The 57,671-nt window shown below is 70.2% G+C and carries 35 protein-coding genes and 2 pseudogenes (1 of these 37 running past the window's edge); 21 read left to right on the forward strand and 16 right to left on the reverse strand.

All coding sequences use genetic code 11. The annotated features are described in order from the left end of the window. Positions 1 to 1,872 (reverse strand): annotated as a pseudogene (locus tag E8A74_RS38590) (SpvB/TcaC N-terminal domain-containing protein); the annotation flags it as partial. Between the two features lie 849 nt (positions 1,873 to 2,721). Between E8A74_RS38590 and E8A74_RS56130 the strand changes: the two are divergent. Continuing rightward, positions 2,722 to 2,820, forward strand: a pseudogene (locus E8A74_RS56130) (dihydrofolate reductase family protein); the annotation flags it as partial. 52 nt (positions 2,821 to 2,872) lie between these two features. Here E8A74_RS56130 and E8A74_RS38600 read toward each other — a convergent pair. Further along, positions 2,873 to 5,734 (reverse strand): hypothetical protein, encoded by a 2,862-nt coding sequence (locus tag E8A74_RS38600; RefSeq protein WP_136934110.1) that lies wholly within the window; start codon positions 5,732 to 5,734, stop codon positions 2,873 to 2,875. Next, entirely contained in the window at positions 5,731 to 7,050 is a 1,320-nt protein-coding gene (locus E8A74_RS38605) for a hypothetical protein (RefSeq protein WP_136934111.1), read from the reverse strand. Before E8A74_RS38605 ends, E8A74_RS38600 begins: the two co-directional genes overlap by 4 nt. A gap of 156 nt (positions 7,051 to 7,206) precedes the next feature. Between E8A74_RS38605 and E8A74_RS38610 the strand changes: the two genes are divergently transcribed. From E8A74_RS38610 to E8A74_RS38635, 6 genes are all read left to right on the forward strand, one after another. After that, positions 7,207 to 9,465, forward strand: a complete 2,259-nt coding sequence (locus E8A74_RS38610) for a glycoside hydrolase family 3 N-terminal domain-containing protein (RefSeq protein ID WP_170229696.1) — start codon at positions 7,207 to 7,209, stop codon at positions 9,463 to 9,465. A 46-nt stretch (positions 9,466 to 9,511) separates the two neighbouring features. Beyond that, a complete protein-coding gene (locus E8A74_RS38615; protein WP_136934113.1) occupies positions 9,512 to 10,597 on the forward strand; it encodes a hypothetical protein in 1,086 nt (361 codons plus the stop codon). Between the two features lie 464 nt (positions 10,598 to 11,061). Continuing rightward, the gene (locus tag E8A74_RS38620; protein ID WP_136934114.1) at positions 11,062 to 13,251 is read left to right on the forward strand and encodes an Lcl domain-containing protein; all 2,190 of its coding nucleotides are present in this window, start codon (positions 11,062 to 11,064) and stop codon (positions 13,249 to 13,251) included. 96 nt (positions 13,252 to 13,347) lie between these two features. Next, on the forward strand, positions 13,348 to 13,995 hold the full coding sequence (locus E8A74_RS38625; RefSeq protein ID WP_136934115.1) for a TetR/AcrR family transcriptional regulator: 648 nt from the start codon (positions 13,348 to 13,350) through the stop codon (positions 13,993 to 13,995). A gap of 44 nt (positions 13,996 to 14,039) precedes the next feature. After that, positions 14,040 to 14,237, forward strand: coding sequence for a ferredoxin (locus E8A74_RS38630; protein ID WP_136934116.1), 198 nt, complete (start codon positions 14,040 to 14,042; stop codon positions 14,235 to 14,237). Continuing rightward, positions 14,234 to 15,442, forward strand: coding sequence for an NAD(P)/FAD-dependent oxidoreductase (locus tag E8A74_RS38635; protein WP_136934117.1), 1,209 nt, complete (start codon positions 14,234 to 14,236; stop codon positions 15,440 to 15,442). The genes E8A74_RS38630 and E8A74_RS38635 overlap by 4 nt, the downstream gene beginning before the upstream one ends. Positions 15,443 to 15,448: 6 nt before the next feature. On the opposite strand, the gene E8A74_RS38640 is transcribed toward E8A74_RS38635, so the two are convergent. After that, positions 15,449 to 15,934 (reverse strand): hypothetical protein, encoded by a 486-nt coding sequence (locus tag E8A74_RS38640; protein ID WP_136934118.1) that lies wholly within the window; start codon positions 15,932 to 15,934, stop codon positions 15,449 to 15,451. Between the two features lie 83 nt (positions 15,935 to 16,017). On the opposite strand from E8A74_RS38640, the gene E8A74_RS38645 reads away from it, so the two are divergent. Continuing rightward, a complete protein-coding gene (locus tag E8A74_RS38645; protein WP_136934119.1) occupies positions 16,018 to 17,115 on the forward strand; it encodes a LysM peptidoglycan-binding domain-containing protein in 1,098 nt (365 codons plus the stop codon). A 3-nt stretch (positions 17,116 to 17,118) separates the two neighbouring features. Here the strand turns inward: E8A74_RS38645 and E8A74_RS38650 are convergent, their stop codons facing one another. After that, entirely contained in the window at positions 17,119 to 18,165 is a 1,047-nt protein-coding gene (locus E8A74_RS38650; protein WP_136934120.1) for an aldo/keto reductase, read from the reverse strand. Between the two features lie 90 nt (positions 18,166 to 18,255). Between E8A74_RS38650 and E8A74_RS38655 the strand changes: the two genes are divergently transcribed. Beyond that, the gene (locus E8A74_RS38655) at positions 18,256 to 19,164 is read left to right on the forward strand and encodes a LysR family transcriptional regulator (protein ID WP_136934121.1); all 909 of its coding nucleotides are present in this window, start codon (positions 18,256 to 18,258) and stop codon (positions 19,162 to 19,164) included. Here the strand turns inward: E8A74_RS38655 and E8A74_RS38660 are convergent. Continuing rightward, a complete protein-coding gene (locus E8A74_RS38660; protein ID WP_136934122.1) occupies positions 19,161 to 19,946 on the reverse strand; it encodes an endonuclease/exonuclease/phosphatase family protein in 786 nt (261 codons plus the stop codon). The two genes, E8A74_RS38655 and E8A74_RS38660, sit on opposite strands and share 4 nt — an antisense overlap. Positions 19,947 to 20,054: 108 nt before the next feature. Here E8A74_RS38660 and E8A74_RS38665 point away from each other — a divergent pair, with 108 nt between their 5' ends. Together E8A74_RS38665 and E8A74_RS38670 are read left to right on the forward strand one after the other, a co-directional pair. Then, positions 20,055 to 20,456 carry a hypothetical protein gene (locus E8A74_RS38665; RefSeq protein ID WP_136934123.1) on the forward strand — a complete coding sequence of 134 codons (402 nt, stop codon included), beginning with the start codon at positions 20,055 to 20,057 and terminating at the stop codon, positions 20,454 to 20,456. After that, positions 20,453 to 20,647, forward strand: a complete 195-nt coding sequence (locus E8A74_RS38670) for a hypothetical protein (RefSeq protein WP_136934124.1) — start codon at positions 20,453 to 20,455, stop codon at positions 20,645 to 20,647. The genes E8A74_RS38665 and E8A74_RS38670 overlap by 4 nt, the downstream gene beginning before the upstream one ends. A gap of 5 nt (positions 20,648 to 20,652) precedes the next feature. Here the strand turns inward: E8A74_RS38670 and E8A74_RS38675 are convergent, their stop codons facing one another. The 3 genes from E8A74_RS38675 to E8A74_RS38685 all read right to left on the reverse strand — a co-directional run bounded on the left by E8A74_RS38675 (position 20,653) and on the right by E8A74_RS38685 (position 25,114). Beyond that, a complete protein-coding gene (locus E8A74_RS38675; RefSeq protein ID WP_136934125.1) occupies positions 20,653 to 21,525 on the reverse strand; it encodes a radical SAM protein in 873 nt (290 codons plus the stop codon). A gap of 962 nt (positions 21,526 to 22,487) precedes the next feature. Next, entirely contained in the window at positions 22,488 to 23,753 is a 1,266-nt protein-coding gene (locus tag E8A74_RS38680; protein ID WP_136934126.1) for a sigma-54-dependent transcriptional regulator, read from the reverse strand. Continuing rightward, a complete protein-coding gene (locus E8A74_RS38685; RefSeq protein ID WP_136934127.1) occupies positions 23,750 to 25,114 on the reverse strand; it encodes a sensor histidine kinase in 1,365 nt (454 codons plus the stop codon). Before E8A74_RS38685 ends, E8A74_RS38680 begins: the two co-directional genes overlap by 4 nt. Positions 25,115 to 25,258: 144 nt before the next feature. On the opposite strand from E8A74_RS38685, the gene E8A74_RS38690 reads away from it, so the two are divergent. The 3 genes from E8A74_RS38690 to E8A74_RS38700 are packed head-to-tail and all read left to right on the forward strand — an operon-like array spanning position 25,259 to position 30,893. Next, positions 25,259 to 26,575 carry a TolC family protein gene (locus E8A74_RS38690; protein WP_136934128.1) on the forward strand — a complete coding sequence of 439 codons (1,317 nt, stop codon included), beginning with the start codon at positions 25,259 to 25,261 and terminating at the stop codon, positions 26,573 to 26,575. After that, positions 26,572 to 27,831 (forward strand): efflux RND transporter periplasmic adaptor subunit, encoded by a 1,260-nt coding sequence (locus tag E8A74_RS38695; RefSeq protein WP_136934129.1) that lies wholly within the window; start codon positions 26,572 to 26,574, stop codon positions 27,829 to 27,831. Before E8A74_RS38690 ends, E8A74_RS38695 begins: the two co-directional genes overlap by 4 nt. Then, positions 27,828 to 30,893 (forward strand): efflux RND transporter permease subunit, encoded by a 3,066-nt coding sequence (locus E8A74_RS38700; protein ID WP_136934130.1) that lies wholly within the window; start codon positions 27,828 to 27,830, stop codon positions 30,891 to 30,893. Before E8A74_RS38695 ends, E8A74_RS38700 begins: the two co-directional genes overlap by 4 nt. A gap of 12 nt (positions 30,894 to 30,905) precedes the next feature. Here the strand turns inward: E8A74_RS38700 and E8A74_RS38705 are convergent, their stop codons facing one another. Beyond that, a complete protein-coding gene (locus tag E8A74_RS38705; protein WP_232379939.1) occupies positions 30,906 to 31,787 on the reverse strand; it encodes an STAS domain-containing protein in 882 nt (293 codons plus the stop codon). Between the two features lie 349 nt (positions 31,788 to 32,136). Between E8A74_RS38705 and E8A74_RS55700 the strand changes: the two genes are divergently transcribed. Continuing rightward, complete coding sequence (locus E8A74_RS55700; RefSeq protein ID WP_136934131.1) at positions 32,137 to 35,214, forward strand: PEP/pyruvate-binding domain-containing protein; 3,078 nt, start codon at positions 32,137 to 32,139, stop codon at positions 35,212 to 35,214. Positions 35,215 to 35,240: 26 nt separating this feature from the next. On the opposite strand, the gene E8A74_RS53225 is transcribed toward E8A74_RS55700, so the two are convergent. Next, positions 35,241 to 35,384, reverse strand: a complete 144-nt coding sequence (locus E8A74_RS53225; RefSeq protein WP_170229697.1) for a hypothetical protein — start codon at positions 35,382 to 35,384, stop codon at positions 35,241 to 35,243. A 33-nt stretch (positions 35,385 to 35,417) separates the two neighbouring features. Between E8A74_RS53225 and E8A74_RS38715 the strand changes: the two genes are divergently transcribed. Continuing rightward, positions 35,418 to 36,299, forward strand: a complete 882-nt coding sequence (locus tag E8A74_RS38715) for a LysR family transcriptional regulator (RefSeq protein ID WP_136934132.1) — start codon at positions 35,418 to 35,420, stop codon at positions 36,297 to 36,299. Between the two features lie 2 nt (positions 36,300 to 36,301). Here the strand turns inward: E8A74_RS38715 and E8A74_RS38720 are convergent, their stop codons facing one another. Continuing rightward, entirely contained in the window at positions 36,302 to 37,315 is a 1,014-nt protein-coding gene (locus E8A74_RS38720; RefSeq protein WP_136934133.1) for a zinc-binding alcohol dehydrogenase family protein, read from the reverse strand. Positions 37,316 to 37,486: 171 nt separating this feature from the next. Between E8A74_RS38720 and E8A74_RS38725 the strand changes: the two genes are divergently transcribed. The 5 genes from E8A74_RS38725 (at position 37,487) to E8A74_RS38745 (ending at position 50,022) form a co-directional block, all read left to right on the forward strand. After that, complete coding sequence (locus E8A74_RS38725) at positions 37,487 to 42,046, forward strand: HEAT repeat domain-containing protein (RefSeq protein WP_136934134.1); 4,560 nt, start codon at positions 37,487 to 37,489, stop codon at positions 42,044 to 42,046. Positions 42,047 to 42,226: 180 nt separating this feature from the next. Next, on the forward strand, positions 42,227 to 45,277 hold the full coding sequence (locus E8A74_RS38730) for an ATP-binding protein (protein ID WP_170229698.1): 3,051 nt from the start codon (positions 42,227 to 42,229) through the stop codon (positions 45,275 to 45,277). 238 nt (positions 45,278 to 45,515) lie between these two features. Then, positions 45,516 to 48,419: a hypothetical protein gene (locus E8A74_RS54290; RefSeq protein ID WP_211365547.1), complete on the forward strand. Its 2,904-nt coding sequence runs from the start codon at positions 45,516 to 45,518 to the stop codon at positions 48,417 to 48,419. A gap of 275 nt (positions 48,420 to 48,694) precedes the next feature. Then, on the forward strand, positions 48,695 to 49,318 hold the full coding sequence (locus E8A74_RS38740; protein ID WP_136934136.1) for a hypothetical protein: 624 nt from the start codon (positions 48,695 to 48,697) through the stop codon (positions 49,316 to 49,318). A 56-nt stretch (positions 49,319 to 49,374) separates the two neighbouring features. Further along, positions 49,375 to 50,022 (forward strand): TetR/AcrR family transcriptional regulator, encoded by a 648-nt coding sequence (locus E8A74_RS38745; RefSeq protein WP_136934137.1) that lies wholly within the window; start codon positions 49,375 to 49,377, stop codon positions 50,020 to 50,022. 1,018 nt (positions 50,023 to 51,040) lie between these two features. Here E8A74_RS38745 and E8A74_RS38750 read toward each other — a convergent pair. The 4 genes from E8A74_RS38750 to E8A74_RS38765 all read right to left on the reverse strand — a co-directional run. After that, complete coding sequence (locus tag E8A74_RS38750; RefSeq protein WP_136934138.1) at positions 51,041 to 53,776, reverse strand: ATP-binding protein; 2,736 nt, start codon at positions 53,774 to 53,776, stop codon at positions 51,041 to 51,043. Positions 53,777 to 53,885: 109 nt separating this feature from the next. Beyond that, positions 53,886 to 54,701 (reverse strand): hypothetical protein, encoded by an 816-nt coding sequence (locus E8A74_RS38755; protein ID WP_136934139.1) that lies wholly within the window; start codon positions 54,699 to 54,701, stop codon positions 53,886 to 53,888. Positions 54,702 to 54,875: 174 nt separating this feature from the next. After that, the gene (locus E8A74_RS38760) at positions 54,876 to 57,140 is read right to left on the reverse strand and encodes an RCC1 domain-containing protein (RefSeq protein ID WP_170229699.1); all 2,265 of its coding nucleotides are present in this window, start codon (positions 57,138 to 57,140) and stop codon (positions 54,876 to 54,878) included. A 14-nt stretch (positions 57,141 to 57,154) separates the two neighbouring features. Continuing rightward, positions 57,155 to 57,671: the 3' portion of a hypothetical protein gene (locus E8A74_RS38765; protein WP_232379940.1), read on the reverse strand. Its footprint extends 1,133 nt past the window's final position; only the last 517 of its 1,650 coding nucleotides appear in the window; its start codon lies off the right edge, out of view; it ends in the stop codon at positions 57,155 to 57,157.

Genomic DNA, 57,671 nt, shown 5'->3' on the forward strand with positions numbered 1-57,671 from the left:
GTCCCATCGATATCGCCGAGGCGAATGCGGCGCGGGTCGAACTTGTGCGAGTCATCGAACAGCGGCGCCTTGGTCATCTGGACCTTGGCGCCGAACCGCCCTCGCCCGAGGTTCGGCCAGTAGCAGATGCTGCCATTGCGTACGCGCACGATGTCGGGCAAACCGTCCCCGCTCATGTCCGCCACGAAGATCGCCTGCGTCATGTCCGCGAAGACGAGCGTCGGGCTCTTGTCCTCGTCGTAGGTTTTCGGCAGAACCCGCGGCGGCCCCCACCCGCCCTTGCCGAGTGACGGATACCAAAGCTGCACGTGATCCGTCGTAACCAGGATATCGTCGAGCCCATCGCCGGAAAGGTCGATGAAACGGACCCGCGGGTCATTCCAGTTGACGTTCGGCTGCGAAGGGAACGGCATGAACGGCCCCCATCCGCCCTCCGGCGTCCGCTCGTGATAACCCGAGGTTCCCTCCGGTGTGAGCTCCACGAGGCATTGCCGCCCCTCGCTCCCGACGTCGAGGAGCTGCGCTCCTCCGCCCGACGCCATGGCCGGCCGGCTCGCAAGCAGGCGCGCCGGGGCGAGGTGCCCGTCGCCGAGGTTTCGCTTGTAGTAGAACGCCCCCTGCTGCTCGCATAACACGCCGGGAATCCCCTCGCCGTCAAGGTCCACCCAGCGCGCGGACTGCCCATCCACGCCGCCGGGCAGATCATCGAGGCTGCGGGGATCGAGCGATTGGACGGCCGTCTGGAGCGCGGGCAGCGAATAACCGAGTTCGAGCGGCGGCAGCGATTTTTTCGAGTAGCCGCTCTCCGTCTTGATGTATCCTGACTGCGTGACCGACACGAGCCGGACGAGAGCGGGCCCCTCGGCATACGTGAAATCGGTGGATCGCACGAGCACGGGATCCTCGCCGAGCTCGGGGAAGTGGTGGAACATCAAGGCCCGCCGACAGAGGCGGTACGTGCGAATGTCGAACGTCGATCGGTAGCTCGAAAACGGATCTTGCCGGCAAGGCCAGGCCGTCTCCTCCACGGGCGTCGGCGCCGCGGCGCCGTGCTCGCCGTAATCGAACACGACCTCGAAGAGGAACGCCTCCGCCTCGAAGGGCACCGTATTCCCATATCGGATCCTCTTCAGATAGCGGTTGACGACCGGCGCCTCCCCCGAACGCCGTTGCCTCTCGTAGATAACATTCGGCACGTTCGTGAGATCCTCGGCTTTGTAGTCGTAAACGATGACGTTCCCGAGCGCGTCCTCCGTGCGTTCGAGCAGCCACGAGAAGACCTTGGTCGACGCCCACGGGCTCACGATCCGAGCCGCCGCGGTCCGGCCGTAGATGCTCGTCACGTTGTCCTTGGTCGTGGCTCTCCAGTAGACGTTTCCGGTCGCCTTCTCCTTGACACGCTCTATCCGCGCGAAGAGACCTTCGACCCGAGGACGGTACCGCTCGACGCGCTCGTCCTCGTTCTCGAACGTGTCGCGCACCCATTCACCATCTTCGTTCTTGTCGAGCTTCGGCACGAGGTCTTCCGCCCGACAGGATGAACACGTCGGATTCACGAGCGTCCTCGTACTCGGGCAAGCCACGCTCCGTCTTGCGGGAGATCGAGGGCACGGAGAGCCGGAACCCCACACCAAAGGGCCCGTTCCCGCCGCCGGAATCATAGGCCACCGAGAGCTCGGGCCCGAACCCGCCGCGGCCCGGGGATACTGCAATTGGGACCGTGAGGGATCCCGTGCCGCTCACCAAGCTCGCCGCGAATTTTTCCCCGAGCCCTCGAACCGCACCGCCTCCCTTCGGAAGCGACGGGCTCGGGGCCTTGACCGCCTCGGGCGCGGTCGTCTTGGGCTTGGGTGCAAAGCCTTTCTGCTCCATGGCGTGCCCTCACTCCTTCCTCTTCCGGGAAGCGGCCGTTGTGCTTCATGGTCAACGCATGCCAGCCTGGCGCCCGTGATGCTGGCGCCCTTTGAACAGCATGGAACCACGCGCCCTCATTCGTGGACGTTATGCCTCGTCTGGTCGATTGTGATTCGCAGATAAGTATCCCTCCGTCCACAGAAATGACCCGGGACGGAGTCGTTCTGGAGGATATGTGGGGACGATGTGGTCCGCTTGTCGCCTGACAGGAGCGGCGCTGGACGACAAATCGGCCCTTATTGAGGTGGCGCGCGGGAATCGGGGCCGAGTTGCCTCGATGCTCGGACGTGAAACGTCCGAGCATCGAGGTCATTGAGACATCATTTCGCAAGTCAATGCATTCGAGACGCCCGAAAGCTGCCTGCCGCGGCAGGAAGGCCGCTGCAAGGCCAAGCGCCTCTTCCTCGTTCCTCTGGACTCCGATCACGGACTCGCCGACCCTGATGTCGAAGAGGGAGCACTCCGATCACAGACTCGCCGACCCCGATGTCAAAGAGGGGGGACTCCGATCACAGACTCGCCGACTCCGATGTCAAAGAGCGGGGACTCCGATCACAGACTCGCCGACTCCGATGTCGAAGAGGGGGGACTCCGATCACGGACTCGCCGACTCCGATGTCGAAGAGGGGGGACTCCGATCACGGACTCGCCGACTCCGATGTCGAAGAGGGGGGACTCCGATCACGGGCTCGCCGACTCCGATGTCGAAGAGGGGGGACTCCGATCACGGGCTCGCCGACTCCGATGTCAAAGAGGGGGGACTCCGATCACGGGCTCGCCGACTCCGATGTCAAAGAGGGGGGGATCTGGAGGGCGCTCCCGAAGATTGTGTTTTCCGCCACGCTGTCGGCGGTACAGGGAAACGCCCGCCTGGCGTCCGGTGGTCTGGAGGAGGAGATCGAGCGAAGGCCGAGGAGACGGCGCAGGACGGCGGAGCGGCGAGGCCAGGGCGGCGCGATTAGCGCGCCGGCACGATCCGCCAGATCCCAGCGGGACCCACCACCCATCCGGGCTTCGCCCCCGGCGCGATGACCGCCGCGAGCGCCGCCTCCGGCCCGACCGCGCCCGTGTCCACGCGGCGCAGCGCCTTGCCGTCCCAGCGCAGGAGCGTCGAGCCGTCTCCCACGATCCACACCTCGTTCGGCCCGGTCGCCGAGACGCCGCGCAGGACAACCGGGTGCCGCCCGCCGCCCTCGCGCCCGAGGTGGAACGCCTCCACCGTGCTCGCTTTCGCGTGCAGCAGCGCGCCGCCGAGGCCCGCCGCCCACGCCTCGCCGGGTCCCACGGCCGCCACGGAGAGCAGCGCCCCGTCGGGCCCGCGGTGGTGCGTGAAGGCGCGGCCGTCGAAGCGCACGAGCGTGCCCTCGCCCTCGGGCGACACGCGGCCCGCCACCAGGACGGTCGTGAGGGCGCCCGCGAACCATACGTCGTCATCAGCGCGGGCCGCCACGTCGGCGTAGGCCGCCGGCGGGAGGCCCGCCACGAGCCGGACGCCGCGCGGGCCCCAGGTCATCGCGCGGGGGAGGTCGCCGTCGGCCGCAGAGACGGTCCATACCGCGCCCGTCGGCGCGGCCGCGACGGCGAGCAGGTCCGGCAGGGGCATGGGCTCGGGGGCCGCGCGGCCGCCCTGGAGCCGCAGAAAGCCCTCCGCCGCGAGCGCCGCGCCCTCGCCCGCGGCGACCGGCGCGAGGCAGTGCTGGCAGCCGAGCGTCTTCGGATTGCGCTCGGTGCATTGCGCGCAGAGGTTGCAGTCGGGCTCGGGCGCATACCAGCAGAAAAAAGGACCCGGCTTGGGCGCCTCGTAGAGCAGCCGCGCGCGGGCGCCGTCGTATTCGACGATCCGCGCGCCTTCGTGTAGCCAAACGACCCCGCCCGGGCCCTCGGCAATGCCGATGGCCGTGCGGAGCGGACGCTGGCCGTCGAGGTCGAGCACCACGCGCTCCAGGCGGTAGGACGGATCGACGCCCGTCACGGGGAGCACGACGCTCGGCGCGGCGGCCGGCGGAGGGGGCGCGGGTGTGCCTTCGAGATCGGCCGCGGCCCGCGGCTCGGGCGTGACGTGCCAGAGGCCGGCCTCGCCGAAGAGCCACACGTCGCCGCGGCCGCTCCCGGTGACGGTGAGCTTCTCCGTCGGGTCGACCCCGAGGATGCGCCACCAGCGCGCGCCGTCGAAGTGCGCGACGCCGCCGAGGAAGCCCGTCGTCCAGACATCGTCGCGGCCGCTGGCCCACGTGGACAGGGCCGGGAGGGGGCCCTCGGGGGGCTCGACGTCGGCGCCTTCGCTGTGCGCAAGCGCGGAGGCCTCCAGGAGCGCGTCCTCCGGGACGACCCTGGGCGTGACGCCGCGGCCGAACGCGACGCAGACCTCGGGTTCGCTGGTGCAGAGGACCTCGCGGCCGCCCGCGCCGGATCCATGAAACAACTTCGTCCCGTATTCGATCTCGACCTTCGCGAACGTCGCGACGAGCTCGCGCCGCTCGCGGTAGGCCGCGCCGTCACGCTCGAGCACGCTCGGGCGCACCACGCCGCCGCCCGCGCGAACGCCGAGGACGAGGAGCGCGCCCGTCGGGCTGCGCGAGAGGCTCTGGGCGAAGAACCTGCTCGGGCGCGCCGGCTCGCCTTCGGCGAAGACCTCCTTGGGGAACGACATCGACGGCACGCCGAGGTCGGACCAGGCCTTGCCGTCGTCGTGAAAGAGCCGGCTGTCCTCGCTGGACGGGCCCTGCTCGGCGCGGCCGAGGACCCAGACGTCCCGGGGCCCCATCGCGACGACGGATTGGACGTGGTGAAAAGGTTGGGCGGCGCCGAGGCCCTGGCGCGCCGCGCGATGGGCCACCGTGGGCTTCCAGGGCGGCGGCGCGGGCGGGTCTTCGCCGGCCCCTTTGCCCTTCCGTTTGTCGAGGACCCGCACGCCCGCGGGAGGCTCCGCTTTTGCGCCCTCCCGCACGACGCCGCGGTCCACGGCCACGGCCCCTTCGCTCGTGCGCACGAGGAAGCCGCCCCCTGCTTGGGCTTCGATGCGGTCGACGGAGCCACGCACGCCGAGCTGGTAGAGGGGTTTTCCCGCAGCGTCGAGCGCGAGGAGGGAGCCGTCGGAGGCGCCGGTGAGCACCGTGCCGTCGATGCCGACCGCGACCTTGCGGTAGACGCCCGACGACGTCGAAAGCGAAGGGAAGCGGCGGACGCGCACGCTCCACGCGGGCTTGTCCTCCGCTCCGATCCGGGTCACGTGGTCCTCGTCCACGACGGCCACGACGCCGCCGCGCGCGTCGGCCTCGGAGATGTCGAGCAGGGGGCGCTCCTTCAGGTGGGTTCCATCGGCCGGATCGAGCTCGTGTAGGCGCTGTTTTCCCTTGGCCTGCGAGAGATCAAACGCGAACAGGCGAGGGCCGCCCGTCCCCGGCGACGCGGGCTTCGTCCCCGCGGGGCCCGGGAGGAAGAGGCGCCAGGTGAAGCTGCTGCTTTCGAGCGGCGTCCTCCAGGTCTCGCGGCCTTGCTCGTCGAGGCGGAGGGCGGCGATCTTGGACGAGTAATTCGGCCCGGGCACCCTCACGACGGCGAAGGCGCCGCCGTCCGGCGCGCCCACGACCGCGACGACCTCGTCGAGAGGCACCTCGTACAGCTTGCTGCCGTCGGGGCCGTACCCGACGACCACCGTTTTTCGCTCGGTGCCCGTGAGCTCGATCCACGGCAAGGGAGGCGCGGCCACGGGGGCGGCCACGGGCGCTGCGGTCGGCACGAGCGTGGGCGCAGGCGGGGGCGACGGCGGCGCGGCGCTGCACGCGCTCGCGAGGAGCAGGGGGACGAGGAAACGCTTCACGGCTTTTGCCCTCCCGACACGCGGAACACGGCGCCCGCGTACTCGTCCTCTTCGTCGCTGTCCGTGGCTTTTCGCAGCACGACCGAGCGGTCGGAGCCCACGGCCCAGAGCTCACCCGAGGGGCCACGCCACACGTTCTTGATGGCGAGCGGCGGCGCGGCGCGGCGGAGCGCGGCGCCATCCCAGTGGTAGAGCGCCTTCAGGCCCCAGAGCCAAAAGCCGCGACCGTCGCTCCGCACGGACGTGGCGCCGGGCGTCTCGAAGCGCTGCCCAGAGCCCTTGTCGGGGTCCCAGCGGAGGAGCTCCTCTTGGTTCTCCTCGACCGCGCCGAGGGCCCACACCCCGTCGTTCGGGTCGACCCAGAGCTCGTTCATGGACGTGAGCCCCGAGGGCCATGGCGTCCAGGCGAGGCCATTGCCCCGCCACACGAAGCCGTCGTACGTCCAGAGCCAGAGATCCCCGGGCGAACGCGCCGCGATCTCCGCGCCGGCCGAATACCCCTGGTGCACGTCCTCGGGCAGGGGCACGCGGCGGCCGTCGATGAGGAGCAGGGTCCCGCCGTACCGATTGACGAGCACGGCGGGGCCTTCGAGGCGGAGCGAGGCGCCGTCGACGGTCAGCTCGCGGGCGCCCGGGCCGTCGCCGCGCCCGGCCGAGCCGGGGTAGACGAGGTCCTCCGACCCTTGCTCGCACGACCAGCGCCCCTTCTTGCCGAGCCGCGACTCCACCATGCTCGCGCGCATGCCGCCGGTCTCCACGAAGGCGCGGACGATCACGTCGTCGGGCGTGACGCGAATCGAGGACCACGTCGTGACCGGGAGCGCGCAGCTCGGGCCGAAGGGCTGGCAACGCTCGACCGCCTGTTTCGAGCACATCGCAGGTTGCTTCGCACAGTCGACGAGCGTGCCGCAGCAGCTATCGGTGAAACATCGGGGCGCGCCCCGATCGGCGAGGCGCGCGCCGTCCCATCGAAAGACGCGACCGTCTGCCGCGAGCATCCACACATCGCGCTCGTCGCGCCCGGCTGCGTCGACGATCGTGGGCGTCTTCGGCGGCAGCACGACGGGCTCGAATCGGCCGGCGAACGCGGAGATCACGCCTGCGGACAGGTCGAGGGGGAGGGCGGGAAGCTCGTCGTCGTCGAGAAGGCTTCCGCCTTTCAGCGCGGCGCTCGGCGCTTCGGCTTTGGGGTCGGGCTTTGGCGCGGGCCGCTCCGCCGGGGCAGGGCGGGGCGAGCCGCTGCACGCGAAGAGCGCGACGAGGAGGGAGGAGGCGAGGGCGCGCGCCGGGGGCGTTGGACCGAAGGGATTCGCCATGGGCAAAACAGGAAGGTCGACGATCCCCGAAGTTTCGTCAATGCGCTCGTGAGGCCCCTCCGGCCCGAGGCATTTACGTCCGACCGGGCGCGAGCCATGACCAAGCGTGGTGGGGGGGCAGGGCCAGACGCGGGCGTACGGGCCAAGGGGGGCGACATGCAGCGGCGGACGTTCGGAGGAATCGGGCTCGTGCTCCTCGCCTCCCTGCTCGGGTGCGGCGACAGCGCGCAGAACGGGGTGTTTCCGTCGGGATCCGTGGAGGAGCGGAGGACACGCGCGCTGCTCGATCGCATGACGCTCGAAGAAAAGGTCGGCCAGATGAACCAGTACATCGCGCCGATCTACGCGCAGAGCCTCGATTCCCCCGATCCCGCCGGAAAGATCGACCCTTTGCTCGCGCAGGGGCTCGTCGGATCGTTCTTGTTCGTCACGGATGCCAGCGAGGCGAACGCGCTCCAGGAGAAGGCTTCACGCGCGCGGCTCGGGATTCCGCTGATCTTTGGGATCGACGCGGTGCACGGCCTCGCCCCCGTGCGCGGCGCGACGATCTTCCCGACGCCGATCGGCATGGCCGCGACGTTCGACGTCGACCTCATGGAGCGCTTTGGCGAGGTCACGGCGCACGAGATGCGGGTGACGGGGATGCATTGGGCGTTTTCCCCGGTCCTCGACGTGGCGCGGGATCCGCGGTGGGGCCGGACGGCGGAGACGTTCGGCGAGGATCCGTTCGTCGTCGCGGCCATGGGCAGCGCCCTCGTCCGCGGGTTGCAAGGCCCGGATCGCGCGCATCTCCGGGTCCTCGCTTGCCTCAAGCATTTCCTCGGGCCCGGGTTGCCGCTCGGCGGCCGGAACATGGGGCCCATCGAGGTCTCGGAGCGCGCCTTGCGCTCGACGTTTCTCCCGCCCTTCCAGGCCGGCGTGGAGGCGGGGGCGCTCTCCGTGATGGCCGCGTACAACGACGTCAATGGGGTGCCGAGCCATGTCTCCGAGGAGCTGCTCACGAACGTCCTCCGGCACGAATGGGGGTTTCGGGGGTTCGTCGTGAGCGACTGGGAGGGCATCGAGATGCTCCACACGACGCACCACGTGGCGGCGTCGCAGAAGGACGCGATCCGGCAGGCGGTGCTCGCGGGGGTGGACATGCACATGCACGGCGAGGGGTTTGCGGAGCCGCTCGTCGAGCTCGTGCGCGAGGGCGCGGTCGGCGCCTGGAGAATCGACGAGGCCGCGGGGCGTATCCTGCGCGTCAAGCGCGCGCTCGGCCTGTTCGAGCGTCGGTACGTCGACGTGGCGCGCGCCGGCTCCGTGCTCGCGTCGCCGGGGCACCGCAAGGTGGCCCTGGAGGCGGCGCGGAAATCGATCGTGCTCTTGCGGAACGAGCAGGACCTCCTGCCCTTGCGCAAGAACCTGAAGAAGGTCCTCGTGACGGGGCCCAATGCCGACAATACGGCCTTGCTCGGCGACTGGACGGCGCCCCAGCCCGCGGAGAACGTGATCACGGTGCTGGAAGGCATTCGCGCGGCGGTCTCGCCGCAGACGGTGGTGCACTTCGTGGATGCGGGGCGGGTGTTCGAGGAGACGAACGAAGCGATCCAGCGCGCGGCGGACGAGGCCCGCGGCGCCGAGGTGGCCATCGTGGTGCTCGGGGAGAACGAGACACGCTACGACGACCGCGGCGTGCTCGATCGGCGGCGGCGCGAGCGCACCGGCGGCGAGGGCGCCGATCGCGCCGATCTCACGCTCGTGGGGCGGCAAATGGATCTCGTCCGCGCGATCGTCGAGACGGGCACGCCGACGGTCGTGGTGCTCGTCAACGGCCGTCCCCTCGCCATCCCCTGGATCGCCGCGAACGTCCCCGCCGTGCTCGAAGCCTTCGAGCCGGGCCTCGCCGGCGGCCAGGCCGTCGCGGAGGTGCTCTTCGGCGACGTGAGCCCGAGCGGCCGGCTGCCGATCTCGATTCCGCGAAGCGTGGGGCAGTTGCCCGTCCATTACGATCACCCGCGATCGGCCGAGAGCCCTTACGTGGACGAGAGCTTCGAGCCGCTCTACGGATTCGGCCACGGGCTCAGCTTCACCCGGTTCGTGTATACGGACCTGCAGGTGCCCGAGCGAACGAGGCGAGGGGAGGACGTCGTGATCTCCGTCGTCGTGCGCAACGCAGGGGCGCGCACGGCCGACGAGGTGGTGCTCCTGTTCGTGCGCGACGTCGTCGCCAGCGTGACCCGGCCCGTGCGCGCGCTGCGCGGCTTTCAGCGGGTGCACCTCGCCCCGGGGGAACGCCAAGTCGTGCAGTTCCGGCTCCCCTTCGTGTCGCTCGCCGTGCACGATCGGCGCATGGAGCGGGTCGTGGAGCCGGGGACGTTCGAGGTGTCGATCGGCGGCCTGCGCGGGTCGTGGGTCGTCGAGCGAAAGTGACCTCGATCCACGACCCACGGGCCTGCCGCTCGTGTAGCCTGGCATCGTGGATCGCCTTCTCGCTCTCCCCTGGTCGACGCTCGGCGTCGGGGCGCTCTCGCTCGTGCTTTGCCTCGTGCTCTTCGTCGCGTGGATCCTCGCACGGAGGCCGGTGCAGCGCATCGACGCGATCGTCGCGGGCCGCGGTCCCCTTCGGCGAGGAGCCGCCAGCATCGGCGGCGAGGTGGAGCTCGCGCCGGACGAGCCCGTCGCGCTCGACGTGAAGATCACGCAGACGGGGGCGCCCAAAACGATCTTCACCTCGCCGAAGGAGAACGTGCGGGATGTGCGCCGCGTGCACTACATGAAGTGGGAGACGGTGGGCGAGGAGGTCGTGGCGCGTCCCTTTTTCGTGCGGCGCGCCGACGGCGAGCGTGTCCGGGTCGAGCCGCCGCCGAACGTGAAGTTTCGCGGCAAGATGGATGTCTGCGTCGAGCACACCGAGCACCTCTGCACCTTCGAGGCGCGGCTGCGTGCGGGGGACAAGGTGTACATCGAGGGGACGTTGTCGCGGCCCGAGCCGCGGCCCCGGCCGCCGGAGGCAGAGCCGGAGCCGGCGCCGGCGCCGGAGAGGAAGGGCGGCGGCGGGTATCGCACGGCGGCCCCGCGGGAGCGGCGGGAGCGGGAGGAGGTCGCCGCCGAACCGCCGCCGATGTGGGTCCTCGGTCCGCCGGAAGGGAAAACCATGCGAATCACGCGGCAGCCTTTCCAGCGGCCGATCCCCGGCGCCGCCGAGCGACGGCGCCTGCACGAGCTGGGCATCGGCGTCGGGGTCGTCGCGGCGCTCGGCGTGCTCACGCAGATCTTGCTGCAACTGCCGCTCGTGGAATGGGCGTACGATGTGATCGCCGTCGCCGCGGGCGTGGTGCACCTGCTCGCCGCGGGGATCTTCCTCGAAACAAACACGCTCACCGAGCCTGAAGAAGGGCTCACGGCGGCGGTCACCCAAAAACGCGCCGTACGCCCGACCGTCACGCCGTGGCCCTCGCCGAGCCTCCCGGGCGCGGGCCCGTTCGCGGGGTCGAGCGATCCGGACGCGGGGCGCGGGACCGGCGTGGACGAGAATGGCGAGCCCTATGGTAGGATTGGCTAGGTTCGTCCGATGAAACGTGCTCCGTTCTGGTTCCTCGCGCTCGTCGCTGCGTGCGGCGGCGCCCCCGCCTCGCCTTCGGCCCCTTCCGCCGGATCCGCCTCTCTCTCCGCGAAGGCCACGCCCGGGGATCTGCCGGCGGCTTCGCTCCTGCCACGGCCGACGTTCGACCTCCCGGCCGCCGCGGGCCCGGCCGCGTCGCTCGCGGACGTCCTCCGGGCGAGCCGCAGCATCGTCGTTGGCACGCTCTCCGACATCCACGCGGTGACGCGTCCTTGCGCGGTCGACCTCGTCGTCGACGTGCGCCCGGAAATGCACCTCCTCGGCGAGGTGTCCCGGGGACACGAGCCGCGCCCGTTTCGTTCCCCCGGGCCGCGGAGAAGGAGGGGTGCGAGCGCAGCCCGCTCAGGTATCGCGGCGCCCCGGCGCTGTCGCGCCTCGCCGTCGGGCAGCGCCTCGTCTTTTTCGTGGGCGGGCGTCGCGAGGCGGAGCGTAATCCTGCGCTCCCCGCGCCGCGATGGCATGCGCAGGGCCTCCATGATCCCCCCCTCGACGGCGACGACCTGCTCGGGGTCGCGGACGTGGACGAGATCCCCGCGATCGTGCGCCAGCGCGGGCCGCTCGTCACCGACGCGCAGCTCGCGCCCCTCGCGGGAAAACCGTCCTTTCGGGTCCAGGGCGACGTCGCGATCGACGCCGCGACGGGCCTCGCGTGGCAGCGGGACGTCGCGAAGACCGAGCTCGGGATCGTCGCGTCCACGCGCCATTGCGAGAACCTCGTGCTCGGGGGCCATGACGATTGGCGCTTGCCTCGTTCCTTCGAGCTCGCCTCCATCATCGACCACGGCCGCGGCAGCCCCGCGCTCGATCCCGCGGTGTTCCGAGGCCCGCCCGAAGGCCTGCTCTGGGCCAGCACCGAGGACGCGGGCGCCCCTTGGGTCCTCGACGTCGCGGATGGCAATCTTCATTCGACCCATTACGACGATCCGAGCCCGTACGGGAAATACAACGTCCGCTGCGTGCGCTCCGCGGAAGGCCCCTCGCTGCGCGCCGCGCTCCCCTTCGCGCGGTACCGGCGCGCGGGGGGGATCGTCGAGGACGCGCTCCAGCGGCTCGGTTTTTCGGGGACGATCGCCGCGCCCATGCGCTGGGCGGAGGCGAACACGTTTTGCGCGGCGAAGGTCGAGGCCGGCCACGACGATTTCCGGCTGCCGACGGTGCGCGAGCTCGTCAGCTTGTCCGAAGCGTACGATTGCGAGGAGCTCTGGAAGGACGAGCCGGAGGGGGAAGATGGCCTCTGGACGTCGACGCTCGATCCCGCGGACAAGAGCCACGCGTTCCGGGTGCGAAGCCTCTGCTCGGCGCAGTCCTGGGCCGAGCCGACGGTCGGGCCGCCCGTGCTCGCGATGGAGGGCGAGGACCACGCGCGCTTCCGGGCCCTGTGCGTGCGCGACCTGCCGCCGATCCCCAAGGCCGGGGCCCAGGTGCAGAGCCGCTACCCGAGCGGCCACGTCTTCGCCGAGGGCGCATTGCGGAACGGGAAACGGCACGGCACGTGGACGTACCACCACGATCAGGGCCTCCCGTGGATGCGCCTCGAATACCGGGACGGCGTCCTCGACGGGACATTTTCGGTTTTCTATGACAGCGGCGAGCGGCTCGCTGAAGGCGCGTTCGCCGCCGGCGCGCCGGCCGGCACGTGGACGCATTTCGACGTGCTGGGCCGGCGCGCGTCCGTCGTCGCGCACGAGCGAGGCGAGCGGTCCGGGCGCTCGACGACGTACACGCCCGAGGGGGCGAAGGTCGCGCGCGAAGAGACCTTCGCCCGAGGCCTCCGGCAGGGGACCGTCGTCGAATACGACGAGGAGGCGGGGACGAAGACACGCGTGGCGCACTACGAAGCCGGCCTCCGCGAGGGCCCCGTCGAGACGTTCCACGCGAACGGGGCGCGCGCCATGGTCGGTCAGTATCGAGGCGACAAACCGGACGGCACGTTCACGCGGTTCCACGCGAACGGCGCGCGCGCGGCCGTCTTCTCGTTCCGCGGCGGCGCGATCGACGGCCCGTACGCGTCCTGGCACCCGGACGGCAAGCCCTATGAAAAAGGCGTGTATCGCGACGGCCTGCGCGACGGCGCTTGGACCGCGCTGTATCCCTCGGGCAAGCGCGTTGCGGAGGGGCATTACCAGCGAGGCACGGGGACGCTGCGGGAGTTCTACGAGAACGGCAAGCTCCGGTCCGAGCAGCCGCAGGTGGGAGGGCTGCGCGAGGGGTTGACCGTATTTTTCCGAGATGACGGCTCCAAGGACCACGAGGTCGGCTTCTCCGGCGACACCCTCCACGGCATCTGGCGCGAATACGACCCGAGCGGGCGATTGACGTTCGAGCGGCACTTCGAAAAGGGTCGGGAGCACGGCCCCTACGTGCGGTTTCATGCGAATGGCCAGAAAGACGAGGAGGGCTCCTATGCGCACGGGCTGCATGTCGGCCCCTACCGGTGCTGGGACGAGGAGGGCAAGCTCTCCGAGGAGGGCGAATACCAGGGCGGCCTGCGCCACGGGACGTGGACCGATTTCGTCGACGGCAAGCCCGTCCGGCGGAGCTTTTACGAGCGAGGGGTCGAGGTGCGGGATCCCGAGTGGGTGAGGTCCCGCTGATCGCCGCCTCGGGCCGCTCGGTTCAGGTCGCTTGACTTTGTAAGTCAGTCGCCTTGAAGCTCCTCGCCGAAGTTCTGGTACGTTGGGGATCGGATCATGGCCAGCCCGAGGAAGCAGACGCACGGAAACGAGACCCGCGAGGTCATCCTCGCCGCCGCCGAGCGGCTCTTCGCCGAGCACGGCGTGGCGGCGGTCTCGAACCGGCAGGTGAGCGAAGCGGCAGGGCAAGCGAACAACTTCGCCGTCGGATACCACTTCGGCACGAAGACCGACCTCGTGCTGGCCATCGTACGCCGGCACGCGCCCTCGATCGAGCAGCGGCGCGCGGCGATGATCGCGGCGATCAAGGGGTCGTCGGAGCTGCGCGACTGGGTCTCTTGCCTCGTGCAGCCCACGACCGAGCACCTCGCCGCGCTCGGCAGCCCGACCTGGTATGCCCGCTTCATCGCCCAGGTGACGACCGATCCCACCCTGCGGCAGCTCGTGATCGACGAGGCGATCGCCTCGGCGTCGATGCAGGAGATCATCCAGGGGCTCGACCGGATGATGCCGGTCCTGCCCGCCGAGGTGCGCGAGGAGCGCGCCGACATGGGCCGGCAGCTCATCGTGCACATGTGCGCCGAGCGCGAGCGCGCCCTGCAAGCGGGCACGGCCACGCCGCGCGCGACGTGGGAAGAAGCCGCGGTGGGGCTCGTGGATGCCCTGGTCGGGTTGTGGCAGGCTCCCTTCACCCCGACGAAATGATCGAGCGACCTGGCACGACAAACCAAGGGAAAGGAAACATCGACATGCGCGTAATCGTGGACGAGGACAAGTGCTGCGGGGCAGGGCAGTGTGTGCTGCTCGCGCCGAAGGTGTTCGACCAGCGGGACGACGGCATCGTGATCCTGCTCGACGAATCACCCGCGAAGGAGCTCTACACGGTCGTGCGTGAAGCGGCGACCGTGTGCCCCGCGGCCGCGATAAGGCTGGAAGAAGACGAATGACGACGCCGACGAGCGTGCTCGTCGTGGGCGCCTCCGCAGGCGGCTTGTCCGTCGCGGAGGCGCTGCGGCGCGAAGGGTTCACGGGCAGCCTGACGCTCCTCGGCGCGGAGCGGCACTTGCCCTACGACCGGCCGCCGCTCTCCAAAAAGGTGCTGGGCGGCGCCTGGAAGCCCGAGCAAACGCAGCTCCGGCCCGAGAGCGCGCTCGCGAAGCTCGAAGCCGAATTCGTGCTCGGCGACCCCGCGGTGCGCCTCGATGTGGGCGCGCGCGAGGTCACGACCGCCTCGGGGCGTGGCCTGCGCGCGGACGTGATCGTGCTGGCCACGGGCCTCGAACCACGCCGGCTGCCGGGGCAGGAAGCCTGGGCCGGCGTGCACGTGCTGCGCACGGTCGACGAAACGCTCGCCTTGCGGGCCGATCTGCTCGCGGGGCCGCGGGTCGTCGTCGCGGGCGACGGCGTGCTCGGCACGGAGATCGCCGCGACCGCGCGCGGCATGGGCCTCACGGTGACGGTGGTCGGCCCGCAATCGGCGCCGCTCGCGAGCCAGATCGGATCCCAGGTCGGCGGGTATCTGGCGAAGCTGCACGTGGATCAAGGGGTCGAGCTGCGGCTCGGGATCGGCGTGGCGGAGCTCGTCGGCGCGGCGGGGCGGGTCTCCGGAGTGCGTCTGGCGAACGGCGAGGTGTTGCCCGCGGACGTGGTGGTGGTGGCGATTGGCTCGCGCCCAGCAACGGGATGGCTCGCGGGGAGCGGGCTCGTGCTGGGCGATGGAATCGTGTGTGATTCACGGTGCCAGGCGGCGGCGGGCATTTACGCGGTCGGCGACGTGGCGTTCTGGCACCACGAGGGGTTCGGCGCGGGCATGCGGCTGGAGAACCGAACGAATGCCGTCGAGCAGGCGATGGTGGTGGCGGCCAACATCCTCGGCAAGGACCGGCCGTACACGCCGGTGCCGTATTTCTGGACCGATCAATTCGACGCCAAGATCCAGGTGCACGGCTTCCTGCCGGCCGACGCCGAGGTGGCGATCGTGGAAGGGGATCCCGCGCTGCGGCAGTTCGTCGCGCTTTACGGGAGCCGCGGGAAGGTCACCGGGCTGGTCGGGTGGAACATGGTGAAGCAGACCCGGCAGCACCGGCAACACGTGGTGGAGGGGACGGCGTGGAGCGAGGTCGTCGCCGCGGCGCGGGTGGCCTCGACCTGAAGCGCGTCAGAGCGCCTCGATGAGGCTCACTTTCCAGAGCGAGCAGGTCTCACGTTTGCCCCCGGCCGGCGAGCGTCCGCCGGTGATGCGCACCTTCGCGCCCACGCCCACCACCTTGCCGTCGCTCGTGTGGAGCTTGAGGTCCTTGTCCGAGAAGCTCTTCGGCAGCCGCTCCATCTGATTCTTGCTGTCGCCGACGGGCACGTCGGCGTTGACGCGTTTGCCCTTGCCGTCGGGCTCGGCGAAGAGGTTGAAATCGCACGTGTCACTGCAAACTTTCACCGAGCTTCGCAGCGGTCCGACGTAGCCCTCGATCGCCACTTTCTTCGTGACGTTCAGGCCCTTTTCCATGGTGGGGTCGAACTCGGCGCTGCACACGTTCTCGAACGTGACGGGCGTGCCGGGCTTGGGCTTCTCGCAGCCGAGGCCAAGGGTCACGAGCAGGGCCGCGGCGGCGAGGCCAACGGGGAGGCGGGTCGCTGGAAGACGCATCGTACCGCGGACGTTATCCGAAACCGGTCGGCGCGTTCACATCTTTGTGCACCTCTCTCCCATCGTGGTACGGACGACATCTCATGCGGCGATTTCTCGGCTCGATGCTCGCCCTCGCGCTCGCTCCTCTGGCCTCGGCCGACGCTGCGCCGAAAGAGCCTCGCGCGGGGCTCGCATATTACGCGAATCCGCGCACGCTCTCCCACGTGGCCGCGAAATTCGGTCTTTCGGTCGACGAGATCGCGCGGCTGAACGGCATCAAGAACAAGGACACGTTCCATCGGTACGGGCTCGTCTTGCCCGACGTGCCCTCGACCCGAAAGCTGCCGCGTTACGTGCCGTGGACGCCGGCACGAAAGCGCGTGGCGTGCCCGGTCACGCCGTGGAAGTTCGTCGCGACCACCGCGGGGAAGGGCTGTACGGATGCCTATTGCGGGACCGGCCCCGACGGCGGGCGAGCGTGCCTGTGCCGCGACGATCAGGGCGATACGTCGATGGTCCTCACCACGAACGGCAAGTCCCTGCGCCTGCCCATGGACGTCTCCTACTTCAATCCGTGGGGATCGAGCTTCGTGGACGTGGCGTCCGCCGATCTCGACGGCGACGGCTCGCCCGAGGTGATGCTCTCGGTGCTGCGAGCGGTCTCGAATGGGCTCGGCCAGGAGTATCGCCCGCTCATCGTCGTTCGCGACGGCCAGGAAATGCTGCGCTACGACAGCGGCATGTTCACCGCGAAGACGGCGCTCGTGCGCGTGGGCAAGCAGTGCCACCTAGCCACGGCCCACTGGGAAGAAGTGACCCATCCCCTCAAAGGGCCCGCCCTTCACCTCGTGGAGCGCACGTTCGACCCGACGAACCTTCGTGTCGACCGCGAGATCACGGGGATTCGCGCCGGCGAAAGCAAGATCTACGAGCTTCCTTTTGATCCGCTCGCCCCACGCACCCTGCCCACGCAGTCGGGCACGGTGGTCAAGATCTTCCGCGAAGACGTCGGCACGACGATCAAAATTCGCACGGCCTCGGGGACGAAGATCCTGCCCAATGCCCGCCTCGGCGACGCGAGCACCGGGCGCGTGCTCCCCTTGGGCCTTGTTCCGAGCAAGGTCCCGAAGGGAGAAGCGGTCTTCGGTCGCTCGCACGATTCCGATATCGTGTGGCTGCCCGACCCGAGCAAACGATAGTTGTCAGCGCGGGTGGCGTTGCGCGGCGAATTGCTCCACGCGCGCCTTGCTCCAGATATCCATCATCCAGCCCGGGTATTCGGCGCGCAGCTTGCTCACCTCGTCGAGCAGCTTCCGTTCCTCGGCGTCCAAGGTCACGTCGACGGAGGCGAGCGTGTCGCTGAGCTGATCGACACGTTTGGCGCCGAGGATGACACTCGTGACGGTCTTCTGGTGCAAGAGCCACGCAATGGCGAGTTGCGCCACGGTGACCCCTTTGCGCGTCGCCATGGCGGCGAGCGCGTCGACGATGTCGTACCCGCGCTCGGGATCCACAGGCGGAAACGCGAACGCCGTGCGGCGGCTGCCCTCGATCTCCCGCTGCGCGCGGGTGTATTTGCCGCTCAGGAACCCCCCCGCGAGCGGGCTCCAGACGAGCAGGCCGAGGCCCTCGCTTTGCAACATCGGCACGATCTCGCGCTCCAGATCCCGACCCGCGATCGTGTAATATGCCTGCACCGAGGCGATCTTCGCGAAGCCATGCAACGCCGAGAGGCCGAGCGCCTTGGCCATTTGCCAGGCCGCCCAGTTGGAGACGCCGATGTAACGGACGAGCCCTTGGCGCACGAGATCCGAGAGGGCCTCGAGCGACTCCTCGATGGGCGTGGCCGGATCGAAGCCGTGGAGTTGATACAGATCGATGTGATCGAGCTGAAGCCGTTCGAGGCTCGCGCGGGCGGCGTCCAGGATGTGACCCCGCGAGGAGCCGTGGCTGTTCGGGCCCCGACCCGCCGGGCCGAAGACCTTGGTGGCGACGACGATCTCGCTGCGCCGGACGCCGAGGTTCTTGAGCGCCTGGCCCGTGATACGTTCGGACTGACCTTCCGAATAGGTGTCCGCTGTATCGAGGAAATTGACGCCGGCTTCGAGCGCCTTCGCCACGAGCGCGTCCGCCTCCGCTTGCTGGACCTGGCCGAGGAAACCAAAGGGCCCCTGTCCGCCGAACGTCATGGTGCCGAAGCAAAGCTCCGAAACATAAAGACCGGTGCTCCCAAGCTTGTTGTAGCGCATGAATCACGACCTCCGACGCAGGGTATAGCCGTGCGCCTACCTTTCGAGTAGACTCCACGATCGGAAAAGGCTCATGAGCCACGTTCAACGATGAGACGAGAAGACTGGCCCGATCTCGTGGCCTTCGTGGCCATCGCCGAAGAGCAGAGTTTTACGCGGGCCGCGGCGCGCCTCGGCGTGTCCACGTCGGCATTGAGCCACGCCATGCGCGCCCTCGAAGAGCGCGTCGGCGTGCGCCTCTTGACCCGCACCACCCGCAGCGTCGCCCCGACGGACGCGGGCGAGCGGCTCCTCGCGACGTTGAAGCCGGCCCTGGACGACGTCGCGTCGGCGGTGGAGTCGCTCGGGACCCTGCGTGAAAAGCCCGCCGGGCACGTGCGCCTGACGGTGCATTCGCTGGCCATGCGGTCGATCACGCCGCGCTTGCCCGCGTTTGCCCGCGCGTTTCCCGACGTCGTCGTGGACATCACGGTCGACAACGAGAGGACCGATATCGTCGCGCACCGCTTCGACGCCGGCGTTCGTTTCGGGGAGCTCGTCGACAAGGACATGGTCTCCGTGCGCATCGGCCCGGACGAGCGCGGCATCGTGGTCGCCTCGCCGGCTTATTTCGAGCGGTTTCCTCCGCCGAAGAAGCCCCAGGACATCGCCAAGCATCGTTGCCTCTGCGCGCGGCTCTCGCCCGGGGGGCCCCTCTATCGGTGGGAGCTCGAAAAACGGGGGCGATCCGTGCGCGTCGCGGCGCCGCCGGTCTTCATCACGAACGACAGTGACGCGCTGCTCGCGGCGGCGCTCGCAGGGATGGGCCTCGCCTATGTGATGGAGTCGGTCGCGTTTCCGTACCTGCGTTCGGGCGCGTTGGTCCAAACGCTCGAGGATTGGTGTCCGCCGTTTCCGGGGAGCTTTCTCTATTATCCGAGCCGCCGCCAGCTCACGCCGGCCTTGCGGGCGTTGATCGAGGCGCTCCGGTACCCCGCGCCGGCCGGTCGGGAGGGTTAGGAGACGAGCGCGAAGGTGACCGTCAAGGGCAAATGGTCCGACGGCTCGCTCGCGGACGGCATCACGGTATCACGGCGGAGGCGCGGGAGGACGCCGGGGCGTGGGTCGAGCCGGCCAGTGGAATGAAGCAGATAATCGATTTTGCGCGGGCGGCCGTTGATCGCGGTCGTGTCCCACGGTCGCTGCGCTTGGCAGCTCTCGGCGAGGCCACGTTCGTAGGCCGCGGCGAGCACCACGCTCTGCGAGGTCGCATTGAAGTCCCCGGCGACGAGCCAGGTGACGTCGGCGGGGGCGGCGTCGCGGGAGGCGAGGAGCTCGCGCATCTGGCGGTACCCGAGGTGCTCGTCGGTCGGCGTGCTGTCGGGTTGCCATATCAGGTGGGTCGTCGCGACGTGGAGGGGCCGGGAATCCACGGTGAGGCGCGCGATGAGCGCGAGGTCGTCGTCGCCCGGCCGGTGCGCCTCGAAATGCAGCACGTCGTGGCTGTGCCAAGCGAAGACCGCGCGACGCGCGAACAGGGCCGAGCCTTCGCGGCGGCCGGTCCGCTGCGCGTAGGCGCTCGCGTGGGTCGCGTCGAGGCGGGCGCAAAGCGCATCGTACAAGTCGCGCTCGACCTCCTGCAGGCACCAAAGGTCGGACCCGAGGGCGTCGATGCGCGCGAGCAGGCGGGCGCGGCGGGTCGCAGGATCGAGCGCGTCCGCCGGCGAGTCCCGGTAGCGATCGGGCCGCATGTAGCACTGGGCGAGCACGTTGTAGGTCGTGGCCGAAAAGGTCGTCGTCATCGAGCGCAACCGTAGGGCCCCGCGGCCGCAGCGACCAGGACACGATTCCGGACATGTTCGACCTGCCGCTCGACTTGTGCGACGCTCAACCCCTCGGGTGTGCCCACGATGAAGCGCTTCGTTTGGTTTCTCCTGGCCATCGCTCCCCTCGTCGTGGTCCCCGCGGCGTTCACCGCGGTCCTCGCCACGGGATCGCCCGTCCTCCGTGCCACGATTCCCATCGAGGCCCACGCGCGAAATCACTGCACGTGGCACTGCCACAACCACGGCTGCAACCACGCGCCGCACCTCCCGCGCGCGCTCGCGGGCGACGAGGGTGTGTACGGCGCGACGATCGCAGGCCTGAAGGCCGCGGGGAAGGCCGTCGTGCCCAAGGATCCCCACGTGGGCTACGGCGTGGTGAACCTCGCCGTGTTCTGTGTGGCGTGGCCGGGGATCATGTATGCGCTCTACCTCGTGGCCCTCTGGCAGCGGCGCAAGATCCGCGCGCTCCGGCGAGGTGCGCCGTGAGAGACCTCGGGATCGCCATGTACACCGCGTGCGTGGACTTCATGATTCGCGCGGCCGCGCTCGCGGGGGCGACGTACCGCGACGCGAACGCCTTCCTGTTCTTCGTGCTCTGGCCCGTGGTGACGGTCGTGCTGCTCGGGGTCGTCGCGTGGCAAGCCGTCGTGCTGCGGCGGCTCGAGCGTCGCCGATGAGACGTTCAAAGTCCGCGCGTGTGCTCCGGCCGGAGTCGGATTCGGCCGGAGAGCGCGGCGTCGATGACGTCGAGGATTCGCGCGCGATCGTGCGGGAGACGTCCCCCGATGGGCAGGTAGTTCGACGCGTGGTTCGTCCGGAAAAGCGCCTCCGTGGGCGTGGCCTCGGCAACGAAGGTGCGCAACTCGCGAAGCAAGCCGTGTACGTCTGGTAAAACGAAGCGGCCGCGTCGCTCCAGCGTGGCGAGGGGGGTGTCGGGGACGACGGTCAGCGTGAGCGCCGCGAGGTAATCGGGATCCATCGCGGTCGCGAGGCGCGCCGAGGCGCGCGCGTGCTCGTCCGTGCGCTCGGTGCCGCCTGCGCCGAGGAGGAAAATCGCCGAGGTCTTCAGGCCCGCGGCGCGGGCGCGGCGCGCCGCCTCGACGTGATCGTCGAACGAGGAGCCCTTGGCAATGCGCTTGAGCACGAGGTCGTCGCCGGATTCGGGGCCGATGTAAAGAAGCGCGAGGCCACGCTCGCGCAAGGTGCGGAGCTCGTCGCTGGTTTTCTCCAGCAAATTGGTCGCCATCGCATAACAACTCACCTGCCGGAGGTTCGGAAAGGCGCGGCGGCAGGCGTCGAGGAGGGGGAGCCAATGGTCGAGGGGCAGGACGAGGGCATCCCCGTCGGCGACGAAGACCTTTTCCACGTGGTCGCCGAAGGCCGCGCCCGCGGACGTGATGTCGTCCAGGGTCTCGGCGAGGTCGCGGATGCGAAAGGTTTTGTCCCGGTACATGTCGCAGTACGTGCACTTGTTCCAGGAGCAGCCGATCGTGGCCTGCAAGATGTACGAGTGCGCCTCGCTGGGCGGACGGTAGAGCTTGCCTTCGTAACGCATGGCCGCGAGGAGCCTACCATGGCGAGGCGGAATCTCATCGTGAAGCCGCTTCGCTGGGGCTTTGCCCCAGGCCCCACCCGGGGCTGTCCGCCCCGGGGCCCGGACCAGCCAGGGGCTGGACCCAAGCTCGATGAACTGCGCAATGCGCAGTTCATCGAACAGGCCCGGTCAAGACCGGCAGCGACGTTGCCAACCGAGACAGGCGCGCGGCCTTCCAGCGGGCCGGTGGCAAGACCATGGGGAGGTTCGCTGGCGTCGGTTCGATGAGCTGCGCGATACGCAGTTCATCGATGAGGCCGTGTCTTCAAGCTTGGGGGCCGAGCCCAAAGGCGATGGGGACGTGTGTGCGAGGGATAGGGGCATGTGTCCGAAGAGACGACGTCGAGCCTCCGGAGGTACGAGGCCGTGCCTTGGAGGAACGGGGACGTGCCTTGGAGGAACGGGGACGTGTCTCTGGGGCGTGCCGTCGAGCCTCCGGAGGTACGAGGCCGTGCCTTGGAGGAACGGGGACGATGGAAGGGGCGACGGGCTCGTGGCTTCGAGAGATGGGCACGATGCGGGAGACCATGGGCTCATCGCCCGAAGACCTACGGCCCCATCTCGTGGTGGGACGGAGCCGTGCTGTTTGGAGCGTGAGGCCACCACGTCACGCCACGACGTCCTGCGACGAGACGTTGGCCGCCGACCTATCAGCGCTGCGGCCTTTGGTAGGCAGGCTCATCCCTGGCCTTGACCGGCGGCGGCGTTCCCCCACCAAGACAGCCGCGCTGCGGCTTCTGCTGGCGCCCCGGCTTCTTCGTCGGCCTGTTTGAAAAACTGCGCATCGCGCAGTTTTTCAACCCTGGGTCCAGCGCCTCGCTGGTCCGGGGTCGAGGGGGCGGACAGCCCCTCGCGGGGTCCGGGGCAGCGCCCCGGGCGCGGCGCTTCCCAGGAGGAGACCCACGCTCAGCCCGTAGAGCAGCCTACTTTCCCGACGGCGTCCCCGATCGTTTCTCGGAAAAACCGTGCTCTTCGAGCTTCGCGTAGAGCTGCGGGCGCGGAATGCCGAGGAGCTTCGCCGCCAGGGTGCGGTTGCCGTCGGCTCGCTGGAGCGCGGACGCGAGCAAGTCTCGCTCCAGCCGGGCCACGGCCTCGCGCAGCGGTAGGCCGAGATAGCGGTTCATGGGCTCGGTCGGAGACGCGGGGGTCGCGAGCTCGGGCGGGAGCGCGCCTTCGTCGATGACCTCGCCGTGGCACATCTCCGCCGCGCGGCGAACCACCAGGAAAAGCTCGCGGACGTTGCCCGGCCAGTCGTGGCGCACGAGCGCGGCCATTGCTTCCTCGGAGATCGCGCGCGCGCGTGTCCCCACGATCGCCCGCGAGACGAGCAGCGGTACGTCGCTGCGGCGCTCGCGCAGCGGTGGAACGGCGATTTCGAGGACCGCGAGCTGGTAATAGAGCTCCGCGATCAGAGGGACCTCCGGCGAGCCAGACGCGAGCCGCACCAGCGTGACGACGCGGACCGGCGGCGATTCGGCGAGCCAGGCGGCGAACGCGCCTTGCGCCGCCGGCGCGAGATCCCCCGCGCCGTCGACGAGCAAGGTCCCGCCCGCGCGCGCGCCCGCGAGGAGCCCGCGAAGCTCGGCAGCGTCCGTCGACGGATCGACACGCACGACGACGAGCGGCTCGCTGGCGCGGCTCGAATACTCGTGGATCGCGCGGGCCACGAGCTCCTTGCCGGCGCCGGGCTCGCCCTTGACGAGGACGGGGGCCTGCGATCCGGCGGCGCGGCCGATGAGCTTCCAGACCGCGTGCATGGCCGCGCTCCGCCCCACGAGCGGCGTGCTCTCCGCGTGCGCCGGAGCGGCCGCCGGAGGCGCGCGCCGCTGCTTGACGGCGCGCGCGACGGTGGCGACGAGCCGCTGCAAATCGAAGGGTTTTGTCAGGTAATCGAAGGCCCCGTCGCGCATCGCCTCGATGGTGCGCTCGCCGTCGTCGTACGCGGTGGCCACGATCACGGGCAAATCGCGGTGTTTGCCCGTCCGGAGCTCGCGCAGGAGTTCGAGGCCGCTGCCGTCCTTGAGGCGGATGTCGACCAGGGCGCAGTCGAACGTGTTCGGCTCGTCGAGCCGCGTCCGCGCCTCGGCCAGGCTCGCGGCGGCGACGGTCGTGTGACCCACACGCGCCAGGGCCGTCGCGAGCCCGAGCCGGATGCCTTTTTCGTCGTCCACGATGAGCACGGTGCTCATGCCGCGCCTCCTTCGGCCGGAACGGAGAGCTCGAACCGCGTGACGCCGCCCTCGCGCTGGTAGGTGAGCCGCCCGCCGCTCGCCACCGCGATGGCCCGCGACACCGCGAGGCCGAGCCCCGTGCCCTCGGGTTTCGTCGTGAAAAATGGCTCGAAGAGCTCGGAGGCGCGATCTTCGGGGACGCCGTCGCCGTCATCCTCGACCGTCAGCACCGACAAGCCCCCGCGCCGCTCGATCTGCACGCGCACCTCGGCCCCCGCGGGCGACGCCTCGACGCCGTTCTTCACGAGGTTGTCCACGGCGCGCGCGCAAGCGTCGGGGTCGACGACGGCGCGCGCGCGGCCGCTCACGGCCAGGGAGACGCCTCGCTCCTTCGCCCAGGTCGAGAGCAACACGAGCCGCCGATCGACCACGTCCCGGAGCTCCGTGTCCACGCGCCGGCCGATCCGGCGGCCGCTGACGACCAGGAAATCCGTGAGGAGGCGATCGAGCCGCGTGATCTCTTCGTCCACCGCGTCGAGCTCCTGCGCGACCTCGGCCGGGACGCCCTCCGAGGTGCGCGCCATGTCGACGCGCAGCTTGATCGACGCGAGCGGGTTGCGGACCTCATGCGCGACGCCGGCGACGACCCGGCCGAGCGCGGCCAGGCGCTCCTTGCGGCCGAGCTCCTCGGCGAGCCGCTCCCGCTCGCGCTCGGCCGCGGCGAGGCTCGCCGCCAGGCTCGCGACGCCCTCGGCCACACTCGAAAGCTCGGCGAGCGCGGGGCGCGGGACCTCGGCCGTGAGATCCTCCTCCAGCGCCGCGAGCGAGCGCTTGAGCCCGCGCGCGCCGCGCGTGGCGGCGATCACGGTGCCGAGCGCGATCCCGCCAAGCAGCACGGTCGCCGACGTGAGGAGGCCTGCGATGAGGCGCCAGGTGCCGACGAGCTTGGACATCGACACGGTGTAGGCGACCCAGAGCAAACGACCGTCGGCGCTCCGCCGCGCGCCGAGGAAGAGCGTGCCTTCTTCGACGTCGAGCGCCCCGACCTCGGCGCGATCCCGCGGCGCCACGGCCGCGAGCGTGGAGAGCGCGCGATCGGCCTCGCCGGAGAGGCCCGAGCGAATCGGGATCGGCCCTCCCGGGATGGCCGGATCCTGGGCGGTGCCGCCGCGCAGCCCGAGCACGGTGAACCGCGCGGCGCCGCCGTCCGCGTCGGGCGCCTCGGCCCAGCGAGCGAGCTCGCGTTGCACGAGATCGCGGCCGCGCTCCAGGCGCTGCTCGCTCGACATACGGATGAGGCGGTTCACCGACACGACCGAGACCCCGAACACGAGCGAGGCCAGGATCGTGACGGCTCCGAGCAGCCACCTCAACGACACACGCGGGAGCCTCATCAGGGCGGACGAATGATGTCCCGAATCCTGACAGGTGTCATGGCCCGTGACGAAGCAGGGGACGGCCTCGATCGGGCCGAGCCTCGGCCCGCGGGGAGGCGGTAGAGGGGGAGGGCGAGGAAACGCTCGATGACGGTCCGAAGGTCGTTTTTCCCCACGCTGCTCGTCTCGCTTCTTTTGCTCTTCCCCCGCGGCGCGCGCGCCGGCTCGCTCACGCTCGAGCAAGCCGTACGGCAGGCGCTCGCGAGCCACGAGCGCGCCGGCAAGGCGCCGCTCCGCGTGAAGGCCGCCGAAGGCCAGCTCGACCGCGCGCGCGCGTCGTTCCTGCCGAGCCTGGTCGCGGGCGCGAACGCCACGCTGCGCGGGACCGAGGATCGGATCGGCCGCCAGCTCTTCGGCACGGGCACGATCACGCTCACGCAGCCCCTCTTGAACCCGTCTGCGATCCCGCAGTACACGCAGGCCAGGCGCCAGCTCGCGGCCGAGCGCTGGGGCGCCGTCGAGGATCGGCGCAGCCTCGCCTTCGACACGGCGCGCGCATTCCTCGTCGTGCTCACGCGCGAGCGCGTGCTCGAAGCGGCGACACGCCGGCTCGAACGGGCCCGCGCCAACCAGCAGAACGCTGACGCGCGCGCGCAGGCGGGCCTCGCGAGCACGAACGACGTGACGCGCGCGTTGCTCGAGACCACGGCGGCCGCACGGGAAGTGGCGCAGGCCGAGGGCAACGTCAGCACGGCCTACCTGGAGCTCGGGTTTCTCGTGGGAAGCCCGGTCACGGGGCCGCTCTCGGCGCCGGATCGCACGACACGCGCTGCGGAGAGCGGGGGCGTTCGGGCCGAGGACGAGGTCCGGCAAGCCGAGGCGCGAAGGCCGGATCTCCGCGCCGCCGAGGAGCGCACCGCGGCCCTCCGCGCATCGGCCCAGGAGCCGCTCTATCGCCTCGCGCCCACGCTCACGCTCTCGGCGCAGGTGCGCTTCAACCCCGCGCCCGCCCCGCCGGACACGACCCACGACGAGACGCTGCAATTGAACCTCACGTGGCCCATCTTCGACGCGGGCGCGCGCTACGGCGATCGCAAGACGCGCGTCGCGCAAGCCGAGAGCCAGGCCCTCGACGAGCGGCAGATCCGGCGGTCCGTGGCCACGGACATCGGCATCGCGCGGGCCACGCTGAAGGCCTCGCGCGAGAGCTACCGCATCGCCGAGGAGGCGGTCGCGGCGGCGAAGAAAAACACGGCCGAGACCGAGATCCTCTACCAGCAGGGGCTCGCGCGGGCGATCGAGCTCGTCGACGCGAACGCCCGCCGCTACGAGGCCGAGGTCTCCCTCGCCACGGCGAAGCTCGCGATGGAGCAGGCCTACCTGGAGCTGCGTTTCGCGCTCGGCCAAGGGCCCACCGACGACGACACCGAACGCGTTGCCCAGGCGGATGGAGGTGCGCAATGAAGCTCGCGCGTCTGCTCCTTTTGCTTTGCCTGCCCCTCGCCGTCGCCTGCAAAGGCAAGCCGACCGAAGGCGGCGCCTCCGGCGGAGGCAAGCCCGGCCGCGAAGGGGGCGGCCTCTCGTTCGCCGCCGACGTCATGCCCGTGGAGGCCAAGAAGGTCACCTACACGGTGAACGCGCCGGGCACGATCGAGGCCTTCGAGCGCGTCCAGGTCACGGCCCGCGTGGCCGGCGTCGTCGACCGCGTGGCCTTCACGGAGGGCCAAGAGGTCAAGAAGGGCGACGTCCTCGTGGTCATCGACTCGGAGCGGTACCTGCTCGCGGTGAACGGCGCCAAGGCGGCGCTCGCCAAGACGGAGGCCTCGGTCCGGGACATGGAGGCGATGGTCGCGCGGCGCGAGGGGGCGAGCGGCATGAACCCCGGCCTCATCCCGGGCGAGGAGCTCGAGAGCTACAAGAGCAAGGTCCTCACCGCGAAGGCCGATCGCGACATCGCCTTCCAGTCGCTCCGCAGCGCGCAGCTCAACCTGCGCGACTCGTCCGTGCGCGCGCCCATGGCCGGCGCGATCCAGACGCGCACCGTCGAGACGGGGCAATACGTGCAGGCAGGGTACGTGATGGCCACGCTGCTCCAGAGCGATCCGCTCCTCCTGCGCTTCCAGGTCGAGCCGCTCGAAGCGCCGCGCCTCAAGGTCGGGATGACGGCGACGTTCACGATGCGCGAGACGCTGCGGAAGTTCACCGCAAAGATCACGCTCATCGCGGCGGCCGCCGACCCGACGACGCACATGGTCGCGGTCACGGGCGAGGTGAACGACGAAGGCCACAAGTACTGGCTGCGCCCCGGCTCGTTCTGCGACGTCAGCGTCGACATCGGCGCCCAGCGCGAGGCGGTGACGATCCCGCGGCTCGCGGCGCGCGCCACCGACCACGGCTACGTCGCCTACGTCGTGGAGAACGGCGTCGCCAAGGAGCGCGTGCTCGCGCTCGGGATGAGCACGCAGGACGGCTGGGTCGAGGTCCGCTCCGGCCTCGCCGCGGGCGACGTGCTCGTCGTGCGGGGCGCCGAGGCGCTCACCGACGGCGCCAAGGTCCGGCCCACGACCCTCACGCCCGAGGCGCTGCTCACGGCCACCGCCCCGAGCGCCCGCCCACAGACTTCGAGCGCGCCGCCCCCGGCCGATCCTGCCTCGGGCGAGCCTGCGCCGAGCGCGCCCCCGACGCCGAGCGCATCGGCCAGCGCGGGGGTGCGGCCGTGAACCTCACCGACATCTCCATCAAGAACCCGGTCTTCGCCTGGATGCTCATGGCGTGCACGATCCTCTTCGGCATCGTCGCGGCCACGCGCATCGGCATCAGCCAGTACCCGGACGTCGACTACCCCAACATCAGCGTCAACCTCTCCTGGCCCGGTGCGTCTCCCTCGGCCGTCGAGCGCGAGATCGTCGAGCCGCTCGAACAGGCCCTCGCGCAGGTCGAGGGCGTCAAGGAGATCTCGTCCCAGGCGCGGCAGGGCTCGGCGCGGATCACGGCGAGCTTCGACATCTCGCGCAACGTCGACCTCGCGCTCCAGGACGTGCAGGCCAAGGTCGCGCAGGCCCAGCGGCAGCTCCCGCGCGACGTGCCTGCGGCCACCGTCTCCAAGTCGAACCCCGACGACACGCCCATCGTCACCGTCGGCGTCTCCGGCCCGTTTTCGCGCCAGCTCCTCGCCGACGTCGCCCGCTACCAGGTCCAGGAAAAACTCCAGACCGTGCCGGGCGTCGGTCAAATCACGCTGAACGGCTACCTCGATCGCAACATCCGCATCTGGCTCGACACGAGCCGCCTCGCGGAAAAAGGCGTCGTCGCGAGCGACGTCATCGACGGCATCCGCCGCGAGCACGTCGAGGTCCCGGGCGGCCAGCTCGAAGCAGGCGGCCGGCAGCTCAACGTCCGCCTCCTCGGCGAGGCGCTCGACGTCGACGCGCTGCGCAAGCTCGTGGTGCGCCACGTGAATAGCACGCCCGTCTACCTCGAAGACGTCGCCGTCGTGGAGGATGGCTTCGAGGACGTGAACTCCGTCGCGCGGCTCGACGGCATCCCCTTGCAGGCGCTCGGCGTGCTCAAGCAACGCGGGACGAACGCCGTCGCCGTGGCGAGCGCGGTGCGCGAGAAGGTCACGGAGATCCAGCGCAGCTTGCCCGAGGGGATGAAGGTCGAGGTCCTCTTCGACACGACGACCTTCATCGAGGAGTCGGTCCACGAAATCGAGATCGAGCTCGGCCTCGCGCTCATCCTCACGGCGCTCGTCTGCTGGCTCTTCCTCGGGTCGCTCTCCAGCACCGTCAACGTGATCCTGGCGATCCCGATGTCGCTGCTCGGCACCGTGGCGGTCGTCTACTTCCTCGGCTTCACGCTGAACACCTTTACCCTGCTCGGCCTCTCGCTCGCCGTCGGGCTCGTCGTCGACGACGCCGTGATGGTCATGGAGAACATCTACCGGCATGCCGAGATGGGGAAGGAGCGTGCCAAAGCCGCGGCCGACGGCACCAAAGAGATCACGTTCGCCGCGCTCGCGGCCACGATCGCCGTCATCGCGATCTTCCTCCCCGTCGTGTTCATGGGCGGCGTCATCGGCCGCTTCTTCTTCCAGTTCGGCGTGACGCTCTCGGTCGCCGTGATGCTCTCGTACTTCGAGGCGATCACGCTCGCGCCCGCCCGCTGCGCGCAGATCCTCGACACCTCGCGCGAGGGGCGGAGCGCCGTCGGCAGGGCCATGGATCGAGGCTTCTCCGCGCTCGAACGCGGCTACGGCCACGTGCTCGGCAAGGCGCTCGCGCACCCCTGGAAGGTCCTCCTCGGCGCGACGCTGCTCCTCGGCGCCACGGCGTTCATCGTCCCGCGCCTCGGCACCGAGTTCGTCCCCGCGCAGGACCAGAGCCGCCTCGACGTCCGCATCCAGACGGAGACCGGCACCAGCGTGCAAGCCGCCGCGCCGCTCTTGCAGCGGGCCGAGCAGAAGCTCGCAGCGCGGCCCGAGGTCACGCGGGTCCTCACCACGCTCTCGGCCTCGCGCGGCGTGATGAGCTTGACCCTCGTCCCGCCGAACGAACGCAAGCTCTCGGCGCAGGAGCTCGCGGCTCAGATCCGCCGTGAATTGCAGTCGATCGCGGGCATCCGCGCGTCCGTGCAGGATCCCTCGCAGCAGAGCTTCGGCGCGCAGCGCGGGTATCCGGTCGACTTCACGGTGCGCGGCGCGGACTGGGACACGCTCGTCACGGCGGCGATGCAGCTCAAGACCGACCTTGAAAAGAGCGGCACCGTGACGGACGTGACGACCGACTACCAGATCGGCGCGCCCGAGGTGCAGATCGTCCCGGATCGCCGCCGCGCCACGGATCTCGGCGTCCCGGTGAGCGATCTCGCGAACACGGTGAGCGCGCTCGTCGGCGGCAACATCGTCGGCAAGTTCTCCACCGGGGGCCGCCGCGTCGACATCCGCGTGCGCCTCCTCGCCACGCAACGCTCGCGCCCCGAGGACCTCGGCGAGATCCGGGTGCGGGCGCAGAATGGGACCACGATTCCGCTCTCGCTCGTCGTCTCGCAGAACGAGACGGCGGTGCTGCAATCGATCAACCGCGTCGATCGGGAGCGGGCGATCCGCATCTCGGGGAACGTGGCGCCGGGGCATTCGCAGATCCAGGCGATGAACACGGTGAAGGATCTCTCGAAGGCGCTGCCGCTCGGCTACCGGGCCGTGGCCGGCGGCCAGGCCTCGCAGTTCGACGAAACCACGGGGGGCCTCGTCTTCGCGCTCGTGATCGGGATCCTCGTCGCGTACATGGTGCTCGCGAGCCAGTTCAATTCGTTCCTGCACCCCGTCACGGTGCTGACGATTTTGCCCCTGGCGCTCTCAGGGGCGGCGATCGGCTTGTTCGTCACGGGCAAGACGCTGAACATCTTCAGCATGATCGGCGTGCTCTTGCTCATGGGCATCGTCAAGAAAAACTCCATTCTGCTCGTGGAGTACGCGAATCAAGTGCGCGAGCACGAGGGGTTGTCCGCGCACGAGGCCATGCGCAAGGCGGGGCCGCTGCGGCTGCGGCCGATCCTGATGACGACGATCGCGACGATGATGGCGGCCGTGCCGGCGGTGCTCGGCATCGGGCCGGGCACGGAGACGCGCAGCCCCATGGCCGTCGTCGTGCTCGGCGGGCTCACGGTGTCCACGCTGCTCAGCTTGCTCGTGGTGCCGGCGTTTTATCGGGTCGCCGATGACCTCAAAGAGAAGCTACGCCCGAAAGCGGCGCCCGCGGTGGAGGAGCAGACCTCCGGCTGAACTGACGACGAATCAGGCGCGCTCGCCGAGGCTTCGAATGGCCACGGCGAGCCCGTCGCGCAGCGTCGCGAGCGTACGCACGCGCGACAGATCGAGCCCCAACGAAAGAATGGTCTGCGCGACGACGGGCCGGATCCCGGTGATGAGCCCTTCGGCGCCGAGCAGGCGAACCGCGCCGAGGATCTTCAGGAGGTGGCCCGCGGTCGCCGTGTCCACCACATCGACGCCCGTGAGATCGAGAATGGCGAAGCGCGCTTGCGTACGTGACACCGCGGCGAGCAGATCCTCCGTCACGCGCGCCGCGCGGCGGCTGTCGACGACGCCGACCATGGGGACCGTCAGCACGCGATCCCATACCTGAATGATCGGGGTCTCGAGGTTCCGAATGACGTCCTGCTGCCGCTCGATGAGCGCGAGCTTGGTGGTGAGCTCGGCCTTCGTCCGCATCGCTTCCGTCACGTCCGAGGAGAGCGTGACGACCCCCGTCACGCGCCCCTGGCCGTCATGCGTCGGCATGTGCCAGTTTTCCCAGACGATCCCATGCGCCTCCGTGATCTCGTGGGCCGGCGCGCCGGCGAGGGCTTTTCGGAGACCGGCGTTGCTCCCCGCGAGCACCTCGAACACGTTTTGACCGAGAAACTGGCCGCGCTGGTGCCCGACCTGGTCGAGCGCCTTGCCGTCGTGGAAGGTGAACGTGCCCTGGGCGTCGACGGCCCACACCACGATATCGAGGTGATCGAGAAGGACACGGAGCACCTGCGCCATGGCGAGCTTGTGGTTGGGCCCCTCGGAGGGCGGCGCCTCGTCGGGGACCCCCTTGGCGAGGCGCGCTTCGAGCTCCGCCACGCGCGCCCGCAGCGCCTTGCACTCCTGCTCCAGATCGTGGTTCGACACGGGCCTCCCGTCCGCGATCCGCGGGTCGCCTGTCGACCAGGGACATCGGCGCGGAAAGGGATATTGCAGCATATCCCCGTGAACCTGGTTTGATGCCCGTGTGAAGGATCGTGAAGGGAGGTGTCGGGACGGCTCCTTTGCCGCACCACGGAGCCATCACGCCCTCCCTTTTCGGCCCCCGAAATGCCGCCGGTTGCCGCCCCTCCACGCCTGTCCAAGGCGCTCCAAGCACGATTCCCACGCTGATCCAATCTGTGCCACGCCTGGCGCCCGTGCCGCGCCCCCGATGCGCGCCGCCCCTTGCTCGTCGGAGATTCCCCGGGGCACGACCGTTGCTCGGCCGCCCGGCATGAAACGTAGCATTCTGCGGCACGCCGCTTTCTTGCTCCTCTCGGCCTCGAGCGCCTCGGCGCTCTGGGCTTGTGGTGATATCAGCGACGGCCATCAACATCCGGTCCCCGGCAGCGGCGGACAGGGCGGCGGTGGACAGGGCGGCGTTGGCCCCGGCGGTGGAGATCAGGGCGGCGGTGGAGAGGGCGGGACCGGCGGGTTCGCCTGGCCCGTCGATACCTATCCCATTTCGATCACGCCGTCCGATGCCTGGAAAAACCAGATCTCGTACCCCTACGACCCCTTCCTCTCGGAGCCCAACGGAAGCAGCCTGGATGGCGGCGTCCGGTGGATCAAATTCACCGTCCTGATGCACGACCCGACGAAGGTGTATTTCCAGGAAAGCTACGCGTACCCATTCCACGCGCCCTTCGCCGTCGAGCGCCTCGATCCCTTCTTCGGCATGTCGATCGCCGAATACAACGACGTCTCGCTGCACGCCGAAGGCCAGAAGGCCATCCTCGGCGCCGTGCTCATCCCGCCCGATCCGGCGCGCTTCCCGGAGTACGGCATCCAGCTCGTCCGGCAGGACGCCTACGACCCCGAGATGGCACGTGTCGTCCTCGATCTCGTGAAAAAGAACGTCGTGGCCGAGACGGAGGTGACGCCGTTTTATTTCCCCACGTACGAGCAAAACGCCTCGGCGCAGGAGAACAAGGGCTTCTTCGCCAATGCCGGCTTCCCCGTGAGCAGCGTCGATCGGTGGCTCGGGGGCAACCAATGTTATGCGATGGGCTGGGCGCTCGGCAAGCTCCGGTACGTGCCCACCGATCAGATCGAGGCCGCTTACACGAGCGGGACGTTGAAATCGGAGGACATCCTCCTCACCGACGCGATCCCCGCCGAATTGCCTTATCTCGCGGGGATCGTCTCCCTCTCGCCGTCGACGCCGAATGCGCACACCGCCATCCTCGCGACCTCGTTCGGCATCCCGTTCGTGTACCTCGCGAGCGAGGCGGAGCGCGCGCAGGCCAAGGCCCTCGACGGCAAGGAGATCATCCTGCGCGCCAAGAACCAGTACGGCCGCTGCGACGCCGCGCTCTTCGACATGGACGGCGCGCTCACGGCCGCCGATCGTGACGCGCTGCTCGCGCAGAAAAAGCCGGCGCCTCTCGCCTTCTCGCCCAAGCAGACGCTCGGCGCGATCGTCCGGAACACCAACGATCTCGGCCCGGCCGACATCGTTCATTTCGGCGGCAAGGCGGCCAATTACGGCCTGCTCCGCGACGCGATCCCGAACGATTCCCAGGAGGCCCTCGCGCTCTCGTTCGACCTCTGGGACGGCTTCCTCGATCAGACCATGCCGGGCGGGAAAACGCTGCGGCAGGAGATCGGCGAGCGGCTCGCGAGTTACCAGTACCCGCCGAACCTCGCCGCCCTCAAGGTCGATCTCGCCGCCATTCGCGCCCGGATCGAGGACGACGCGGCCTTCTCGGATGCCCAGCGGCAAGCGGTCGTCGCCGCGCTCGCCTCGTTCGATCCCGCGCGCAAGATCCGCTTCCGCAGCTCGACCAACGTCGAAGACAGCGACGCATTCACGGGCGCCGGGCTCTACGACAGCGCGAGCGGCTGCCTCGCCGACGACACCGACGCGGACACCACGGGCCCGAGCCATTGCGACGCGTCCCAGAACAGCGAGCGCGGCGTGTTCCGCGCGCTCCAGAAGGTGTACGCGAGCTTCTACAACGACAACGCCTTCATCGCGCGCCTGCTCTACGGCGTGAACGAGAGCGAGATCGGCATGGGCGTGCTCGTCCATTACTCCTACCCGGACGAGGACGAGCTCGCGAACGGCGTGGCGACGAACGTGCGCCGCGCCGATCCCATCGACGACATGAAAATCGTCTCGCAGGTCGGCGCGCTCAGCGTGACGAACCCCGAGGGCGGCGCGCTCCCCGAGGTCGTCCACGGCTTCCATTCCCAGTGGGGCGACTCGTTCGCGACCATCGCCGGATCGAGCCTCGTGCCGCTCGGGGGCCACGTCATGGAGTGGGACAGCGATTACGTGAAGCTCGGCGGGTTGCTCGGCAAGGTGGCGGATCGGTTCGCCGAGGTCCATCCCAGCAAGACGACGTTCGCGCTCGATTACGAGTACAAGAAGATGAAACCCAACGGGGCGCTGCTCATCAAGCAGGTGCGCGAGCTGCCGCTGCCGGACGACAACGCCTCGCTCACGCCCTTCCTCGTCCCCGGGCCCCGCGTGCTCTGCACGCTCCAGGGCGAGCAAAGCGACGTCTTTGCCCTCCATCGACTGAAGCTGCGCGCTTCGCTCCGGGCGCGTACGGGGTTCGTCGACGCGGCGAGCCTCGCGGCCGAGACGTTGTACGGCGACGTCACGTTCACCTACCTCTCCGCGAATGGCGTTTCGACCCTCACGGGCAATCCCGGGACGTGGCCCTCGGCTGCGCACAGCTTCATGGCGGATCAGACGCTCGATCTCTTCACGTCGGGCAACGGCGCGGACGCGCGGACCCTCGAGCTCTCGACGGGCTCCGTGCCCACGCTGCTCCCGCCGTCCGACGGCCCGATCCTCGCGCTTCGTGACCTGGAGATCCAGCTCGCGGCGGAGTACACGACGCCGGTCCCCTATGTCGACTGGGATGGCGTGCCGGCGAAACGCACGCGGGACGAGGCCATTCGCCTCACCACGTGCATGGACGAGGGACCCCTCCCGTCGGGCGCGTCCTTGCAGACCCGGACGATGGAAGCAGGCGGCGTGAAAATCGTGACGAAGTATTACTGGCCGTCGCCGCCGACCGGCGTCGTCGCCGGCTACACCGCCCCGCTCCTGCGCTGGGAGGAGACGCGGATCGAGGGCCTCACGGCGGCGCCCATCGTGCTCAAGGGGCATTTCTCGCAGACGTACCGGCCGCAGCACCACAACTTCAGCGAGGATTTCATGTTCGAGCCGGCCCTCGAAGAGGGTTTGCCCGCGAACGTGCTCGCCGAGCTCACGGCGAAGGGGATTCGTCAGATCTACGTGCTCGGCACCACGATCGGCACGATCGACCCCGCCGGACAGGTCAAGCCGCTCTGAGTGCGGCCTTCCGCGCCCGCGCGTGATCAGCGCGCGGGCGCGACGAAATACGTCGCCACCTCGATCGCATCTTCGGTCTTGCTCGCGGGCGTGGCAGGCGCGATCGTAGCTCCACCACACGCCGTCATGAGGATCCCGGTCCGAACCGCACCGATCGCACTCGTTTTCATGCGCATGACCTTCTCCTGTGTCGAAGGCGCCCCGTGAAAGACCCGCGGGTCGCCTGGGACGACGTTCATTTGTTCCTCGCCGTGGCGCGCGCCGGCACGCTGAGCGCCGCCGGACCGCGGCTCGGCCTCACGCAGCCCACGGCGGGCCGGCGGCTCCGCGCGCTGGAAGAATCCGTCGGCGTCACGCTCTTCCAGCGCACGCCGCGCGGATTTCGCCTCACGGAAGCGGGGGAGGCGATGTTCCGTCACGCCGAGCGCATGGAGCACGAAGCCGTGGCCCTCGAGCGACGCCTCTTCGGCGAGACGCGCGAGACGGGCGGCGTGCTCCGCATCTCGACGAGCGAGTGGTTCGCGCGGCACGTCCTCGGCCCCGTGCTCGCCGCGTTCAGCCGCGAGCATCCCCGCGTCACCGTCGAAGTCGTGGCCGAGTCACGCCTCCTCGACCTCGATCGGCAAGAGGCCGACCTGGTCTTTCGTTTCATCGCGTTCGACCGCGCGGACATCGTGCAGCGCAAGCTCACGCAAATCCGGTATGGCCTCTACGCCGCGCAAACGTACCTCGACGCGCGCGGCGCGCCCGACACGCACGGCGGCGAGGGACACGCGATCGTCACGATGGATCGCGCATTCGACGCGCTCGCCGACGTCGCGTGGCTCCGCGCGCGGTTCCCCGGCGCGCACGCCACCGTGCGGAGCAACAGCCGTGACGTGCAGGCCGCCGCGTGCGTACACGGCGCCGGCCTCGCCGTCTTGCCGAGGGTCATCGGAGATGCGCTCCCGCTCGTGCGCCTCGACGTCGGAGAAGAGCCGCCCGGCCGTACCATCTGGCTCGGCTACCATCGCGACCTCAAGGGCCTCCCGCGCCTCCGCGCGCTCGCCGACCACGTGCACGCCTCCGTGCCGAAGACGCTCTGACGTCAGAAGCCGGCGAGCACGCTCTTGCCGATCGCCTTGCCACTCTCGATCGTGGCGTGAACCTTCTTCAGCGTCGCCGCATCGATACGGCCGGCCCGCTCGGTCAGCGTCGTGCGGAGGACGCCCGCGTCGACGAGCGCCGAGACTTCTTCGAGCAGGCGATGCTGCTCGATCATGTCGTTCGTCTGGAAGATCGACCGCGTGAACATGAGCTCCCAGCCGACCATCACGCTCTTGCGCTTGAAGGGTACGATGTCGAAGGACTTCGGATCGTCGATCAGCACCACGCGTCCCTGCGGAGCGACAGCCTTGGCGATTGCGTCCTGGTGCCGATCGCTCGCGGTCAGCCCCGCCACGTACGGCACGTGTGGAATTCCAAGCTCCGCCAATCCTGCATCGAGCGGCTGCGTGTGATCGATGACGTGATGGGCGCCCATGTCGAGGACCCATTGTTTCGTCTCCGGCCGTGAGGCCGTCGCGATGACCGTGAGCCCCGTCAGGCGCCGCGCGATCTGAATGAGGATCGAGCCCACGCCGCCCGCGCCGTTGATGACGAGGAGCGAGCCCGCCTGCGCCTTGCGACCATACGGAACGCCGAGCCTGTCAAAAAGCAGCTCCCACGCGGTGATCGCGGTGAGCGGGAGCGCCGCGGCTTCGGCGAAATCGAGGGACTTCGGCTTGCGCCCCACGAGCCGTTCGTCGACGAGGTGCTTTTCGGCATTCGTGCCGGGTCTCCCGATGGCGCCTGCATAAAAGACCTCGTCTCCCGGGCGGAACAAAGTCACGTCCGGCCCGACCGCTTCGACGACGCCCGACGCGTCCCAGCCGAGCACACGCGGGCTGCCGTCCTCGGACTTGAAGCTCGCGCGAATTTTCACGTCGACGGGGTTCACGGACACCGCGTGGACACGGACGAGGAGGTCACGCCCGGTGGCTTTCGGCTCGGGGAGCTCGACGTCGACGAGGGAATGGTCCGCGGTGATGGGGAGAGGTTGGTGGGTGCCGACGGCCTTCATGGGGACGACTCCTTGGTTCGTGGAGGTGCCGCGCATCTTTGGGCCTTCCGGTCCGCCGCGCGAGGCCCGTGTGCGCATGCCGGCCATGCGCCAGCGCATGGCGCGAAGGGGACGTCGTGACAAGCCCGCGAAGGCGCTGGTGTCAAGCATCGAGCTGAGGTACGAGGCCTCGTGATCAGCGATGGAATGCGCGCCGAAGCCTCCGTCTGGATGCTCGAAACGTATCGACCGCCGCTCGCCGTTCTCGCGGAGCGCCTGGCCTCGACGGATCCAGCCGAGGCGCTCGCGGCCGCAAATGCGCTCGCGGAGCGGGCGAGGGAAGGGAAAGACGATCCGCAAGCACTCGCGGCGTGCGTGCCGGCAGACCTCCTCGCGCTGACACACGACGCGCAGCGGGTCCTCGCCGAGCTCGCGGTCATGGGTTTGCCCCTTGTGATCCCCAAGCTCCCCGCAGACCTTCCGCCCGCGCTCGCGTGCCGTTTTCGATGCGCAGCGCTGCTCGCCTCCCCCGAGCGCCTGCCGCTCGACGAGGCGTCGCCGCTGGATCTCCACGCCGTCGCGGATGCGCCCGTCGAACGGGCCCTCGCGTCGGGGCTCTGGATCCGCGCGGCTGCTCATGCACGGCCCGCGATGCACGATCACGCCATTACCTTCGCGCGCGCCGGGCTTTTCCGTGCGGTCCTCTCGCCGGTCGAACCAGCGGAGGTGCTTTGGGACATCGCGCGCCGCTCGTCGGATGCCGTGGCCACACGCGCGCTGGGCCTCCTCGCCGAGCCCTGGGCGCAGGGTTTGCCCTGTCCGCCGCTCGCCGCGTGGTTGCACGGAGAGGAGGTCGCGCTCGCGGCGCTGCGCCTCGCGGCCTCGCGCAGGGATACGGCGTGGGTGCGGCGATTCGCGACGTGCGAGGACGTGGCCCGCAGCGTTCGGCGCGCGGCGCTCGTGGCGCTCGGCGCGCTCGGCGCGGTCGAGGATGTCGAGCTGCTCCTCGTGCTGGCCGAGGACGAGCCGGCCGGCGGGGGACCCGAGGCGATCGAGGCGATGTGTTGCCTCAAGCGGCGCGGAATCTCCCCGGATGAAGACCAGGCATGCCGCGCGATCGAGCTCGCGCTCCGCTACGAGGTCTTGCCGATCGAGCCTCTCGTGGAATGCACGAGCAGCCGGGCCGACGCGCTCGTCGCGACGATCGACGAATGCATCTCCTGCGGCGCGTCCAAGGCGCGAGCCGCACGTTTGCTCGCCGCCTTCGGGACACGGCGGACCCTCGCGCGCCTTCTCGAAATGGCAGAACAAGCTGCAGATCCGATCCTGTCGCGGTCTGCGATTCGCGAGCTCGGCTGGCTGGAGGAGCGATCGGCCGAGCCCGTGCTCCTCGCGAGGCTCGACGCAGAACCCGAAGCATGCCTGTTTGCCCTCGGTCGCCTCGGCGGCGCGGCCACGGCAGAGCGATTGCGAAGCCTCCTCGAGGGCGCGCCGCCTCCCTGGCTCTCGGCCGGGCTGCGTGTTCTTTTTCGGTTGGATCCGTCCCCGAGCGTGCTCTCCGCGGCGGCCGAACATGGCGCGATCTCCGCCGAGACGCTCGATGCATTGCAGGCACACGCGAGCGCCGAGCAAATCGACGCGCTCGCTGCCATTGCCAAAGCCCCCGGGCATCCCTTTCGCGCCTCGGCGATCGGCGCGCTCGGCCGTACGGGCGGGCCCCTCGCGATCGACCCGCTCGCCGCGCTGCTGACGGACGGCGACGAAGAGATCCGCGCGCTCTGCAAGGCCGCGCTGCGCACGCTGGGACAACGCCTCGCCATTCCGGATCCGCCGCTCGCATGCCTGGAAGGGGCGACGGATCCGGGCGCCGCGCTCGTGGCGGAGGCGGCGCTGCGGAGGTTGCGTCGGCGGTCCGAATCCGTCGCCGAAACGACGCTCCTGCTCGACGCCGTCTTCGGGTACAACCATCCGCACCTCGTTCGTGTGGTTCGTCCGCTTCTGCGCCGGGACAACCCCGAGATACGCAAACGCGCGATCGCCTGCCTTTCGGCCGCGGGGCCCGCTTGCGCGGCCTGGCTTTTCCCTTCGCTGAGCAGGGACGTCCCCCTCCCGGTCGCGCGCCAGGCCTTGCTCGCCCTCGGGAATGCGGCCGTGCCCGGCCTCGGCGGGGCGATCGCCGCGTGGCTCTCGCATCCCAACATGAATTTGAAAAAAGCGGCCGCCGAGGCGCTCGCCCGGAGCCGCGATTCCGACGCGATCCCGGCGCTCGTCGACGTGCTCGCAGTGCACGATCAGCCGGGGCTCCGGGAGCTCGCGGAGCGGGCGCTCCGGGCCATCGCGGGTCCCTTTTTTCGCTCGCTGATCGTCGAGAGGATCGCCGCGACAAAGGAGCCACGCCGCGAAGATTTGCTCGCGTCCACGATCGCGCGTGATGTCGCCCCGGAGGAGCTCGCCGCGCTCGTCGCCCGCCGGCCGAATCTCCCGAAGGTCCTCGTTCTGCATACCTATGCAGCGAATGCGGAGAATGCCGCCGACCTGGACGCCGCGCTCCGGCGCCATGGCGTTCGTGATCGCATTCCACACGAGACCGATGTCGCGCCGGAGAGCCCGCTGCGGGCCGGCCTCGCGGGTGCCGAGGCGGAGCGATGCATCACGGAGCTGCGAAGGACAATCCGCGAGGCACCCTTCCTCGACAAACCTTCCCCCGACCTCGTCGCGTGCGTTCGAGCGGCGGCCGAACGGGCGGGCACGATCGGCGCGCGGCTCGCCGTCCCCGAGCAGCGCGTCCTTTCTGCGCTGCTCCCGCAGCTCGACCGTGTGACGCGCAAGGACGCCCTCGCCCTGCTCGCCACGACGACGGATCCCTTTGTTTCCAGCCGCGTGCTCCCTTTCATCGACATGGAAGAGGAAATCGACCCGCGCCACGCGCCGCTGCTTGCTGCCGTGCTCCGCCAAAGCGGCCCCGAGGCCGCGCGTTCCCGAAGCGCGGATCCACGCCCCGCCGTACGCGCCCAGGCGGCGCTCGTGCTCCGGCTCGCAGGGGAGGGAACACTTGCATTCACACCTCCGAGCGAGCGAGCCGCATTGCTTCAAGCCTGGATCGATGCGGGTCGCGAAAACGACCTCCTCGCGGCGCTGGAGGGCCGGGACGCGCTGCCGCTCGTGCAGGTCGCAAAGCTCGTCGCCGATCGCTCCGGTGCCGCCGCGGCGTGGGCGCTCGCAGAGCGATGGGCGGCCGCGCGTCCCGCGGAGCGAACGCCGAGCCTCGTCGATCTCGCGTTCCTCGGCGAAATCGCAGGCTCCGCGCTCCGCGCGCTCGCGCAGGGCGAGACGCGCGGCGAGGTCCGGCAGCGCGCGATCACGGAGCTATTCCGCGCACGCCGTGCAGACCGCGCATTCCTCCGGCCCTTGCTCGCCGATGCGCACCCCGGCGTCCGCGAAGCCGCGGCGGCTGCGCTGATCCACGCTGGAGATCACGACGATCGCGCCTACGTGCTCGGCACATGGCTCGCGGGCGCCATTCGCGGATCGTTCACCATGACGCTCGATGAGCAGGATACGCCTGCCGTTGCAAAGGCCGTCGCCGACGCGGCGACCGAGGCCGCGCAGCTCCGCGTCTTGGGTCCCGTGACCGCATTGCCCCCGGGCTCCCGCATTCCGCTGCTGCTCGCGCTCCATTCGTCCCCACATCCGCGCGTCGCTGGAGCGGCCTGCGATTCGTTGCGCTCGCTCCCGGCAGCGCACGTCCTCCCGCATGTCGAACCCCGTCTCCGCGCCGGGGATCTTTCTTTGCTCGATACCATCGGCGCAGCGGGCGCCGTCCCCAGGCGCCTCGCAGACCTCGCGCGCACGTCGGACGACGCCGCGGCGTGGGTTCGCTTTGGCCTGCGCGCAGCGGGCGGCGGCGTTCTTTATGCGGCCGGCCTCGGAGCCACGATCGCAGCGTGGGCCTCGACGTCCCCGTCTCCCGCGGCGGCGCTCTCCCTCCTCGCGCGCCTCGCCGATTGGTACGACGAACGCCACGCGCGGGCGCTTTGCCGCGCCCTCGAGCCGGCGCTCTCCGGCGCGCGTCGCGATGCCGTGCTCGGCTCCCTTCTCGAAGCGCTCCGCGAGCAACCCCCCGAGCTCGTTTCGCGGGTGCTCTCGGGCATCGTTCGTCCCACCGATACATTGGCCCTGCAGCTCCTCGCCGAGGCCGAGGCGCGATCGCCCGGCCTCCTCGACCTCCTCGCCCCTGCATTACGCAGCGCCGTGGAGCGCGCGCTCGATACGGCGCTCGCCACGGCCGGTCCGGAAGCCGCGCGCCGCTTGCTCACCTATTTCGCAGGTCGCGCCGATCGTCCCTCCGAACGCGAGCGTGTCCTCACCATGCTGGAACGGCACGTCCGCTCCTCCGAACGCCGCGTGAGCCTCCACGCCCACCGCCTGCTCCGCACGCTGGCGCCACGCGAACGTTATCTCCGCGCCACCCGCGCGCTGCTCGACGACCCCGATCCCACGACCCTCCGGCTTGCGATCCGCGTCCTCGCATTCGGCGGGGATGCGGACTCTACCGCTGCTATCGCGGCTCGCTTGTTTCATCCGCACGCGGGCGTCTCGCGCGCGGCCCGCGCAGGCCTGCTCGCGCTCGGGGAAGCGGCCGTGCCGCCGCTGCTCGGCGCCCGCAGCCACCTGCGGCCCGATCGCCGCGCGGCGCTCGACGCCGTGCTCGACGAGATCCGGAGCCTCACCGCTGGAAACACCGCGCGCTGATCCCACCACGCGCCGGGACAATCGACCTCGACCAGAATGTGCAAGGCGGAGCGGTCGCGAGGGAAAAAAGAGAGGAGGCAAACCAAGACCGACCCCAGCAGCCGAACCGACGCGGGGGCCCCTTCGCAAGGCTGCAAGTGCTCCATCCGTCAGGTATGTAGAAGGGGAAAGGTTGGCGACGTGCACGATGGAACGAGCGACTTGAACGCGCCGGGGGCAGGGGCCACGTTGCGCGAAATGCTCGGGCCGAAGGGGAGCGGCCTCTCGCTCCTGGACAGCCTTGGGGCGATCGTCTGGCTCGCCGACGCGACGGAGCTGTCGTTGTCCTTCCTGAATCGCCAGGCCAGCGCGCTGCTCGGCCTGCCGCGGAGCGATGCGCAGTCGGCCTCGTGCGTCCTGTCCCGGGTTCATCGCGACGATCGGGCGCACCTCCGCGACGTATGCCAAGCCGTCGCCTCGACCGGCACGAGCCGCCCGGTCGATTACCGCATCGCCTCCGCCAGCGGACAGCTCGTCCCCCTGTCGGGCCACGTGCACGCCGTACGAGCGGAGAGCGGCGACGCGCTCCTGGCCCTCGCTTTCGTGGGGCTTGTCGCTCCCGGACAAACGCCGGCGCCAAGGCCGGACGGCGCGGCGGACAAGGCCCACGAGCACGGGAGCCGCGCCGAGGACGGCCAGCGGGACGTGCACGCGGCCGGAGGACCTCTGAGCGTCCGACGCGCGACCCGCTTGAGTCGCATCGAGGACATCATCGACAACATCGATGGCATCGTGTGGGAGGTCGACGCGGACACGTTCTCCTTCACCTACGTCAGCGCGCACGCCGAGCAGATCCTCGGATACACCGTCGCGCAGTGGCTCGCGGAGCCGACGTTCTGGGTGGACCACATCCACCCGGACGACCGCCATTGGTGCGTGGCGCTCTGCAAAGAGGCGACGGCCCGAGGGGAGCCCCATCGATTCGAGTACCGGATGATCGCCGCGGACGGCCGGGTCGTATGGCTGCGGGACTATGTCCGCGTGGTGCTCGACCAGGGCCGGCCCGCCAGGCTGCGCGGCGTGATGGTCGACATCACCGAGTGGAAGGACGTGCAGGGGGAGCTCGAAAAGACGGTCTCGCTCCTGCGCACGACCCTCGATTCGACCGCGGATGGGATCCTCGTCACGGCGTCGGACGGATCGACCATCAATGCCTACAACCAGCAGTTCGTGGAGATGTGGCGGCTGCCGCTGTCCATCCTCGAGCAAGGGAGCGACGAGCAGGCCTTGGCCTCCGTCCTCGATCAAATCGCCGATCCGGCCTCGTTCCATGCCAAGGTGCGGTGGCTCTACCAGTCGCCGGAGGAGGAGAGCTACGATATCGTCGCGTTCAAGGACGGTCGCCTCTTCGAGCGTTATTCGCGCCCGCAGCGGATCGGGCGGGACGTCATCGGCAGGGTGTGGAGCTTCCGCGACGTCTCGCGGCGTTTTCGCGCCGAGGCGGAGCGCGACCGGCTGCTGGTCGAGGAGCGCCGCTTGCGGGCCGACGCGGAGCGCGCGCACGGTCGTATGGCCTTCCTCGCCGAGGCGAGCCGCAAGCTCGCCGCCGCGCCGCTCGACATGGATCGGACGCTCGCGGCGGTCGTCGAGCTCGTCGTCCCGTCCCTGGCCCGGTGGTGCGCGTTCGTCCTGCCCGAAGGCATCGGCGCGCGCGCCGAACCCACGACGGCGGCGACACACGAGAGCGCGACGATCGACGATCGCCTCTGTCCGCTGCTCCGCCGTTATCTGCCGGGCGCCGACGATCCGATAGGCTTCACGCAGGTGCTTCGCTCGGGCGAGCCCCTCCTCGCGTCGATCGTCCCCGACGAGGCGCTCCTCGCCGTCGCGCGCGACGAGGCGCACCTCGCGCTCCTGCGCGCCCTCGGCGCCACGCCGCGGATGCTCGTGCCTCTCCTGATCCAGGGGCGCGCGATGGGCGTGCTCGCCATGGGCGCGAGGCCCCTCGGCAGCCATTTCTCGCCGGAGGATCAAGCCCTCGTCGAGGAGCTCGGCAGGCGGTGCTCCACGGCGCTCGAGAACATGCGCCTTTATGGCGAAGTGCAGGAAGCCCTGCGCCGCAAGGAAGAGTCGCTGGCGCTGCTCGACACGTTGTTCACGAGCGCCCCCGTGGGGCTCGCCTTCCTCGACAGGGACATGCGGTATGTCCGGAGCAACCGGGCCCTCGCGGTGGGCATTCATCGACGGTCGCCGGAGGAGGAAATCGGAATGACGCCCCACCAGGCGATTCCGGAGCTCGCCGCGCGCGTCGAGCCCTACATTCGCCGCGTCCTCGAAACGGGAAAGCCGCTCGTCGGCGTGGAGATCTCGGCCCGGATCCCGGCGGATCCCGACCACGACCGGCACTGGCTCGCGAGTTATTATCCGGTCCGGACCGCGCGGGGCGATCTGCTCGGCGTGGGCGTCGTCGTCGTGGATCTGACGGATCAGAAATGCGCCGAGGAGGTGCGCGCGAAGCTCTACCAGGAGGCGCAGGAGGCCATCCGCGTGCGGGACGATTTCCTCTCCATCGCGTCCCACGAGCTCAAGACGCCGCTCGCCACGCTGACGTTGCGCCTCGAGCAGATATCCCGCCGCCTCCGCGATGGGCAGCCCGTGGACAAGGAGCCACTCGTCCGGGCGCTCGCGCAGATCGGCCGGCTGACGGCGCTCACGAATGACCTGCTCGACGTCTCGCGTATCGCGGCCGGTCGGCTCACGATCCGGGCGGAGCAAGTGGCGCTCGCGGATCTCGCCCGCGAGGCGGTGGCGAATGCGGCCGTGGGCTTGCAGAAGCACACGATCGAGATCGTCGAGCCCTTCGAGGACCTCGTCGTGGTGGCCGATCGCGGCCGTCTCGCGCAGGTCCTCGGAAACCTCCTCGACAACGCGATCAAATACTCGCCCGCCGGCGGCACGATTCGCGTCGCGCTGTCGAAGCGCGACCGCGAGGCCGTCCTGTCCGTCACCGATCCCGGCATCGGGATCCCGAGAGAGCAGCAAGGGATGCTCTTCGAGCGTTATTTCCGCGCGCGGAACGCGCCCATTACATCGTACGGCGGGCTCGGGCTCGGCCTCTACATTTGCCGCGACATCGTCGAGCGGCACGGCGGACGCATCTGGACGCAAAGCGAGGTCGGGCAGGGCTCGACCTTCACGATCGCGCTCCCGCTCGAAGGCCGCCCGCAAGAAGAACAGGCGCGTCCAGGTTGACAGACGAATGAGGACGCGCGGTCGGGGCAGAGGAGCGGGTCCTCCGAGCGTCCTCCGAGCGCCAGCCCAGACGGCCTTCCTCCGCGCCGCGGCCCCTGCGGCTCCTCGCCGCGTTCGGCGTCGGTCTCGTCCGGCGCAGGACCAGGGCGCTCCCACGCGTCGGATGCACCCGGGCATAGCATGAATGTGGCGGCCCGATTCTTTCAACAGGAGAGCCATTCTTGGTAGGGTCGCGCTCATGATCCCGCCCAGGTCCCGGCGCTCGCGAAGTGCGTCCTCCGCATCCCTCCGCGCCCTCGTCCCCCTGCTCGGCCTGCTCACGGCTTGTGGCTCCTCCGAGAACTCCGCCGCGCCCTCGGCAGGGCGTCTTTCCGACGACGTCCTGCACGCGCCGCGTGTACCCACCCCTGCGCAGAACCTCGTTCTCCTCCCCGAGGTCCCGCTCGACGTGCCCGCCGTTCTCACGCCCGCGCCGGGCGCGAGAGCGCAGGCCGCGTTCGGGGGTGGGCAATGGCTGCTCGCTTGGTCGGACCTGCGCACCTCCCGCCCGATCCTCTACGGCACGCGCGTCGCGCAGGACGGCACGGTGCTCGATCCGTATGGCATTCGGCTGCTCGACGACTGGTACGGCGATCCCTACAGCGGCTGGCCGTATTCCCCGGCGGTCGCGTTCGACGGGACCAATTACCTGGTGGTCACCGTGCAGAACAGGAAGGTCCGCGGCGTGCGGGTCAGCCAGGCCGGGGCCGTGCTCGACCCTGGTGGGTTCGATATCGGAGGCATGCCGCTCGAGCTCAGGGGCCCTCCATCCGTCGATTTCGACGGAACCAATTACTTCGTCGCCTGGAGCCGCGTGGCGATCGACAGCGATCCCATGGGCGGCCTCTATTATGCGCGCGTCGCGCCCGACGCGACGGTCCTCGATCCGGGCGGGATCTACGTGCCCGCCGACGTCTGCAGCCCGGTCGATGTCTCCTTCGACGGGACGAACCATTTTGTCGTCTGGGCCACCTCCTCGGGCGACGCCACGGTGCGCGGCGCGCGCATCACGCCCCAGGGCACGGTGCTCGATCCGGGGGGCATTGCGGTGAACTCCCTCCCGACCGTCGACTGCCGCTCCCCCCACCTGGCCACGAGCTTCGACGGCCAGAACCACGTCGTCGCTTGGTACGACCTCGACTGGGACGTGGGCGAGGAGCAGATCTTCGCCACGCGCGTCTCGCCGCAGGGCACCGTCGTCGATCCCAGCGGAATCATGGTCGCGGCGGAGCTCGTCGAATTCGAAGAAATGAACCGGCTCGACGTGGCCGCCGACGGCGCGGGCACGCGGATCGCGTGGAGCCGCGACGGCATGGATGATGGCGGAGACTTCTGGACGCGCGTCGCGTATGCACGCCTCGCGCAGGACGGCACGCTCACGGTGCCTGCGCAGCTCCTGCCCGACAGGGGCGTGGACGTGGCCCTCGCCTCGGACGGCGCGGGCGTGCTGGCCACGTGGACGTCGGAGACCAGCAGCACGCCGGTCGTGGGCAGGCGTTTCGGCTCGGGCATGGCCCTGCCGATCGACACGCAGCCCCGGGCCTTCTCGACGCACGGCAACGCGGAGGAGGTGCTCGCCGCGGCCTCGGACGGGCAGACCTCCTTCGTCATCTGGAGCGATTCGCGCATGCCGAACATCGACGGCCAAGGCCTCTTCGGGGTGCGCGTGGGGCCTTCGGGGCAGGTCCTCGACGCCACGCCGATCGCGATCACGGGCCTGCCCTTCGACGAGGCCACCGTGGTCTTCGACGGCGCGAACTTCGTGGTGATCTTCGTGCGCAAGTACATCGACAACAACAACCCCTACCAGGCCGTGCGCGTGAGCCCCCAGGGCGCCCTGCTCGACGCGACCCCGGTGCAGATCCCGCTCTGCGGCCAGGGTTTCAACCGGTTGACGGCGACGGCCACGAGCGACGGCGTTCGCACGCTGGTCTTCGCCAACGGCTGCGAGCTCGAGAATATCGGCCTCTCTGGCGTGCTGCTCGACCACGACCTGATGCCGGTCGCGCCGGTGCTGGGGCTGGCCGATGAGAAGCACTATCCCCAGCAGGCGCAGGTCGCCTACAACGGGACGAACTACCTCGTCATCTGGCACCAGGACAACGGCGTGTCGGGGCGCCGTGTCGACACCCTGGGCGCGCTGCTCGACAACGTGGATCTCACCATCGTCTCGGGTGGCGACTACGTTCATTCCGCGCAGGTCAGCGGCGGGGGCGCTGGAAATCACCTAATCGTCTGGCACCAGGGCAACGAGGTGCGGGCGGGGCGCGTCGACCCCGCGGGGCAGATCCTCGATCCGCAGGGCTTCCTCGTCGCCGGCATGGGCGCCGATTTCGACACCTCGGCGGTGGCGTTCGACGGAACGGATTACGTCCTCGCCTGGCACGCGCTGACGAACGCGGCCGATCCCGGGTCGCTCGATCTGTACGCCGCGAAGATCGATCCCCAGGGCAACGTGGGAGCGAGCTTCCCGCTGTCGATGGCGCCGGAGCATGAGGGCTCCGTGGCCTTCGCGCCGGGCGGGGGCAGGGTGCTGGTGGCGTACACGCGCTACGAATCCCCGGCGCCGTACAGCGCGCGCCGTGCCTATGCGAGGCTCTTGGATCCGCTCGGCGGCAGCGGCGGCGCGGGTGGGGCCGGCGGAAGCGGAAGCGGCGGTGCAGGCGGGAGCGGCGACGCAGGCGGAAGCGGCGGCAATGGCGGCACAGGCGGCAATGGCGGCACAGGCGGAAGCGGCGACGCTGGCGGAAGTGGCGGCGCTGGCGGAAGTGGCGGCGCTGGCGGAAGTGGCGGCGCTGGCGGAAGCGGCAGCGCTGGCGGGAGCGGCGGCGCTGGCGGAAGCGGCGGCGCTGGCGGGAGCGGCGGCGCTGGCGGAAGTGGAAGCGGCAGCGGGAGCGGAAGCGGAAGCGGCAGCGGCAGCGGTGGCGGCAATGGCGGCACAGGTGGCCAGGGCGGGAGCGGCGGCGAACCGACCGACATTCATATCGATCGCGGCTGCGGTTGCCGCGCGTCCGGGCCTTCCCCCGGGCCGCGGTCCCTGCTGCTTCTCGCCGCGCTCGGCATCGGCGGCCTCGTCCGGCGCAGGACCTCGGCTCGACAATGAAGTTGCGTCGGTGCAAGGACGACCTCGCAGCCGCTCGCGCGCTATGCAACCGACCGATCCTGGAGTGCGTCGACCTCGCGGAGGGTGCACGGTCGGGGCAGGGGAGCGGATCCTCCGAGCGCCGGCCCAGGCTGGCACATTCCCGGCTCCTTTTGACTTGGAGACCGGCGCCGGAGCGCGCGGGTCCTCGGGGTCTCATGCTGGCGCCGACATTGCCATGCAGGCGGCCGGAAGGGCGGGCCCGTGCTCGGCCCGTCCATCCAAGGAGGCGTAGCGTGAACTCGTGGTGGATGCGTGGTGCAATGGCGGCGACGCTCGTGCTGGCGGCGGCCTGCGGGAGCGAGGTGAACCAGGATGGATCCGGCAGCGCAGGTGGGACCGGCGGCGCAGGCGGCGAGGGCGGCGTGCTCCCACCACAATGTGTGGTCGAAACGTCGGAGACCGGGCCGTACGAGGTGACGTTCCAGTTCGAAAACGACGGGGCCTCCCCGGCCTTTTTGCGGAAGGATTGCTCCCTCGAATACACGATCTCGTCGTGCGAGGACGGCTATTCCGCGTCGCTCGCCATCCGCGCCTCGTGCAGCCAGGCATGCGACAGCGCGGACGGCGGCTGCCTCGCCTGCGGAGCCTGTCCGCCGGTGGGCGGCGTGCCGGTCGAAATCGGTGCGCCGACCACGGATGCCTGGAAGGGAATGCGATATACGTTCGGAAAGACCGCCGAGGGGTGCACCTGCCACGAATCGCACGTGGCGCAGGCGGGGCGATATCAGATCCGGGTGCCGGTGTATCCCTCCGACGAGGCCGCGCAGACGGGAACCCCCTCCCATGAAGTGACCGTGAATTTCGAGCTGCCGGCGCCGAACGGCGTGGTGGTGGTGCCCATCGGGCAGTCGCCTTGAGCCCAATGCATCAACTTGACGCACCCCACCGCGCACGTTAGCGTTTTTGCCGCCCCATGCCGAATCGATCGACCGTCTCGCCGAGGAAGGTACCGCAACAGCGTCGCTCGCAGGCGCTCGTGCATGCGGTGATCGAGGCAGCGGTCCGCATTCTGAAGCACGGCCGCGAAGACGCATTGACGACCCGCCGCGTCGCTGAAATCGCGGGCGCGAGCGTCGGGTCGCTTTACCAGTATTTTCCCAATCGCGATGCCATCATCCGCGCGCTCATCGATTCCCACGTCCGGGCGATGCTCGCGCGCCTCGACGACCAAATGCGGGATGCCTTCTGCGCGAGCTGCCCCGAAGAAGCGGTGCGTCGCTTCGCAGCAGGCCTCGTCGCCGCCCATACCGCCGATCTCGATCGGTGGCAGGTGATCGCCTTGCAAGTGCTGCGCATCGGCGATCTCGATCCGAGCGACGAGGCATGGCAGCTCCTCATCGAGCGCGCCCGAGAGCTCGTCCACCGCGTCGCGCCCGATCTCCCCGCGGCAGAAGCCTCCCGGGCCGCCAAACGCCTCGTCCTCCTCGTCCGCGCTCTGCTCGTGGACGCCCTGACCCAGCGGCCGGACGAGCTCCGCGACCTCCGCCTCACCACAGACATCACCGACCTCATTCTCGGCTACCTCGGGCGCCTGCGCGAGCGGCACATGGCGCCCGGCTGAGCGCTCCTGCAAAGCCGACGCGCCGGGGCGCTGCCCCGGACCCCGCGAGGGGCTGTCCGCCCCCTCGACCCCGGACCAGCGAGGCGCTGGACCCAGGGTTGAAAAACTGCGCGGTGCGCAGTTTTTCAAACAGGCCGACGAAGAGGCCGGGGTGCCAGCAGAAGCCGCAGCGCGGCTGTCTTGGTGGGGAACGCCGCCGCCGGTCAAGGCCAGGGATGATCTTGCCTACCAAAGGCCGCAGCGCTGACAGGTCGGCGGCCAACGCCTCGTCGCATGACGTCGTGGCGTGACGTGGTGACCTCACGTTCCAAACAGCACGGCTCCGTCCCTCCACGTGATGGGGCCGTAGGTCTTCGGGCGATGAGCCTAGGGTCTCCTGCACCGCGGCCATCTCTCGACGCCACGAGCCCGTCGCTCCTTCCATCGCCCCCGTTCCTCCAAGGCACGGCCTCGTACCCCCGGAGGCTCGACGGCACGCCCCAGAGACACGTCCCCGTCCCTCCAAGGCACGGCCTCGTACCCCCGGAGGCTCGACCGCACGCCCCAGAGACACGTCCCCGTCCCTCCAAGGCACGGCCTCGTACCTCCGGAGGCTCGACGGCACGCCCCAGAGACACGTCCCCGTTCCTCCAAGGCACGGCCTCGTACCTCCGGAGGCTCGACGTCGTCTCTTCGGACACATGCCCCTATCCCTCGCACACACGTCCCCGTCGCCTTTTGGCTCGGCCCCCAAGCTTGAAGACACGGCCTCATCGATGAACTGCGCATCGCGCAGCCCATCGAACCGACGCCAACGAACCCCCCCATGGTCTTGCCACCGGCCCGCTGGACGGCCGCGCGCCTGTCTCGGTTGGCAACGTCGCTGCCGGTCTTGACCGGGCCTGTTCGATGAACTGCGCATCGCGCAGTTCATCGAGCTTGGGTCCAGCCCCTGGCTGGTCCGGAGTGGAGGGGGCGGATAGCCCCCTCCTGGGGCCTGGGGCAACGCCCCAGCGAAGCGGCTCCACGAGGAGACCCTTCATGACCCCTGCGACGCAATGTAGACGGCCGTCGCCGGATCGAGGAGATATCCGCCCTGGCCCGTCCTCAACACCCCGCGGAGCCCGAGCTTGCGGAGCGTCGCGAGTGCCACGCGGACGCGGTTTGCCGCGGCTTCTGCGCCGATGCGCTCCCCGGGCCAGCCGGCGCGGATGATCTCGTCGAGGGGCAGCGTTTGTCCTGGCGCGGAGGCCCGTAGCTTTGCGAGGGCGAGCAGGATGCGGCGCAGCGGCGCGCGGCTCGACAGGTCCACCGATGCGCGGGCTCCTGGCAGCCGCAGCCTTGCCCCCTCGTCGGAGACGACCAGCGCCTCCGCAGGCGCGGAGAGCCCTTGCCGGCCGGCTGCGAGCAGGATCCTCCGCGCGAACCGCACGTCGTCGTTCGAGCGCCCGAGGGCGAGCGCGCGCGCCTTCTCCAGGAGCTGCGCGCGCTCGGGCTCGCTCGCGTTTGCCAGCGCGACGTGGGCTTCGTGAATCGCGACCGTCGCCTGCAATGCTGGCTCGCTCTCGCATGCGGCGGCGGCGCGTTGTGCCTTCACGAGCCACTGCGCGGAGGCCTCGGGATCCCCTTCGTCGGACCATACCGACGCGAGGCATCCGGCGATCAGCGCCTCGTAGCGGTGAAATCCCGCCGCGCCCATCAGGTCGAACGAGCGCACCAGCATCTTCGTCGCTTCGGCCGGCGAGCCTCGTTCGAGGAACGTGGTGCCGAGGTAGTAGAGCGCGCTGCCCTCGCGGTGACGGCTCCCAATCTCGTGGAACAAACGCACGGCGCGCGCGTGACACGAAAGCGCCGCGTCGAGCTTCCCCCGCTCCTGAAACAGGATGCCCTGCGCGCTCAGCAGCGCGCCCTCGGCGTGTTTGTCGCCGCTCTGCCGCACGATCCCGAGCGCCTCGTCGAGGTCCGCGCCCGCCTCGGTGTAGCTCTCGCGAAAGAGGGCGATCACCGCTGTCTCGTAAAGCACCCGCGGCAGCCGATCCTCGCAGTCGGCATCACGGTACAGCGCGAGCGCGCGCTTCGCCTCGCGTTCTGCCGCGGCGAGATCCCCCTCGCGGCGGTGGGCGTGCCCGAGGCACGCCCGGATCTCGGCTTCCCGCACGCGCCGTGACCGGCCCCCCGCCGCGCCTCCGAGGCACGCGAGCCCTCGCGCGAAATGCGCGCGCGCCTCGACCGTGCGGCCGAGCGTCTCGACGCTCTCCCCGAGGTGCGTGCACGCGAGCGCCTCCAGCGCCGTATCTCCCCGCGCGCGGGCGAGCGCGAGGCCGGCTTCGAGATCGAAGGCCGCTGCCTTCGGATCGCCGAGCTCGCGCCGCGCGACGCCTCGCGCGACGAGGGCGGCCGCGAAATCCGGGAGACGCGCCCCGGCTGTCGTCGCCTGCGCCGCCGTGATCGCTCGGTCGAGCAGGACGAGCCGCAGTTCGAATAACCCGCGCGGCACGACGACCGGTTCGAGCGCGAGCGCGAGCCCGAGCGCGAGCGCGGCGCCGTCCCCTTCGGGCGCGCGCTCCGCATCGTCGAGCGCGCGCGCGTGCGCCGCCACCATGTTGTCCATCTCGCGGCCGAGCTTCTCCCGCGCGGCGCCGCCGAAGGCCGCCTCCTCGGCGAGCGCGCGGCCGAACCACGCGAACCAGCGCGTGTGCCTGGCTGCCGCGCGTTCGAGCTCTCCCGGCCGCTTTTGTAGCTCCTCCGCGGCGAGCTCGCGGATCGCCTCGAAGAGCGAGAAGCGCGCCTCCTCGCCCTCCGCGCGCATTCGCACGAGCGAACGCGCGACGAGCCCCTCCAGCACCCCGAGCACGTCCGCGCCCGGCCGGGCGAGCACGCTCTCCGCCGCCTCCAGCGTAAACCCTCCGCGAAACACCGACGATGCCGCGAAACACGCGCGCTCGGCCTCGTCGAGCTGCACGAGCGAATCCAGGATCGTGCGCCGCATCGACGAATGCCGCCCGTGGTCTTCCCGCCGGACCAGGAAATCGAGCGGCTCGGCGAGGCGGCTCCGGATCTGCCCGAGGCCGAGCAGCCGCACGCGCGCCGCGCAGAGCTCAATCGCGAGCGGGATACCGTCCGTCGCGCGCACCACGTCCCCGAGCGCCGCGAGCTCCGCCGGGCCGACGTCGAAGCCGGGCCGCACCTCCCGCGCGCGGCTCAGGAAGAGCGCCACGCCTTCGGTCGCGAGCAGCTCCTCGCGACTCGCGCCGGGCTCCGGCACCCCGAGCGGCTCCAGCGGCACGAGGTGCTCGCCTGCGATGCCGAGCACGGCCCGCGACGTCACCAGGATGCGCGCGTGCGGCGCGACCTTCATCCACGCGGCCACCACCCCGGCGGCCGCGGCCGCGATGTGCTCCACGTTGTCGAGGAGCAGGAGCACCCGGTTCTTCCGGGCGAGGGCCTGCCCCAGCGCCGCCACCACGGCGCTCTCCTCCGTCGTCCGTTCGAGCGCCACACCCAGCACCGACGCCACGGCGCGGCACATCGCCGCTACGTCGCCGGCGTCCGTCAGATCGCAAAACCACACCCCGCCGCCGTGGGCCGCGTACGCCGCGCCGTGCAATGCCGCGAATCGCGTCGCCACGCGCGTCTTGCCCATGCCCCCGGGCGCGACGATCGTCACGAGCCGCGCGCCCTCGTCGAACCGGGCGACGAGGGTCGCCATGTCCAAGGCGCGCCCCACGAACGACGACGGGCTCTCGTACACGTTCGTACGCGCCTTCGATTTCATGGCGTGGAAGGATGCGAGAGAAGCGGCGCGACCGCCATGCTCGCGCGAAGACGCGCGAGGGATCGGGGACGCCGGCCTCGTCGTCAGTCGCGGCCGGCCTTCCTCGGGCTCACCTGCACTCGCCGTCTTTGTCCGAGCGGCGCTCGCAAGCGGAGGGATCCGGCGGGTGCTCCTTCATGCAACGCTCCCCGCAGCTCATGTCGCTGCTCGACATGCAGCGCGAGAGGCACGCGGCGGATTCGCCCGCGCATTTGTTCACCGCCGACGCCGACGGGCACTGGTAATAGGAGCCGTTCACGCAGCAATGGGCCGAGGCATTGCTCTGCCCGGACCCCGCGCCCCCGCCATTGCCCTGCCCGGGCCCCGTGGTGACCTTGACACTCCCGAGGACGTCCGCGGCCGCGCCGAGGAAACCACCAAGCCCGCCGCCGCTCGAACCGCCGTTCCCGGACGCCTTGGCCTCGGCCGCCTTGCGCTCCTCTTCTTCTTTTTCCTTCCGCTCCGCCTCCGCGCGCGCCACGGCCTCGGCCTTCTCCTTCTCCGCCTCGACCTTCTCGCGTTGCAGCGCGTCCTCGCTCGCCTCGCGCCAGATCGCCTCTCCGACGGCCGACGCCTCGTCCGTCAGCGCCTTTCGCTTGTCCGCGGCCATCTTCTTGCCATTGACCACGTCGACGGCCATCACGACCCGGTCCGAGCTGGTCTTGTAATGGACCCAGACCTCGGGGTTGTACTGAAACTTGCAGTACTCCCGCTTGGAGCAGATCGGCTTGTAGCCTCGCTTTTGAATGGAGGCCTCGATGGACGACACCGTGGAGCGCCCGTCGTTGCCGGCATACACGAGGGGCGTCGTCTCTCGCACCGTGCTGCACGCAGCCAGCGACGAGAGGGAAACAGCAAGCAGAAGGGGGAAGACCTTTGTGTTCATGTTCACGACTCCGGATCCGTCAGGCGCAGGCCTCGCATCCGGGGGATGCTCGTCCCGGCCCTAGGTCGCATTTTTTCTTCGAAAAGTCTCGATACCCGTCCGCCGCGGAAGGCCCCGACCCCGACGGGGCTCGGATCGTCGGGGAACTCCACAAGCTTTTCGTGACGGCCCCGCCTACGGCAATCCCGTCACGCGCAGCGGTCTGTGCGAGCGCCCGTGCGCGCCGGCCCCGAGCTGCCCCGCGCCGTCGTCGCCCCAGCACACAACCTCTCCCGAGCGACGCACAGCGCACGCGTGCGCGACGCCCCGCGCGGCGGTCACGGCATCGTCGAGGCCCGGGGCGACGCGCTCGTAGACCCACCTCGCGCCCTGCGTCGAGGCCTGGATCGTCCCGACCTCGCCGCTGCGCCGCACCACCATGTCCCGCGAGATATCGACCGCGTCCTCCAGCCCGCTGACCTCGTCTCCTCTGGTGAGCGCAACCTGCGGCACCAAGGCCCGTGTCTCGGTATCCCAGCACGCCACGCGACCTCCCTTTCGGGCAACACACGCGAGCAAGCTGTCGAGCCCCACCCCTGCTGCGTCGCGCACCGAGCTCACGGCCGCGGGCTTCACGATGTTCGCTTCCTGCACGGGCTTGTCGTCGCCGCTGCGGGGCGCCCATGCGGTGATTGCGCCCGCCCCCCAGCACCACAGCGCGCCAGCCGAGGTCGTGGCGCATGCGCCGAAGGCGCCCATGGCCACACTTTCTACCCCGGTAAGCCCCGCGATGGGCGTGAGCCGGCCGCGCCGCGCGATCGGCGGGAGCCCGAGCGCGCCCAGCGCGTCCTCCCCCCAGCACGCGACCCGTCCCGACGTGAGGAGAGCGCACGCGCGCTCGCGCCCAAGGGCGAGCCTCTTGACGTCGCGCACGTGCGGCACCTCCGTGGGCGCCCGCCAGGGCGCTGCGGGATCCGGGGCCTCGCCGAGTTGCGGGATGCGAGCGCCCCAGCACGCGACGGTGCCCGCCCGCCGCACCGCGCACGTGTGCTCGGCGTCGGCCGCCAGCGCGATCGCATCGTCGACCCCCGCGACGAGTGCCGGCGCTCCGCGGCTCTGCAGCGTGCCGTCGCCGAGCTGGCCGCGGCGGCCGTCGCCCCAACACCAGACCGCGCCGCCCGAGGTGAGCGCGCAGGTGTGCGCATCGCCGGCCGCGACGCGCGTCGCGTCCTTGAACTCGGTCACGGCGACGAGCCCCCCGGCGCTCCCCGCGACCCCGGTGCCCAGCTGGCCGTCGAGGTTCTCGCCCCAACACCAGACCGCGCCGCCTCCGGTGAGCGCGCACGCGTGCGCCTCGCCGACCGCGATCGAAGCGGCGTCGCGCAGCTCCGGGACGCGCACCGGCGACAGCGCCCGTACCCGCGCTTCCGACGGATCGGGCGCCGGGCCGTCCGTCCCGGCCGCGAGCGTGCCGAGCACACCGCCGCCCCAGCACGTCACCTCGCCGGACGCGAGCGCCGCGCACGTCGTCGAGCCCGCGGCCGCGATCGCGCGCGCGCCTTCCACCCCCGGCACCTTCGACGGCGCGAGGTGGTGCGCGGCCGTCGTGCCGTCGCCCGCCTGCCCCTTGTCCGCGCGCCCCCAGCACACCACCACGCCCGAGCCGCGCAGCGCGCATACGTGCTCACTCCCGGCCGCGATCGCCGTGAGGTCGTCGAGGCCGGGCACGCGCACCGGCACCGTTCGCGGCTCACGCGTGCCGTCCCCGGCCTCGCCGTTGCGATTGCTGCCCCAACAGCGCGCCGAGCCATCACGCGAGAGCACGCAACCGCCGGCGATCGCCGCCACGTCGTGCATGCCTGCGACCTCCGCGAGCACCGCAGGACCGCGGTGCTCCTGCGCGCCGTCGCCGAGCCAGCGCGTCCCCAGGCAGAAAGCCGTACCCGAACGCAGCACGACGCAGAGGCGGGACGCCTCGACCGAGATCGCGGACACGCCCGCGAGGCCCTCGATCACGGCCGGACGCAGCACGTCGCGCCCGTCCTCCTCCCCCCAGCACGCCACCTTGCCGTCGGCGGTGAGCGCGCACGTGCGGTTCGCGGCCGCGGCCACGCCCTTCACACCGTCGAGCGACGCCACCGTGACCGGCGTCGCGCTCGCGCGCCGCGTCCCGTCGCCGAGCTGCCCGTGATCGTTCGCGCCCCAGCAGCGCACCCGCCCCGCCGCGTCGACCGCGCACGAGTGCCTGGCGCCCACCGCCACGCGGCCGTCCGCCGGGCGCAGCTCTGCCGTCGCCGCGTCAGGCCCCATGGCGACCTGCGCGACCGACACGGCCGGTGAAGGGGCCGGCGCGTGACCGGCCGAGCACGCGCTGGAGGCCCCCCCGCACGCGGCCACGAGGATGTACACGCAGCCCGCGGAACGGAGCGCCGCGCCGCCGCCGCCGCCGCGCGACGCCATCGACCCGGCGCGCCTCATTCGAACAACTCGTGCGCGATCTCGGTCACGAAGAAGTGGTGAGCGGCGATGAATTGATTGAAGCGGAAGGGCTCAAATGTCGCCAGATCGTTGTCGTTCACAAACTTGAGAAGGCGCTGCACCGCGAACGTCTTTGCCTCGCAGAAGGCGTTCAGGCTCTCCTTGCCTTTGGGTGCCGGATCCATCGAGCTGAACGTGCCGCGGGGCATGCTCGCGGGCAGCTTGTCCAGCTCCTTCTTGATGTCCTTGTTTGCCGGATCGTTCACGATCGCCTGGAAACCGGGCCGGTTGACGAGCGCGTCCTGGATGAGCCGGATGCAGCCCAGCGCGGCGAGACAGCTCTGCGGCAGGAGATTTTTCACCTGCGCGCCCGCCTTGAGATCGCCCGGCTTCACGTTCACGCCGTCCGTCACGTGGTAGACGACCAGCTTGTCGGCGCTGATCCCGCGCTCCGCCGTGCTCGCGTTCCCCGGCACCTTGGGCACCTTCGTCTCGACCGCGAACTGCGTGTCG

Origin of the sequence: Polyangium fumosum (assembly GCF_005144585.1) — a bacterium.
Lineage (GTDB): Bacteria > Myxococcota_A > Polyangia > Polyangiales > Polyangiaceae > Polyangium > Polyangium fumosum.

Bases quoted from the DNA above. Each gene is read 5' to 3' on its own strand.
- E8A74_RS38605 (WP_136934111.1), bottom strand. From the start codon at position 7,050: ATGGCGAATCCCTTCGGTCCAACGCCCCCGGCGCGCGCCCTCGCCTCC.
- E8A74_RS38610 (WP_170229696.1), top strand. From the start codon at position 7,207: ATGCAGCGGCGGACGTTCGGAGGAATCGGGCTCGTGCTCCTCGCCTCC.
- E8A74_RS38625 (WP_136934115.1), top strand. From the start codon at position 13,348: ATGGCCAGCCCGAGGAAGCAGACGCACGGAAACGAGACCCGCGAGGTC.
- E8A74_RS38630 (WP_136934116.1), top strand. From the start codon at position 14,040: ATGCGCGTAATCGTGGACGAGGACAAGTGCTGCGGGGCAGGGCAGTGT.
- E8A74_RS38635 (WP_136934117.1), top strand. From the start codon at position 14,234: ATGACGACGCCGACGAGCGTGCTCGTCGTGGGCGCCTCCGCAGGCGGC.
- E8A74_RS38640 (WP_136934118.1), bottom strand. From the start codon at position 15,934: ATGCGTCTTCCAGCGACCCGCCTCCCCGTTGGCCTCGCCGCCGCGGCC.
- E8A74_RS38645 (WP_136934119.1), top strand. From the start codon at position 16,018: ATGCGGCGATTTCTCGGCTCGATGCTCGCCCTCGCGCTCGCTCCTCTG.
- E8A74_RS38650 (WP_136934120.1), bottom strand. From the start codon at position 18,165: ATGCGCTACAACAAGCTTGGGAGCACCGGTCTTTATGTTTCGGAGCTT.
- E8A74_RS38655 (WP_136934121.1), top strand. From the start codon at position 18,256: ATGAGACGAGAAGACTGGCCCGATCTCGTGGCCTTCGTGGCCATCGCC.
- E8A74_RS38660 (WP_136934122.1), bottom strand. From the start codon at position 19,946: ATGACGACGACCTTTTCGGCCACGACCTACAACGTGCTCGCCCAGTGC.
- E8A74_RS38665 (WP_136934123.1), top strand. From the start codon at position 20,055: ATGAAGCGCTTCGTTTGGTTTCTCCTGGCCATCGCTCCCCTCGTCGTG.
- E8A74_RS38675 (WP_136934125.1), bottom strand. From the start codon at position 21,525: ATGCGTTACGAAGGCAAGCTCTACCGTCCGCCCAGCGAGGCGCACTCG.
- E8A74_RS38680 (WP_136934126.1), bottom strand. From the start codon at position 23,753: ATGAGCACCGTGCTCATCGTGGACGACGAAAAAGGCATCCGGCTCGGG.
- E8A74_RS38690 (WP_136934128.1), top strand. From the start codon at position 25,259: ATGACGGTCCGAAGGTCGTTTTTCCCCACGCTGCTCGTCTCGCTTCTT.
- E8A74_RS38695 (WP_136934129.1), top strand. From the start codon at position 26,572: ATGAAGCTCGCGCGTCTGCTCCTTTTGCTTTGCCTGCCCCTCGCCGTC.
- E8A74_RS55700 (WP_136934131.1), top strand. From the start codon at position 32,137: ATGAAACGTAGCATTCTGCGGCACGCCGCTTTCTTGCTCCTCTCGGCC.
- E8A74_RS53225 (WP_170229697.1), bottom strand. From the start codon at position 35,384: ATGAAAACGAGTGCGATCGGTGCGGTTCGGACCGGGATCCTCATGACG.
- E8A74_RS38720 (WP_136934133.1), bottom strand. From the start codon at position 37,315: ATGAAGGCCGTCGGCACCCACCAACCTCTCCCCATCACCGCGGACCAT.
- E8A74_RS54290 (WP_211365547.1), top strand. From the start codon at position 45,516: ATGATCCCGCCCAGGTCCCGGCGCTCGCGAAGTGCGTCCTCCGCATCC.
- E8A74_RS38745 (WP_136934137.1), top strand. From the start codon at position 49,375: ATGCCGAATCGATCGACCGTCTCGCCGAGGAAGGTACCGCAACAGCGT.
- E8A74_RS38750 (WP_136934138.1), bottom strand. From the start codon at position 53,776: ATGAAATCGAAGGCGCGTACGAACGTGTACGAGAGCCCGTCGTCGTTC.
- E8A74_RS38755 (WP_136934139.1), bottom strand. From the start codon at position 54,701: ATGAACACAAAGGTCTTCCCCCTTCTGCTTGCTGTTTCCCTCTCGTCG.
- E8A74_RS38760 (WP_170229699.1), bottom strand. From the start codon at position 57,140: ATGGCGTCGCGCGGCGGCGGCGGCGGCGCGGCGCTCCGTTCCGCGGGC.